This window comes from Rahnella sp. GSA61A (assembly GCF_019969905.1).
Classification (GTDB): domain Bacteria; phylum Pseudomonadota; class Gammaproteobacteria; order Enterobacterales; family Enterobacteriaceae; genus Rahnella; species Rahnella aceris.
This window is the reverse complement of the sequence record NZ_JAHXYO010000027.1, coordinates 1-57,671: the sequence shown is the minus strand read 5'-3', so window position 1 is coordinate 57,671 and position 57,671 is coordinate 1. Positions and strand designations below refer to the sequence as shown.

Genomic DNA, 57,671 nt, shown 5'->3' with positions numbered 1-57,671 from the left:
ATTCTCACCGGTATCACGCCGGTGGTGAGTGGCATTGTTCACAACCACGTTGACCGGTTATCGACTCAACGTAGTATTTTCCACTATGCCCGCGACGCTGGCCTGACGACGGCTGCTGCGGCTTATCACTGGGTCAGCGAGCTGTATAACCGCACGCCGTTTGACCCGCCGCGTGACCGACACACCAGCGATGACTCGCTGACCATCCAGCACGGCCATTTTTATTACGATGATAGTTACCCTGATTCGCATCTGTTCGATGACGCCGAAAGCCTGCGTCGTCGTCATGATCCCGACTTCCTGCTGATCCACCCGATGAACATTGATGATGCCGGGCATAAATTTGGCCTGTCGACGCCCCAATACCGCAACAAAGCACGCACCGCAGACGGCATCCTGTCGCGCTATCTGGGCGACTGGCTGGACGCCGGTTATCAGGTGATCGTGACTGCGGATCACGGTATGAATGATGACCGCAGCCACGGCGGTATTTTGCCGGAGGAGCGTCAGGTGCCGCTGTTCGTCTTCGGCAGTGCGTTCAGCTTCAAAGAGGCCGCACCGTTGCAGACGGAGTTATGCGGAACTGTTTGTCAGATCCTCAATATTGCCCACGACAAGCCACATTGCGCGGCATTACTGGCCTGAATCCCGTCACTTTTAGAGGATACCCGATGAAAGCTAAGTGGATTGCGGCGTTGTTTATGCTGCCGTTTCTGGTGTTTTTCATCGCTTTTCAGCTGGCGCCGCTGACATGGATTGCGGTGAGCAGCTTTTACAGCGAAACCTATGAAGCCTGGGGACTGGGCAATTACACCGACATTCTGACATCACCGTTCTATTTACAGGCTATGCGTTTCTCACTGGATATTTCCATCTGGTCGAGTTTATACGGTTTGCTTATTGCGTTAGTGGGTAGTTACTCACTTCGCCAGCTTGGCCCGACAAAGCTGCACGACTTTGTGATGTCGTTTACTAACATGACCAGCAACTTTGCGGGCGTACCGCTGGCCTTCGCCTTCGTTATCCTGCTTGGCCTGAATGGTTGTCTGACGCTGCTGCTGAAAAAATATGGCCTGATGGAACACTTCGACCTCTATTCAAAAGATGGCCTGATTGTGCTCTATACCTATTTCCAGATCCCGCTCGGCGTGTTGCTGATGTATCCGGCATTTGATGCGTTACGGGAGGACTGGCGCGAGTCAGCGGCCTTGCTGGGCGCGGGACGCTGGCGTTACTGGCGTCATATCGGTATTCCGGTACTGTTCCCGGCCTTGCTCGGCACCTTCGTTATTTTGCTCGCCAATGCCCTTGGCGCGTATGCCACGGTGTATGCGCTGACCACCGGTAACTTTAACGTGGTGCCGGTGCGTATCGCGGCGTTGGTCTCGGGGGATATTTCTCTCGATCCGAATATGGGCAGCGCGCTGGCGATGTTGCTGGTGGTGCTGATGGCCTTTATCACGCTGATCCATCAGTGGTTATTGCGTAAAAGTTATCTCAGTCAGCGCAGCTGACGGGCAGAAAAAGGAACGTAAGATGTCGCGGTCTGAAGCAATTTACCACCGTGTGGTGATCTGGATTTTACTGATTGTCCTGATGTTGCCGCTGCTGGCGACGCTGGTCTATGCGCTGGTGCTGGAATGGGGGGCGACCATTTTACCGAGCGGCTTTACGCTGAAATGGCTGGTGGAACTGTGGAGCGATCCGCGCTTCCTGATTGCGCTCTGGCATTCGCTGCTGGTGTGTTTCGGCACACTTTTTCTGTCGCTGGTGCTGATCCTGCCCCTAATGTTTGTGATTGCTTACTATTTCCCTAAGCTCGATGCACTGATGAATATCCTGATCCTGCTGCCGTTCGCCGTGCCGCCGGTGGTGTCATCGGTGGGCCTGATGCAACTCTATTCCGCTGAACCGCTGGCGCTCACCGGTACGCCGTGGATCCTGATTGGCTGTTACTTCACCATCGCGCTGCCGTTTATCTATCGCGCTATTTCTAACAACATGCAGGCGATCAACCTGCGTGACCTGATGGATGCTGCACATCTGCTCGGTGCCAGCACCTGGAAAGCGGCGCTGCTGGTGGTTTTGCCTAACTTACGCAAAGGCGGAATGATTGCCGTCCTGCTGTCGTTTTCCTTCCTGATCGGGGAGTTTGTGTTCGCCAATCTGCTGGCGGGCAGCCGTTATGAAACGGTTCAGGTTTACCTCTATAACATGCGTAATGGCAGCGGCCATTTTACCAGCGCATTGGTCATCTCCTATTTCATGGTCGTCCTGATTTTCACCTGGGTGGCGAACATGCTGAACAAAGGAAAGAGCTGATTATGTCGTATTTGCAGGTTACTCAACTCAACAAGTCTTACGGTCCGACGCAGATTTTCAACAACATCGATTTCTCAGCAGAAGAGGGAGAATTCGTCACACTGCTGGGGCCAAGCGGCTGCGGAAAATCCACGCTGCTGCGCTGTCTGGCCGGTCTGACTTCCGTCGACAGCGGAAAAATTCTGATTCAGGGGCAGGATATTGTGCCGCTGCCGCCACAACAGCGCGGCATCGGCATGGTCTTCCAGAGCTATGCGCTGTTTCCTAATATGACGGTTGAAGCCAATGTCGCGTTCGGCCTGAAAATGCAAAAGATACCGGCGTCAGAGCTGCACCGGCGCGTCGGTGAAGTACTGGAACTGGTGGAAATGAACGATTACGCAAAACGTTATCCGCATCAGCTTTCCGGTGGTCAGTGTCAGCGTGTGGCACTGGCGCGTTCACTGGTTACGCAGCCGCGCCTGTTGCTGCTCGACGAACCCCTTTCCGCGCTCGATGCCCGTATCCGTAAGCATCTGCGTGAGCAAATCCGCCGTATTCAGCGTGAAATGAATCTGACGGCGATTTTCGTGACCCACGATCAGGAAGAAGCGCTGACCATGTCCGACCGGATTGTGCTGATGAACAAAGGGCAAATCGTCCAAAATGCCGATGCCGAAACCCTGTATACTGAACCGGTGGATGCGTTTGCTGCGGGCTTTATCGGCAGCTACAACCTGCTAAGCCCTGAACAGGCGATGGCGCTGACCGGCATAACTTACACGGGCCGTGTCGCCATCCGTCCGGAGTCGGTCACAATATGCGAGCTGATTGAAGGCATTCCGGCTAAAATTATCAGCCACAGTCTGCTTGGCAACGTCGTGCGTTATCGCGTTTTAGCACACGGAGTTGAGCTTTCTGTGGATGTCTTAAACCGTTCTGTGGCCTCACTTCGCGCCGATGGCAGCGATATTGGTCTACAGTTAGATCTTGTTACGTTACGGGAAGTTGCATGAAACTGGCGCTGTTTGATCTCGATGAAACCCTGATTAGCGGCGACTGTTCGAGTTTGTGGTCAGCCTACATGGTGGCAAATGGCTGGGTGGCCGATGAGCAGGCTTTTCTGCAACAAGATGCCGCGCTGATGCAGCAATATGCTGTCGGTCAGATGGATATGCAGGAGTACATGCGCTGCACTTTGGTGCCGCTGTCCGGCCGCAGTCAACGTGATGTCGCGGCGATGGTTGCGAATTATATTCAGGATGTGATTGCCCCGCGTGTTTACACGCAGGCGCGTGAGTGTCTGGCTGCTCACCGTTCACAGGGCGACCGGACGGTAATTATTTCCGCGTCCGGTGAACATCTGGTGCAGCCGATTGCCCGTTTTCTCGGTGTTGATGAAACGCTGGCGATTGGTGTTGAAATGAAAGACGGGCGTTTTACCGGCGCCACACGAGGGACGATGACCTATCGCGAGGGAAAAGTCTCGCGGTTGCTGGAGCTCATCAATCAGGACGCATCCCTTTTGCAATCAGCCAGTTTTTATTCTGATTCCCATAATGATCTGCCGTTGCTGACCCGCGTGGGCCAGCCGGTGGCGGTGAATCCAGACGCTATCCTGCTCCAGCACGCCCGGCAGGCAGGATGGCCGGTCTATGCCTGGCGTTAATGGAGCTGTTCTTTCGTGTTAACCCTTTTGCATTTGTTGTCTGCTATTTCTCTGCTCGTATGGGGTACGCACATCGTGCGTACCGGCATCATGCGTGTCTTTGGCGCCAATCTGCGCCGTGTTCTGAGTAACAGTGTCGAGAAAAAACCGCTGGCGTTTGTGGCGGGCATTGGCGTTACTGCGCTGGTGCAAAGCAGTAATGCTACCGCGCTGCTGGTCACGTCGTTTGTATCGCAGGGGCTGGTAGCACTGGCTCCGGCACTGGTGATTATTCTCGGTGCAGATGTCGGGACCGCCGTGATGGCGCGTATTCTGACCTTCGATCTCTCCTGGCTTTCTCCGCTGCTGATTTTCGTCGGTGTCGCGTTCTTCCTCAGCCGTAAACAAACCCGTGCGGGGCAAATGGGCCGTGTCGGTATCGGGCTGGGGCTGATTTTACTGGCGCTGGAGCTGATTGTGGGCGCCGCGACGCCGATCATGCAGGCCTCAGGCGTTAAAGTTTTATTCTCGTCCCTGACCGGTGATGTGCTGCTCGATGCCCTGACCGGCGCAGTGTTTGCCATCATCAGCTATTCCAGTCTGGCGGCGGTGTTGCTGACGGCAACCCTTGCCGCGACCGGCGTGATTTCGCTTAAAGTGTCACTTTGTCTGGTCATCGGTGCCAACCTCGGCAGCGGGCTGCTGGCGATGATTAACGCCAGTAAAATGAATGCCGCCGGTCGCCGCGTGGCGCTCGGCAGTACGCTGTTTAAACTGATTGGTTTGGTGATTGTGCTGCCGTTTGTCGGACTGTTGTCGACGCAACTGGCGCGGCTTGGCATTCCGGATGAAGAACTGGTGATCTACTTCCACATGTTCTACAACCTGATCCGTTGTCTGGCGATGGTGCCGCTGACGGCGCCGATGGCGAAGGTTTGCGAGATGATGATTGCCGATGTGCCTGAAGATGATCCCCGTCTGCGTCCGCGCCATCTGGATGTCAGCGCAATTGATACCCCGACGCTGGCGCTGGCCAATGCCGCCCGTGAAACCTTGCGCATGGGCGACGTGGTCGAACATATGCTGATCCTCAACCGGGAAGTAATGCACGGTAAACTGGCGCAGGATCGCGAAGTGCGGCGTCTCGACGATGATGTTGATGTGCTCTATACCGCCATCAAACTGTATCTGGCGCAAATCAACAAGGAAGGACTTGGCGAAGATGATTCCCGCCGCTGGGCTGAAATCATCGAAATGGCGCTGAACCTCGAACAGGCCGGTGACATTATCGAGCGCATGACCGGCGATATCACCGCCAAATCCCACGCTACCCGACGCGCGTTCTCGCCGGAAGGACTGGTGGAGCTGGATGCCTTACATGAGAAATTGCAGGATAACCTGCGCCTGAGTCTGGGCGTTTTCCTGTCGAACGATCTGACCAGTGCGCGCCGTCTGCGCCGCTCCAAACACCGTTTCCGCATTCTCGACCGCCGTTATGCGCATGCGCACGTCGATCGCCTGCATCAGCATAATGTGCAGAGTATCGAAACCAGCTCGCTGCACCTCGGGTTGCTGGGGGATATGAAACGTCTGAACTCACTGTTCTGTGCAGTGGCCTATAACGTGCTGGATCAGGATGAGCAGGAAGATGAGCAGCGCGAACCGAATGATGATGTGCAACGGGTGTAGGACGAATCAAAACGGGCGCTGAGGAAGGCGCCCGTTTCTTTTCATCTTCTTTTTCGTCTGGAAATCAGTCTTTTTTGACCGGCTTACCGGACCAGTAACCGGCCAGCAAAGAACCTGACAGATTGTGCCATACCGAGAACAACGCGCCCGGCAGTGCGGCCAGCGGGGTGAAATAGATTTTCCCCAGCGTCGCGGCTAAACCTGAATTCTGCATCCCGACTTCCATCGCCAGCGTGCGGCAGGTGGTTTCATCAAAGCCAAACAGTTTCCCGCCCCAGTAACCGCTCAGCAGACCGATGCCGTTGTGCAGGATCACCGCCACAATCACGATCAGCCCCACAGAACCGATAAAGCCCTGACTGCCCGCCACCACGGCGCTGATAATCGCCACGATGCAGACCATCGAGAACAGCGGCAGCAGCGGTTCGATACGTTTCACGGTTTTCGTGAACAGATGATGAATAATCAGACCGGCTAAAATCGGGATGACGACGATCTGCAAAATGCTTAACAGCATGCCTTCCACATCCACTTTAATGTGCGTATCGACATACAGACGCGTCAGCAGTGGCGTGGCGAAAACCCCCACCAGTGTGGAAACTGCTGAAATCGTCACGGAAAGCGCGACATCTCCTTTCGCAAGATAAATCATCACGTTAGAGGCTGTACCGCTGGCAACGCTGCCCACCAGAATCATTCCCGCCGATAAATCTGCCGGCATATGGAACAGTTTTGCCAGCACCCACGCCGCCAGCGGCATGATCAGATAATGCAGGAACGTGGCGGCAGCAACCGGGCCAGGTCGGGAAAGCACGCGTTTGAAATCACCGAATTCGAGAGTGACACCCATCGCGAACATAATCAGCATCAGCAGGGTAGAAACATGCGGGCCGATCGGCGTGAACGTACCGGGCGAGTAATAGGCCGCGACGGATAACAGCACGGCCCACAACGGGAACAGGCGGGTTATTTTGGCTAACATTGAGGTGATCCTTGTCTTTGTTGTTTGCAAAAGTACAGACAAAAAAAGACCGGGCACATGGCCCGGTCTTCTCACATACCGCGCCCGTCATTATTCGAACAGGTTGCGGTGTAGAGTTTTAACGACCTGATCGGCATCGTTGCCCGGCACCAGGAAGCACAGGTTGTAGCTGCTTGCGCCGTAGCAAATCATGCGGATATTGAACGGGTCCAGCACGCCGAACACTTCTTTGCCGACGCCACAGGCCTGGGACAGTTTGTTGCCGATAATCGCAATCAGCGCCAGATTTTCTTCCACTTCCACGCGGCACAGTGAGGATAATTCTGTCAGCAGTGAGGTGGTCAGCAGGCTGTCGCCTGAGGATGTGGAACCGGTGGTATCCAGCGTCAGCGCGACGCTGACTTCGGATGTGGTGATCAGATCCACAGAGATACTGTGGCGTGCCAGAATACCAAACACTTCGGCGAGGAAACCGCGTGAATGGAGCATGCTCAGGCTGTGCAGCGTGACCAGCGTTTGTCTGCGGCGCAGGGCTATCGCGCGGAACAGCGGCGGATTATCGCTGGTATCACACACTAAGGTGCCGCCGCCTGACGGGTCTTTGCTCGAGCCTACAAACACCGGGATACCGCGACGCACCGCGGGCAGCAGAGTGGCTGGATGCAGAACTTTGGCACCAAATGTCGCCATTTCAGCGGCTTCTTCAAAGGCAATGCGGTCAATACGTTTTGCCGCCGGCACCAGACGCGGGTCGGTGGTATAAATCCCCGGAACGTCAGTCCAGATATCCACACGGGAAACGCTCAGCGCTTCACCCAGCAATGCGGCGGTGTAATCGCTGCCGCCACGGCCAAGCGTCGTGGTGCGGCCTTTGCCTTCTGAGCCGATAAAACCTTGTGTGATTACCAGGGCGTCCTGCAAGCGCGGTTGTAGCTGCTGAACGGTTAACTCGCTTAATACCTGCGTATCCGGCTCCGCGCGCCCAAAGCGATCGTTGGTACGCATGATTTTACGTACGTCGAACCATTCCACTGGCACGTTGCGCTGGCGGATGATTTCAACAAACAGCAGGGTGGACATCAGTTCGCCATGGCTCACCAGTTCGTCGGTCAGCGCGGTAGAGGTCGCAAGGCTCGCCGCTTCTGACAGCATGGCGATATTTTCCAGCATGCGGCCGATTTCTTCGCGGATCACGGTGGGATTATCGAGGCGATCGATAATGGCGCTCTGGATGCGGCGAATTTCATCAAGCAGGAACACCCGGCGTTCGGTTTCTTTACCTTCTGCCAGCTCAACTAATAAATTGGTGACGCCCGCAGAGGCGGAGAGAACAACCAGACGCACTTCAGGGCGCGACAGCACGATATCCGCGCTGCGGTTCATTGCGTCGAAATCCGCCACGCTGGTACCGCCGAATTTGGCGACGATGACATTGCCCAAAGGCTGCTGACTGGCGTTGCGGGATACTGCGTGATTCATGTAAAACCTCGTGTCCGGGTCGCCATATCATGACGGCCATCGATTCCATAAGAATTGGCACAAAGGGAAGAGCGGGAAACGGGAGCAGGCGTAGAGATACTACGATACACCCAGAAGCGCCCCACCTAGCCGACACCCTGTTGGGTGTTCCGGTGACAACCCAGGGGATTCAGCCCCTGTAGTCGATCATTTGCCTGCCGTGGGCTTATGATCTCGGCGCCGCTCCCCCTGATGTATCTTCGTAGGATTTCGGCTCCTCCGATACACTGCCTGGGCGACGCGCCTCTTCTGGCTCGCGCATCGAGCGCGCGAGTTAGGCGCTTAGGAATAGCCGTTTATCGCCCGTCTGTCAACGGTCAGGCAATGCATGCGCCACATTTTGAGCGATTCTCATCTAATATTGTTCTCTGTCATTGTGATTAAGCAGATCTAACCTATCGCAAGAAAAGGCATCTCTTCCCGGGAACTTCAGGCTACAATCGGGACAGTTACCTCATATTTATTCTCAGCCTAAGAGCATTGCTATGAAAAATATCAATCCAACTCAGACCGCTGCCTGGCAAGCCCTGCAGCAGCATTTCGACAAGATGAAAGATGTGCAGATTAGCCATCTGTTTGCTGAAGATGGTGATCGTTTCTCCAAATTCTCTGCCACGTTTGAAGACCAGATGCTGGTCGATTTCTCCAAAAACCGCATCACCGCAGAGACGCTGGATAAGCTGCAGGCGCTGGCGAAAGAGACTGACCTTCAGGGCGCAATCAAATCGATGTTCTCTGGCGAGAAGATCAACCGCACCGAAGACCGTGCTGTTCTGCACGTTGCACTGCGTAACCGCAGCAACACGCCAATCGTCGTGGACGGCAAAGATGTGATGCCGGAAGTGAATGCGGTTCTGGCGAAAATCAAAGGCTTCACCGAACGTGTTATCGGTGGCGAATGGAAAGGTTATACCGGCAAAGCCATCACCGACGTGGTGAACATCGGTATCGGCGGTTCAGACCTCGGTCCGTTCATGGTCACTGAAGCGCTGCGTCCGTACAAAAACCACCTGAATATGCATTTCGTCTCCAACGTTGACGGCACGCATATCGCTGAAACGCTGAAGGATTTGTCTCCGGAAACCACGCTGTTCCTGGTTGCATCAAAAACCTTCACCACGCAGGAAACCATGACCAACGCCCACAGCGCGCGTGACTGGTTCCTGAAAACCGCTGGCGATAACCAACACGTGGCGAAACACTTCGCGGCGCTGTCCACCAACGGTAAAGCGGTGAGCGAGTTTGGTATCGACACCGACAACATGTTCGAATTCTGGGACTGGGTCGGTGGCCGTTACTCTCTGTGGTCCGCAATCGGTCTGTCTATCGCGCTGTCTGTAGGTTTCGATAACTTCGAACAACTGCTGAGCGGTGCGCACGCGATGGATAAACACTTCGCGAATACGCCGGCTGAGAAAAACCTGCCGGTACTGCTGGCGCTGATCGGCATCTGGTACAACGATTTCTACGGCACCGAAACCGAAGCTATCCTGCCATACGACCAGTACATGCACCGTTTTGCCGCTTACTTCCAGCAAGGCAACATGGAATCTAACGGTAAGTTCGTTGACCGTAACGGCAACCCGGTGGATTACCAGACTGGCCCGATCATCTGGGGCGAACCGGGCACTAACGGTCAGCACGCGTTCTATCAGCTGATTCACCAGGGGACTAAAATCATCCCTTGTGACTTCATCGCACCGGCCATCAGCCATAACCCGCTGAGCGATCACCACGCGAAACTGTTATCTAACTTCTTCGCCCAGACCGAAGCGCTGGCATTCGGTAAATCTCTGGATGTTGTCGAGAAAGAATTCGCCGATCAGGGTAAAAAACCAGAAGACGTTAAACACGTTGCGCCGTTCAAAGTGTTCGAAGGGAACCGTCCGACCAACTCCATCCTGCTGCGTGAAATCACGCCTTACAGCCTGGGTGCGTTGATCGCAATGTATGAACACAAAATCTTCACCCAGGGCGTGATCCTGAACATCTACACCTTCGACCAATGGGGCGTAGAACTGGGCAAACAGCTGGCAAACCGTATCCTGCCAGAACTGGAAGGTAGCTCAGAAGTGACAGGCCACGACAGTTCCACGAACGGTTTAATCAACCGCTTCAAAAACTGGCGCTAATACCCGTCTTCCTTCGCGCTGCCTCGGCGTTGGCTGCCTTCATGAACCCCGGTCACATACTTGTGTATACTCCCGGGGATTCATTCCCTTGCCGACTGGATCCAGCCCGAATGATTTAGAGGGACAGGTCGAAATATTTCTCAATAAAAGGGTTAGCCTTCACCGGCTGGCCCTTTTTTAATGGCGCTTTTCCTGTGCTGACTCTGTGGTATTCTGCGGGGATTAATAACAAAAGTGGGATGTAGATCACATGGCAGGATCAAAACGGGCATTAATGATATCCGTCATTATGCAGCGAATTTTGAACGTATTCTTATTAGGACTGGCCGCGATCCTGATGATTTTTATCGGGCGCGAAACCTATCATTTAGCAATGGTGTTGTTCGTGAATAACGATCAGTCTTCGTCATATCTGCTCATCGAAGGGATTGTAATTTACTTCCTCTATTTTGAGTTTATTGCCCTGATTATTAAATATTTTTCGTCGGGCTATCATTTCCCGTTACGCTATTTTATTTACATCGGCATCACCGCGATTATCCGCCTGATCATCGTCGACCACAAAAGTCCTTATGACACATTGGTTTACGCCTGCGCGATCCTTGTGCTGGTCGTGACACTGTTTCTTGCCAATAGCGAACGTCTGCGCCGCGAATAAATCAGGCAATTACTGCCTCGCATTGATGCGCTAGAATGCGAGGCAGATAATTCATTGGAGGTATGAATGCCTTCATTACGGAGCCGTTGATGTCTGATCCCCATTCCCCCGAACCATCCCCGATCCACTGGTTTGACGACCCTTCGCAGGTGCCTGCGGATGTGGCTGACTGGCTGATGGAAATGGGGTCCATGACCCGCCGGTTTGAAAAGCAGGGTGTTACCGTCACCGTGAAACCGCAAAATGAATGTTTTGTCAGTCGCGAAGAACTGGGTGAAAGCGAAGCACAGCAGTTGCCGGAAAGTGCCCGTTACTGGATCCGCGAAATCGTGCTGTTTGGCGATGCCGAACCCTGGCTGCTGGGGCGCACGGTCATTCCTGAAGAAACGCTGACCGGGCCGGATCTGGCGCTGGTCGATTTAGGCACGGTGCCGCTGGGGCGCTATCTGTTTAGCGGGAACAACTTGTCCCGCGATTACATTCATTTAGGCCAGTTACACAGTGAGCAGGGAGAATTATGGGCGCGCCGTTCCCGTCTGCGTTTGTCTGACAAGCCGCTGCTGCTGACCGAAATTTTCCTCCCGGATTCGCCGGTTCACCGCCCTGAGGGCAAAGTGAGCAAGGCATGAGTCAGACTAATCAACAAGGAGAACAGAGAGTGTCAGGAAGTATGACGCAGGGCACATGGCGTGATTACTGCCGCCTGATGCGCATTGATAAGCCGATTGGCTCACTGCTGCTGCTGTGGCCAACGTTATGGGCATTGTGGGTCGCGGGGGGGGGAATGCCGTCTGCGAAGATTTTGCTGGTCTTCGTGCTGGGCGTGTTCTTCATGCGTGCCGCCGGTTGCGTGGTGAATGACTACGCTGACCGTAAGTTTGATGGTCACGTAAAACGCACCGCTCACCGGCCATTGCCGAGCGGGGCGATCACCGGCAAGCAGGCGAAAATATTATTTGCCGGACTGGTGCTGGTGTCATTCCTGCTGGTTCTGCTGCTTAACCGCATGACCATTTGGCTGTCTCTGGCCGGACTGGCGCTGGCATGGATTTATCCGTTCATGAAGCGCGTCAGCCATCTGCCGCAGGTGGTTTTGGGCGCGGCGTTTGGCTGGGCAATTCCGATGGCGTATGCCGCTGTGAGCGAAAGTGTGCCGCTTAGCTGCTGGTTAATGTTCGTGGCAAATATCTGCTGGACGGTGGCTTACGATACGCAATACGCGATGGTCGATCGTGACGATGATTTGAAGATCGGCGTGAAATCGACAGCGATTCTGTTTGGTCGTTTTGACACGCTGATCATCGGCCTTCTGCAACTGGCAACGCTGATCCTGATGGGGATTGTTGGTTATCTTTCCCAGCTCAGCGCACCGTTTTACTGGTCGTTGCTGCTGGCTGCTGCGCTGTTTGTGCATCAGCAAAAGCTGATTGCTAAACGTGAACGTGATGCCTGTTTCCTGGCTTTCCGCCAGAACAATTATGTCGGGCTGGTGTTGTTCCTCGGTATTCTGATGAGCCTGTCAGGCTTCAATTTCTAAGTAAGTTAGCCTGCGCGACAACAATTAAAAACGCCCGGACTCTGTAAAAAGTCCGGGCGTTTTGTTTTTTTAATCTGATGTCTGGCGCTAATACGGGTTAATGATCGGTATCGCGTACATCCATCTTCGGTTCAGCCGGTGGCTCCGTTGCTTGCGGCAGCTCAGAAGGCATTCCCGCACTCTCGATAGTTAGCTTGATATCCGGTGTCATCAGGTCGCTGAGCATGAGGTAAATCTCACGCGTTTGTTCCTGAATGGCATCGCCGGTGTCACTGATATAGCCTTCTGCGCGCAGTGTGCCGACCAGCGTCGAGAACACAGCTTTATCGAAGAATTCAGGGGCATTGATACCGTGCAGCACGGATAAACGCTGCGCCATAATCCGGCTCTCTTTTTCCAGTGCCCCGCGGTTGATGCTTGGGTTATTGGTGAGCAGGGAGAAGGTAATCGCGTAACGTTGCAGCGTTTCACGTACGCCAGCCGCCAGCAACTGGAGGGTGCGGATACGGGCCGGATTAAGTGTCAGCTCATCATCTTCAAGGTGAATGATTTGCTGACGCGCCAGTTCCAGCGTCAGAACATCCAGCACTTGTGGCAGCTCAGGCGTATCGAAATGCATAAACAGTTCGGCTTTGAGCATTGGATAAATCAGTTCGACCTGATGCAGTAATTCCGCGCGGCTGACCTGGCGGTGGTGCATCACAATGCTTGAAATCAGTGATGGCAACACCAGCATATGATGGATGTTGTTGCGGTAATACGTCATCAGCACGGCCTGTTCGCGAGGCAGAACGATGATGTCGCCAATGTTGTCTTTCTCAACCTGGAACTTATTCATGTTCAGCGCGTGATCAAGCAACTGGTCAGCGGTCAGATCAGGCACCGTCGAATCCGCGTTGTAAGGCACGTTACGCAGCAATTGCAGATAACAGTCGATTTGCTCGGTCAGCTGTTCGCGTGTCAGTGAACGCTGACGGGAGGCCAGCAGCGCGGTACAACACAAGTTCATGGCATTGGCTGCCGCTGAATTGTTGATGCGCACCATGATCTGTTCTGCCAAATCCTGCACTGTCGGCGTCAGCCAGCTTGGACGTTGTGCTTCGATCGGGTCGATGGCTTCACGCCAGGTTGGCACGTTCTGGTTCAGGTAAGTGGTCAGATGCAGCGGCTCACCGAAGTTCACGTAACCCTGGCCGAGATTACGCAGCTTGCGCAGCCCGTTCAGCATCTGTGTCAGGCTTTCTTTCTCTTTGGTCGCACCGCGTAATTCTTTCGCGTACGTACCCACTTCCATGACGTGCTCATAACCGATGTAAATCGGTACCAGCGTAATCGGACGTGAACCGCCGCGCAGCATGGCCTGAATGGTCATGGCCAGCGTGCCCGTTTTCGGCTCCAGCAGACGCCCGGTTCGCGAACGCCCCCCTTCCACAAAGTATTCCACCGAATAACCGCGGCTGAACAGTTCGCCCAGATATTCACGGAAAACCGTCGAATAGAGCTTGTTGCCTTTAAAGGTTCGACGAATAAAGAACGCACCCAGACGGCGGAAAATCGGGCCAGCCGGCCAGAAATTCAGGTTGATACCGGCGGCAATATGCGGCGGTACCAGACCCTGATGATAGAGCACGTAAGACAGCAGCAGATAGTCCATGTGGCTGCGGTGGCAAGGCACATACACAATTTCCTGACCGTCCAGCGCTAACTGGCGTACACGCTCGGCATTATTAACGTTGATGCCTTTGTACAAACGGTTCCACGTCCAGCTCAGCACACGGTCAGAGAGGCGCACGGCTTCATAAGAGAAGTCAGCGGCAATCTCTTCCATCAGGGCGATGGCGTTTTGTTGGGCTTTTTCGTGGGAAATTTTCTTGCTGCGGGCTTCGTCTTCAATCGCTTTCTCAATGGCTTTTGAGGCCAGCAATTTATTGAATAAATCCTGACGTGCCGGAAGGCGCGGACCAACCGCAGCCAGACGCTGACGGGAGAAATGCATCCGCGCCACACGTGCCAGTTTTTGAGCAATCGTCTTATCTGTGCCGTGTTCCGTCGCCATATAACGCAGGGAAACGGTATTGGAGAAACGGACGAAACTGTCCCGCCCCAGCCACAGCACAGCGAAAAATTTCTGGATACCGTTCAGCACGCGCAGATGCGGCGTGTCGTCCTGACCTTCACGGCCCGGTGCACGACCAAACATTACCGACACCGGCAACATCTGAATGTCTAAATCCGGATTATTGCGGTGCAAATCAAGGTAGTCGTGGAACAGCTTTACGGACTCCTGCTTCGGCGTGTAATAAGAGAATACGCGCGGGCCTTCGGCTATAAAGACATGGCTTGGTAGCAGGGTTCCGTCAATTTCCAGCGGAATAAGAGGATCAGGTAGATTCTGCGCCAGACATTGCGCACGCAACGTCAGCAAATCGGCTTTGGAATTATAAGGTAATACGTACAAAATCGGCCGCGTCGGGTCTAAATGCAACTCGGTAACCGGATCTGAAGGTATGACCTTGCTCTTTACCAGCAATGAGAGTGGTAAATTCAATAATGTGTAATAAAGTCTACGCCAACCTGACATAAAAACGTGAAGCCTCTTGTTAGCAATTTCGCCGCAAGGATACCAGAAAGATCCGTGGAGATCTGTGGTCATATAAAAGCTAAAATGCTGCAAACACTCTAAGGATCAGTACCCGAAATGGCGAACCAAGTCACCGGATTTACCCGAATTTATAAAGCGGCCGGCTATTCCTGGAAAGGATTCAAAGCGGCATGGCAAAACGAAGCGGCATTTCGCCAGGAGGCCAGCGTCGCTATCCCGTTAATTTTACTATCTTTCTGGCTTGATGTCAGCACCATTGAACGTATCCTGCTGGTGGGATCCGTCGTGCTGGTCTGTGTCACGGAGTTGCTCAACAGCGCGGTGGAATGTGCAATAGACCGCATCGGGCCTGAGTTTCATGTGCTTTCTGGTCGCGCAAAAGATATCGGCTCTGCTGCCGTACTTCTGACCATCATATTGGCGATTTTTGTCTGGGTCAGCATCTTTTGGTCGCGATGGTTCTGATTTGGAATCTGCATTCCAGGAATCAACGTTATGCCCTGTTTTTATTCAATCTTAGGTTTTCATTGACCGTTTAGCTGTATATACTCACAGCAAGACTGTATAAACAACCAGGGGGCGGAATGAAAGCTTTAACGACCAGACAACAAGAGGTCTACGACCTTATTCGCGATCATATCTCCACCACCGGTATGCCACCAACCCGCGCAGAGATTGCATCACGTCTGGGGTTCCGTTCTCCCAATGCGGCGGAAGAGCATCTTAAAGCGCTGGCGCGTAAAGGTGTTATTGAGATTGTTTCCGGTGCATCACGCGGCATTCGTCTGCTGATGGAAGAAGAAGAAGGTTTACCGCTGATTGGCCGCGTTGCCGCCGGTGAACCGCTGCTGGCGCAGCAACATATCGAAGGGCACTATCAGATCGATCCGGCAATGTTTAAGCCGAGCGCCGATTTCCTGCTGCGTGTCAGCGGTATGTCGATGCGTGATATTGGTATCCTTGACGGCGATCTGCTGGCCGTGCATAAAACGCAAGACGTGCGTAATGGTCAGGTTGTGGTGGCCCGTATTGATGATGAGGTCACCGTGAAACGCCTGAAAAAACAAGGCAGTGTGGTGCAGTTATTGCCTGAGAACAGCGAGTTTCAGCCGATCGTGGTGGATTTGCGCGAGCAGAATTTCAGCATTGAAGGCTTAGCCGTAGGTGTTATCCGCAACGGCGACTGGATCTGACCTTCGTACTTCGAGCTATCTCTGCGTTGGCTGCCTTCGCGAACCCCGGTCACATACTTGTGTATGCTCCCGGCGTTCGCTTAGTTGCCGCCTTGATATAACGCGAATTACTCGGTCAGATATGACTAAGTCAGAAATTGCTGTGTCAGATAGACAAGACTAAAACTAATTGAATATGGATGGCGGCCGCCTCTGGCATCCATGTGAATTCAAAGAGAAATGCGTTTCTCTCATCATCGCCCCTTTCGGGGCGATGTCATTTACAGGCATAACCTGAACCTCCGGCATGAGATTCTCTATGCAACATCATTCCCTGCGACACACACTCAAAAACACCTTTTTAAGCCCTGCCGATAAAGCGCTCTGGATGCTGGCATTGCCGATGATTTTTTCCAATATCACGGTGCCGCTCCTCGGCCTGGTGGATACCGCAGTGATCGGTCATCTCGACAGCCCGGATTATCTCGGCGGCGTGGCTGTGGGTTCGATGATCACCACTTTCCTTTTTATGCTCTTACTGTTTCTGCGGATGAGTACCACCGGCATGACCGCTCAGGCGCTGGGCGCGAAAGATAATCAGCTTCTGGCGCGTGCTTTTGTACAACCCTTCCTTCTGGCTGTACTGGCGGGCGTCATTATTGTGGTATTCCGTCATCCGCTGATGGAGCTGGCGTTTCACATTGTCGGCGGCAGCCAGCCCGTGCTTGAACAGGCGAGGCTGTTTATCGAAATCCGCTGGTTCAGCGCCCCGGCTTCATTGGCGAATCTGGTGATCCTCGGGTGGTTGCTCGGCATTCAGTACGTTCGCGGGCCGGTGATTTTGCTGATTGCCGGGAATTTGCTGAATATCATTCTGGATCTGTGGCTGGTGATCGGGCTGGGCTGGAACGTGCGTGGCGCAGCCATCGCGACGGCAAGCTCCGAGTATTTCACGCTACTCATCGGGCTGTATTTCGTCTGGCGGGTGATGAAACGACGCGGTATCACCGGCGCAGAAATCACCTCCGCGTGGCGTGGTAATTTGCGCCGTCTTCTCGGGCTTAACCGCGACATCATGCTGCGCTCATTACTGTTGCAGCTTTGCTTTGCATCGCTGACCGTTCTGGGCGCGCGGCTGGGCAGCCACATTGTGGCGGTCAACGCCGTGTTGATGAACCTGCTGACATTTACCGCGTTTGCACTTGACGGTTTTGCTTATGCTATCGAAGCGCATTCCGGTGAGGCATTCGGTGCCCGCAACCGCGAAAAACTGCTGAATGTCTGGCATGCCGCGTGTCGTCAGGCCGGGCTGGTTGCGCTGTTTTTTGCTCTGATTTACGCGCTGGCGGGTGGGGCGATCATTGATGCGCTGACATCATTACCGGAATTGCGTGAGCTGGCGGACCGATATCTTGGCTGGCAAATTATACTGCCGCTGGTGGCTGTCTGGTGCTATTTGCTTGATGGCATGTTTATCGGCGCAACGCGTGGGCGGGATATGCGAAACAGCATGCTGGTGGCGGCGCTGGGGTACGGGCTGACATTGTTCACTTTACCGCTGCTGGGCAATCATGCGTTGTGGCTGGCGCTGACGGTATTCCTCGGGTTACGCGGGATTTCACTGGGCTGGATATGGCGTCGTTACTGGCGGCATGACACATGGTTTTCGTCTCCGTCGCACTGATTTTTCAGCTATTTTCAAAGAAATAAGCGCAGCTTTGTCGTTATTTCATGCTTTAGATTAATCCTAATAGTGGTTTTTATCCCTGTTTAAGGAGGATTAATCGAGATTCTCTACTAACCTTTAAAGTGTTAAGGACGAGCTGCAAGACGAAATGCAGTTCATAAAACCCAAGGTAACAGGAGATATTTTATGAATAAGGACCAAGCCGACGGTAACTGGAAGCAGTTCAAAGGGAAAGTGAAAGAACAATGGGGCAAACTGACTGATGACGACCTGACAGTGGTTGAAGGTAAACGTGATCAGTTAGTCGGTAAAATTCAGGAGCGTTACGGCTATCAAAAAGATCAGGCCGAGAAAGAGCTCAATGAATGGGAAACCAAAAACAAATATCACTGGTAAGACGCGACTCCCCCTCGCGTGCCAGTGACGTATCCTGAGATTTAGCTGCTCCTACCCGGAACGCTTCAGGATACGGGTACACGGATGTACCCAACCTCTTCTCTGTACAAAACATCCTCCTCTTACGAGTCACCTTCAAAACCTTAAAACCCGATCATTCAGCGTTTTTTCACCACAATACTGTGGTCGTGATCGCAATGGTCATGGCTGTCGCAGGTTTCTACTACTTTGCATTCTGCACATAAGCCATGCGCTTCAACGACGGAATGGCGAAGCTCAAATCCGGATTCTAATGACAGTTTTGCCAGACGCTCTTCAATGCCGTCGGTGGTTTTTTCGGTAACTAACCCGCAGCGGTCGCAGATAAACAGCGCAGAAGTATGGCTCGGCTCTTCAAAATGATGGCAGAGAACATAGCTGTTTGCGGATTCAACACGGTGAATAAATCCCTGTTCCAGCAGAAAATCCAGCGCCCGGTAAACGGTCGGTGGTTTCGCCTGAGGTTCGCTTACGCGCAATAGATCCAGCAAGTCATAGGCGCTGATCGCACCGGGTTGTTGCGTCATCAGGCGCAGTACTTCCAGCCGCTGCGGCGTCAGGCGAACATTGCGCTGCTGGCAAAGTTCTTCAGCTTGTGAAAGTAATTTTTCCGGATTATTCAGGGTCATAGCAACGGTCTCTGAGCGCAGATTGGAATGAATAGGCCACATCATGCGACCACCGATGATTTTATCATGCTTGCACCAAAACGACGAATTATGCGCCATTCAGATGTGATGCAACGTCGGCATCCGCCTGCTCAGCGGCACAAGATGCCGAATCTTTGTTCTGTGGTATAATCAGCGATTACCTTCCCTCTGGCGCGAAGCGGGGGGAGCGTCACGAACCCCTTCAGCGAATGTCAGGCCGATGTCAGAAACTCAACACGTAATGCCCCAGACCACTCCCTTTTCCGCCCAGCGTTTTTCCGTTGCGCCGATGCTCGACTGGACCGATCGCCACTGCCGCCATTTTCACCGGCTGATGACCGGCCAGACGTTGCTGTATACCGAAATGGTCACGACCGGCGCCATTATTCACGGCAAAGGGGATTATCTCGGGTTTGGCGATGCAGAACATCCGGTGTCTTTGCAGCTTGGTGGCAGCAATCCGGCTGATCTGGCGCATTGCGCAAAACGGGCGGAAGAACGTGGTTATGACGAAATTAACCTCAACGTCGGTTGCCCGTCAGATCGCGTGCAGAACGGCATGTTTGGTGCCTGTCTGATGGGGCAGGCGTCGCTGGTGGCTGACTGCATCAAAGCCATGCGCGACGTAGTCTCAATTCCGGTCACGGTTAAAACGCGAATCGGTATTGACGATCAGGACAGCTACGAATTTCTGTGTGATTTCATCCGTCAGGTTTCAGAAAACGGCGGTTGCGATACCTTCATTATTCATGCGCGTAAAGCCTGGCTTTCGGGCCTCAGTCCGAAAGAAAATCGTGAAATTCCGCCGCTGGATTACCCGCGCGTATATCAGCTCAAGCGTGATTTCCCGCACCTGACCCTGGCAATTAACGGCGGTATCAAAACCCTCGAAGAAGCCAAAACGCACCTGCAATATATGGATGGCGTGATGGTGGGGCGTGAGGCTTACCAGAATCCGGGCCTGTTGCTGAATGTGGATCGCGAGCTGTTCGGCTCTGATGCGCCGCTGAAAACCGGGCCGGATATTATCCGCGCGCTGTATCCGTATATCGAAGCGGAACTGAGCAAAGGTACTTACCTCGGTCACATCACCCGCCATATTCTTGGTCTGTTCCAGGGGGTGCCGGGCGCGCGTCAGTTCCGTCGTCATCTGAGTGAGAATGCGCATAAAGCCGGCGCGGGCATCGATGTGGTCGAACAGGCGTTGCAGATGGTTGCTCAGCCGCAGGAAGTGGTGGCGCAGGCATAAAAACAGGGTGAGTAAAATCGCTATCTGTTAGTCAAATTTACTATCTTTTCGCAGGCCATTCGTGCCTGCGAATTATTTTTTCCTTATCATTCAATCAATTATTTATCCCATCACACTGGCATGTTTCTTGTAATGGTTAATGCGTGTTTGGACGCTACGTCTTATCGCACATGGCTTATTAAGGAGCACCCGATGCTGGAAATTCTCTTCGTGCTTGGTTTTTTCTTTATGCTGATGCTGACCGGCATTTCTTTACTGGGTATGGTTGCGGCGCTGGTCGTGGCATTTGCTCTGATGATGTTGGGTGGGTTTTTGGCGATTGTTGTAAAAATGTTGCCGTGGCTGCTTTTGGCCGTGCTTGCGGTCTGGATTTACCGGACATTTTTCCGGCCTGATGAGCCAAAATACCGTCGCCGTCGCTTGCCGTAATAACAGCTTCACTTTATCGGTTTCCGTAACTGCATGAAATGATGGGGATTGCTGACCGTATTCTGAGCGCAAAAAAATGTAACCGTTGCAGTGATAACTTTTGCTTATGTGCTAGCGATCACAAGCTAGGTCAGAATGTGCGGTCAAAATGCATAAATCATATTTTTTAACATGGGTGACTGTTAGGATGGAATTCATTGGCAGCCAGCAGGCTGTAAACCGAATTCATCAAGTCCGCTGAGGCACACAATAGTCGCTTAAGTGACATCGCCCTGTGGATTTACCCGGCAGTACCCTACAGCAGTACCCGTCTGAAATCAGAGGTCGTCTGAGTCAGGCAGTAAAAAAGGCTTTCACAACTGTGAAAGCCTTTTTTGCATTGGTTCAGGGAAACTTTTATGGGATGAGCAGACTTGAACCCTGTGTCACGCGGCTTTCCAGCGTTTCATGCGCGCGTTTTGCCTCGGACAGTGGGAATTTCTGCGCGTCACTGACATCCACTTTTATCGCGCCACTGGCGATCATTGAGAACAGCTCGCTGCTCGCCTCCAGCAGTTCTTTACGGTTAGTCACGTAGCCATTCAGGGAAGGGCGCGTCACAAACAGCGAACCTTTTTGATTGAGTATCGCCAGATCCACACCTTTTACCGGGCCGGACGCATTGCCGAAACTGACCAGCAAACCGCGACGTTTCAGGCTGTTTAACGATTCTTCAAAGGTATCTTTGCCGACGGAATCGTAAACCACACCGACTTTTTCGCCGTTCGTCAGTTCCGCCACGCGGGTCGCGATATCTTCTTTCTGGTAGTTAATGGTTTCCCATGCACCGGCCTGTCTGGCGCGTTCGGCTTTTTCATCAGAGCCCACGGTGCCAATCAGTTTTACGCCCAGCGCTTTCGCCCACTGGCAGGCAATCAGGCCTACGCCACCGGCTGCGGCATGGAAAAGAATGGTTTCACCGGCCTGTACTTCATGGGTTTTGCGCAGTAAATAATAAACTGTCAGCCCTTTAAGGAAGGAGGCTGCGGCCTGCTCAAAGCTGATCGCGTCCGGCAAAAGGGCGATTTTTTCCTGTGGTACGTTATGGAATTCGCTGTAAGCGCCGGGCGCGGATTGTGCGTAAACCACACGATCGCCAGGTTTGATGTCCGTTACGCCACTACCGACTTTACTGACTATGCCTGCCGCTTCCGTGCCTAAACCCGCCGGAAAACTGGCTGGTGCGTACAGACCGCTGCGCACATAAGTATCGATATAGTTGATACCGATGGCTTTATTCTCGACCTGGACTTCGTCTGCCCGCGGATCTTGTGGCTGATAATCAACGTATTGCAGAACGTCCGGGGTGCCTGTTTCAGAAAACTGGATGCGCTTTGCCATGTTTTTTCCTCGTGATGGAGTCTGATTTCAACCCTAGGCTAAATGTCAGGGACAATCCAGATTTTCGGCACTAAGGGTTAATACCCTTTTGAAATGGTTTATACTGTCGCGCGAGTCAGGCTCCGATTTTTGGAAACCCGACGCTCATAAAACAGGCGCTTAGAGCAGGAAATAATCCACAGATGGCAGCAAAAAAACCGACCAATCAACAGAACGAAAACCGCGATCGCCAGATGGAAGGGTTGAAACTTCCGCCGCATTCGCTGGAAGCTGAACAATCCGTTCTGGGCGGGCTGATGCTGGATAACGAACGCTGGGATAATGTGGCCGAACGGGTGGTCAGCAATGACTTCTTCAGCCGCCCGCACCGCCTGATTTTTACCGAAATGCAGCGTTTGCTGGAAATGAGCAAACCAATCGACTTGATCACGCTTTCCGAATCGCTGGAACAGAAAGGCGATCTGGATTCCGTCGGCGGTTTTGCGTATCTGGCAGAGCTTTCTAAAAACACCCCCAGTGCGGCGAACATCGGCGCTTACGCTGACATTGTGCGCGAACGTGCTGTTGTCCGGGAAATGATCTCCGTCGCCAATGAAATTGCCGACGCGGGCTATGATCCGCAAGGTCGCAGCAGCGAAGACCTGCTGGACTTAGCCGAATCCCGAGTATTCCAGATTGCCGAAAGCCGCGCCAGTAAAGACGAAGGTCCAAAAAGTATCGACCGTATTCTGGAAAGCACGGTCTCCCGTATCGAAGAGCTGTTCCAGCGCCCGCATGACGGCGTAACCGGCGTTTCAACCGGCTATGCTGACCTCGACAAGAAAACCGCAGGCTTGCAAAAATCCGACCTGATCATTGTCGCGGCGCGTCCGTCGATGGGTAAAACCACTTTTGCGATGAACCTCGCAGAAAATGCCGCGATGATGCAGGATAAACCGGTCTTAATCTTCAGCCTTGAGATGCCCGGCGACCAGATCATGATGCGTATGCTGGCGTCGCTTTCGCGCGTCGACCAGACCAAAATCCGTACCGGCCAGCTCGATGATGAAGACTGGGCACGTATTTCCAGCACCATGGGGATTCTGCTCGAAAAACGTAACATGTATATCGATGATTCGTCCGGGCTGACGCCAACCGAAGTTCGTTCGCGTGCGCGACGTATCTTCCGTGAGCACGGCGGCCTGAGCCTGATCATGATCGACTACCTCCAGCTGATGCGCGTTCCGGCGTTGTCTGATAACCGTACGCTGGAAATTGCCGAAATCTCCCGCTCGCTCAAAGCGCTGGCGAAAGAATTGCAGGTGCCGGTGGTGGCGCTGTCGCAGCTTAACCGAAGCCTGGAGCAACGTGCGGATAAACGCCCGGTCAACTCCGACTTACGTGAATCCGGCTCCATTGAGCAGGACGCCGACTTAATCATGTTCATCTATCGTGATGAGGTCTATCACGATAACAGTGAAGAAAAAGGCATCGCGCAAATCATCCTCGGTAAACAACGTAACGGCCCGATCGGTACCGTCCGCCTGACCTTTAACGGTCAGTGGTCGCGGTTTGATAACTATGGCGGCCCGCAATACGACGAGGATTAACTTCCCGGGTTTTGAATTTATCCCTCCCCTTTCACAAGGGGAGGCTAGGTGGGGTTTGGTTCTCAGCCTTGCTGTCAGAAACTCTCAATTTCATGCAAAGGACTTAAAATGAAAGCGGCTACGGCTGTCATTGATCGCCGCGCTCTGCGACACAATCTGCAACGGGTGCGTCATCTGGCGCCACAAAGTCGTCTGGTTGCGGTAGTGAAAGCAAACGCTTATGGGCACGGTCTGCTGGAGACGGTGCATAGCTTGCAGGACGCTGATTATTACGGCGTTTCCCGGCTTAGCGAAGCGCTGATGCTGCGTAAAGCCGGTGTGGTAAAACCCATCCTCCTGCTCGAAGGTTTTTTCTCCGCCAGCGAATTACCGTTGCTGATTGAACATCAGCTTGATACCGCTGTTCACAGCCTCGAACAGCTTGATGCGCTGGAAAGTGCTGACCTCGCGCGTCCGCTGAATGTCTGGCTGAAAATCGATACCGGTATGCACCGTTTGGGCGTTCATCCGGCACAGGCCGATGCATTTTATCAGCGTCTGAGTGCCTGCAAAAACGTGGTTCAGCCGGTCAATATGATGAGCCATTTCTGCCGCGCGGACGAACCGGAAAGCAACGCCACACCGAAACAGCTGAACTGTTTTAATGAATTTGCCGAAGGCAAGCCGGGACAAAAATCTATTGCGGCTTCCGGCGGTATTTTGTTGTGGCCGGAATCGCATATGAACCTGGTTCGCCCCGGCATTATTTTGTACGGCGTATCGCCAATGGAAACCGGAACGGCCAGCGATTTCGGGCTGCAACCGGCAATGACACTGACTTCCAGCCTGATCGCCGTGCGTGAACATATTGCCGGTGAGCCGGTCGGTTATGGCAGTACCTGGGTCAGCAACCGTGATACCCGCCTGGGCGTGGTGGCGATGGGGTATGGCGACGGTTATCCGCGCAGTGCGCCGAACGGCACGCCGGTTTTGGTCAATGGTCGGGAAGTGCCGGTTGCCGGGCGTGTGTCGATGGATATGATCACTGTCGATTTAGGGCCAGATGCGACCGATAAGGTCGGCGATGAAGTGATTTTCTGGGGCGGGAAATTACCGGTTGAGCGCATTGCGCAGGCAACCGGTATCAGTGCTTATGAGCTGATTACCCAGCTCAGCGAGCGCGTCGCCCGCGTTTATATTGGCGACTAAGTCTTACTTTTTCACGGCCAGCCACTGGCTGACGATCTTCTGATATTCACCAGTGGCTTTGCTCAGGTGCAGCCACTGGTCGACATACATCTTCCAGCTCACGTCATCACGCGGCAGCATGTAAGCCTTTTCGCCATATTGCAGCGGCTTCTTCGGGTTTACCGCACACAGTTTCGGGTAATGTTTCTGCTGAAACAGCGCTTCCGAAGCATCCGTAATCATCACATCCGCTTTCTTATCCACCAGCTTCTGGAAGATGGTCACGTTATCGCTCAGGGTCAGCGTGCCTTTTGGCAGATGGCTGTGTACGAAGGCTTCATTGGTACCGCCTGCCGGTTCAATCAGGCGCACGGAGGCACGGTTTAACTGCTCAACCGTCTGGTACTGACGCACATTTTCGCAGCGCACCAGGGGGATTTTGCCGTCCTGATCCAGTACGTTGGCAAACCAGGCTTTTTGCTGGCGTTTCAGCGTGACCGAAATCCCGCCCATCGCGATATCACAATGCCCTGCGCTCATTTCGTCCGGCAGAGATTTCCAGGTGACCGGTACCCAGTTCACTTTCACATCCAGACTCGCCGCCAGCGATTCCGCCATTGCAATATCAATGCCTTCATACTCACCGTTTTCTTTCAAAAATGTATACGGTTTATAGTCGCCGGTGGTGCAGACATTCAGCGAGCCTTTCTGTAATACGCGTTCAAGGCGTGAAGATGCCGGCTCTGCTTTTGCGAGACCGGGCAAAACTGACAGCAAAACGAGAGAGTAGAATACTTTTTTCATTATTTTTTCCTTGCGTTTAAATCATGCGCAAGTATAAGAAAAAACGGCCGAAAAGTATTTATAACTGGTTATAGTGGGAATGTTTTTTGCAATAAGAATCCACATATAAAAATTAAAGCGACAGGAACACTGCCATGTACAGCATTGACGATTACGATCTGAAAATTCTGACCTTATTACAAACCAACGGAAGACTGACTAACCAGGAATTAAGCGAGCTGGTCGGACTGTCAGCATCACAGTGTTCACGCCGCCGGATTGGTCTGGAACAGGCACAACTCATTCTCGGTTATCATGCCCGTCTGGCACCGGAAGCCCTCGACTTAGGCATGATTGGTCTGATTGAAGTCAGGCTTATCAATCATTTGCCCGCACAGGTCGATGCATTTCACAGCATGCTGGGCGAAGTCGATTCCATTATTGATGCCTATAAAACCACTGGCGATGCGGATTATTTGCTGAAAGTTGCGGTGAAAGATTTAGCCGGTTTAAGCATGTTGATCAGCCAAATTCTGTCAGTCCATAAAAGTGTCGCCCACGTAAAAACATCGGTAGTGCTTAACCGTTTAAAAGAAAACGGCTTATTGACGCTTAGCTGAGAAAAATAAGGGCGTATTTCAGGTGCACTGTTTGGGTGATTTATTTTGGTGCAGACTCACTTTAATGGTGCAATATTTTGAATTAATATGCGTGATCTGTGCATGTAAAGAATAATTAACGCGTCATAAAATCTTATTTTCGATTTTTAATGCAAATTCTATGCGTGAATATTGCCTTAACTCTCCATCTCATTAATTATCTCAAAATCAGTCTTTAGTATTATTATTTTGAGGTACAGGGAATTATGGCAAGTGTAGACGACATCAAACAGCCGGTTGAGCAGCCGCGCATCGGGCACACGCTGGTTGAAGATGCGCTGGCGATCATTATCGGTACGCTGATGGTCTCTTTTGGTGTGGTGATGTTGCGTCAGGTCGGCGCACTGACCGGCGGCACGGCGGGAATGGCGTTTCTGGCGCATTACGTGACGCAGGTATCATTCGGTACGGCCTTTTTTATCATCAACTTACCTTTTTATTACCTCTCTTTTCGTCGCATGGGTTTGCAGTTCACACTGAAAACTTTTGCTGCTGTCGCGCTGGTTTCCGTGTTTTCTGATTTGCATCCGCTGTTTGTTCATTTCGATCATCTTCAGCCGTTTTACGCCACGCTGTTTGCCAATGTGATTATGGGCATCGGCTTCATTGTGCTGTTCCGCCACAAAGCCAGTCTGGGCGGCGTGAACATTCTGGCGCTGTTCCTGCAGGACAAATACGGTATTCGCGCCGGTAAACTGCAAATGGGTGTGGACTGCTGCATCGTGCTGGCATCGCTGTTTGTGGTCAGCCTTGAAATGCTGATTGCTTCGGTGCTGGGCGCGGTGATCGTCAACCTGATCATTGCGATGAATCACCGTCCGGGGCGCTACAGCGTCTGACGAAATGGATAAAAAAATGGCGCAGGGGACTGCGCCATTTTTATGAATGAACCGGCAAGTGTTACGCGCCGAAACCGCCGTCAATCGTCAGATTTGCGCCGGTGATATACCCCGCTTCAGGGCCGGAAATTTCTTCAGAAGAAACGTAGGTGAAGGCCACGCTGGCGCCTTCGCGGGCCAGACGCTGAACGATGGCGGCACCGATGCCGCGTGAACCGCCCTGAACGAAAGCGGCTTTACCTTGCAGTGAGTGTTGAGTTGTCATTGGTTTGCTCCGGGAAGAATGAGATGTCCATTTGATCGTAGTTGATGTGAGCGGATCAGCATCTCAGGCGAACGGACGGTTTGATACGCAATGAGTGCCCGAAAATCGACAACATAGTTGTCATCTTTTTTAACGAACTTTGATAGTCTGTGAAACAGTTGCGATGCGCCGGGTTGCCGGATGTGGATCGCAGCGCCACTTAACCAAACCAAGGAGATGTATACCGTGTTCCAACATGTCGATGCCTATGCCGGTGACCCGATTTTGTCGCTGATGGAAAGCTTCAAGACCGATCCGAGACAAGATAAGGTAAACCTGAGCATCGGTCTTTATTACGACGAGCAGGGTATTATTCCGCAACTGGCGGCAGTGGAAAATGCAGAGCAACAACTGAACGCCGGGCCACAGGCCGCGTCAGTCTATCTGCCAATGGAAGGTCTGCTCGCATACCGCGCAGGCATTCAGGAATTGCTGTTTGGTGCCGATCATCCGGCGCTGAAACAACAGCGTATTGCGACCATTCAGACCGTCGGCGGTTCCGGCGCACTGAAAGTCGGTGCTGATTTCCTGAAGTTTTATTTCCCGAATTCAGAAGTTTACGTGAGCGACCCGACCTGGGAAAACCACGTGGCTATCTTTGCAGGCGCAGGCTTCAAAGTGCATACCTATCCGTACTTTGACCCGGAGACGCTGGGGGTAAATTTCCCGGCGATGATTGACCGCCTGAAAACCTTGCCAGCGCAAAGCATTGTGCTGCTGCACCCTTGCTGCCACAACCCGACCGGTTCTGACCTGACGCCAGCGGAGTGGGATCAGGTGATTGAAATCACCAAACAGCGTGAGCTGATCCCGTTCCTCGACATCGCTTATCAGGGCTTTGGCGCGGGCATTGACGATGACGCTTACGCCATCCGGGCGATGGCTGCGGCAGGTGTGAACTGCTTCGTCAGCAACTCCTTCTCGAAAATCTTCTCCCTGTACGGCGAACGTGTCGGCGGCCTGTCTGTGGTCTGTGAAGACAGCGATGCGGCGGGACGTGTACTGGGGCAACTGAAAGCCACCGTGCGCCGTAACTACTCCAGCCCGCCAAGCTTCGGCGCAAAAGTAGTGGCGAAAGTCCTGAGCGACAGCGCGCTGAATGCCCAGTGGAAAGCCGAAGTCGAGAAAATGCGTACCCGTATTCTCGAAATGCGCCACACGCTGGTCGACAGCCTGAAAACCGCCTTGCCGGGCCGTAATTTTGACTACCTGCTGCAACAGCGCGGGATGTTCAGCTACACCGGTTTCAGCGAAGCGCAGGTTGTCCGTCTGCGTGAAGAATTTGGCGTTTACCTGATACTCAGCGGCCGCGTCTGCATGGCCGGTCTGAATCACCACAATGTGAAGCAAGTGGCTGAGGCTTTCGCCGCGGTTCAGTAAATCCCCGTCATACTTCGGGCTGCGTGAGCTTACCGCCTTCCCGCAACCCGAATTATTTAGGGGATAAGATGTTGATTAAGGCCGACAGAAATGTCGGCCTTTTTTATTCCGCGGTACTGACTTTTATCACTTCGACCTGATGGTTTTTCAGCACCTTGAGCAATCCGGCGGGCGGAAGTTCGTCGGTGAACAGCGCCGTGGCCTGTGAGACATTGCCGATTTCGACCGCCGCTGAGGCATGATATTTGGTGTGGTCAGCAGCCAGCAGGATATGGCGTGAATGCGCCATCATGGTTTTCACCACGCTGGCCTCGTTGACATCGAATTCCAGCAGGGCACCGTCGCTTTCAATTGCGCCGACGCTGGTCACCAGATAGTCGGCACGAAATCCGGCGACAAAAGCCGTGGCCGCCGGGCCGATAATGCCACCATTATGCGGGCGCAGCGTGCCGCCAGGCACCATCACCTCAAAGCGCGGGTTCTTATACAAAATATGCGCGACGCGCAGACAATTGGTGATAATCCGCAGCCGGTTATGATTGAGCAGCGAATGCGCGACCTGCTCGACTGTGGTGCCAATGGTGATAAACACCGTTGAGCCGTCGGGGATGTAATCGGCGATGGATTCCGCAATGGCTTTTTTCTCTTCCGTCCAGGAAATCTCGCGCTGCTCAAAGGCAGTATTGACCACACTTGAGGCACGTCCCGCGCCACCGTGATGGCGCGTGATCAGCCCCTGATCGCTGAGCTTGCGGATATCGCGGCGGGCGGTTTGGGTCGAGACATCCAGTAACGCCGCCAGTTCTTCAATGTTCATGTAACCACGCTCGGCAATCAATGCGAGCAGTTGATCGTGGCGCGGATTACCGGTCAGTTCAGTAAGACTCATGGATACATCCTTTAAAATGAGCGTCTGAGTCGTATTCTATACAGAAAGTGACAAAAAAGACCGGGCCTGATCACAGTCAGGTATCCCCGCACGGCCACCCGGCCGGGTACATTTCAGTGCAGCAACGCCGCTGGCAAAGCGCACGGCTTCGGCGGGCGACGCTCCATGGGCCAGACTGACCGCCAGTGCGCCGTGAAAAACATCCCCTGCGCCGGTGGTGTCCACTACGTTGACGGCAAAACCCGGCTGATGATGCAGACGGTCATTTTCCAGCCAGAGACAACCTTGCCCGCCCTGCGTGACATACACATGACCATTTGTGAGCGTTTGGGCGTTAACTAACGCAGCACCGGCGTCCGTTTTTCCGGTCAGCCGCTGCAAACCGGGTGCGGAAAAGGCGCTGTGGTCGCTTAACGCCACCAGTTCGGCGATATCCTGTGGCGTCACATCGGCATCCAGCAGGGTGAGCACACCGGCCTGGCGCGCCAGGGTAAACGCCTGCTTCGCGCCGTCATGCCAGCGCACATCAGCCAGCACTACATCCCACTGGGAAAAGTCGATGGCTTGTAACCACTCGGCGGAAACGGGTAAATCCGGGCTGGGATAATTGATGATGATCCGCTCACCTTTGTTGTCCACCAGAATGGCGGATTGCGAAGAACGGGCCTGCTCAACGCGACGGACATAGCGGGTATTTACCCCCAGGGATTCCAGCTCCGCGAGCAGCCGGTTGCCGGTATCGTCATCGCCCACGCGACCAATAAAGTCCACCTGTGCGCCCAGTCTGGCCGCCGCCACCGCAGCCGTGGCCGCCGGACCGCCACCCACTTCATGATATTTTTCAGCGACATACTTCCCTCCTTCCGCAGGCAGTTCTTCAACGTAATAGATCCGGTCCATCACGGTAATTCCAACACAGGCGATACGAATCATGGCTATTCCTTAAGCGTGTTTTGATGGGGTTATTTTAATTTAGCGAATTGTTAAAAAAGTGATGGCTGTCAATTTTTTGACCTTAAATTACAAATACGATCAAAAAACGACAAACAAAGACACCGCTGATTATCAAAAAGTGACATGCCTGATCAGCACAAAGGAGAGACGGATGGCAAACGTGGCATTTATTGGTCTGGGGCAAATGGGCGCTCCGATGGCGGCCAATCTGATTAAACAGGGACACCGGTTAGCGGTGTTCGATCTCAACCCGCAGACGGTTAACTCACTGATACGGCAGGGGGCAACGGGCAGCAAGAGCGCGGCAGAAGCGGCGGCGGGCGCAGAATTTGTCATTACTATGCTGCCCAACGGCGATCTGGTAAGTGAGGTTTTATTTGGCCGTGATGGTATTTGCGAAACCCTGAGCCCGTCCGCGCTGGTTATTGATATGTCGACTATCCATCCGTTACAGACCGACAAGCTGATTGCGCAGATGCATGAAAAAGGTTTCAGCATGATGGATGTGCCGGTGGGCAGAACCTCTGATCACGCAGTGGCCGGTACCTTACTGCTACTGGCAGGCGGCACGGCAGAACAGGTTGAGCGCGCGAGGCCAGTGTTGATGGCGATGGGCTCGGAGCTGATTAACGCGGGCGGGCCGGGCAAAGGCATCCGCGTCAAGCTGATCAATAACTACATGAGTATCGCCCTGAATGCGCTCTCCGCCGAAGCCGCCGTGCTGTGCGAAGCGCTGGATCTCTCTTTTGATGTGGCGCTGCAGGTAATGAGCGGCACCCCGGCCGGAAAAGGCCACTTCACCACCTCATGGCCGAACAAAGTGCTGAAAGGTGATTTGTCACCGGCCTTCATGATTGACCTCGCCCATAAAGACCTCGGTATCGCGCTGGACGTCGCTAATCAGCTGCATGTGCCGATGCCGCTCGGTGCGGCTTCCCGCGAAGTGTACAACCAGGCGCGTGCCGCCGGGCGCGGGCGTCAGGACTGGACCGCCATTCTTGAGCAGGTGCGCACCAGCGCCGGTCTGGCTCAGAAAACACATCCGTAACGCATTAACCAAGGAAAGTTAAATGACCCATTACAGCCTTAACGATATCACCCGTCCGTCCGGCGGCTTCGCCATGCTGGCAGTCGATCAGCGTGAAGCGATGCGCTTAATGTTCGCGGCAGCCGGCGCGAAAGCCCCGGTCGCCGATCAGGTGCTGACTGATTTTAAAGTCAATGCCGCGCGGATTTTATCGCCGTACGCCTCCGCGATTCTGGTCGATCAGCAGTTCTGTTACCGCCAGATTGTTGAGCAACAGGCCATCGCGAAAAGCTGCGCCATGATTGTCGCGGCAGACGAATTTATTCCGGGCAACGGCATTCCGGTGGACAGCGTGGTGATCGATAAAAATGTCGATCCGCAACAGGTCCGGGAAAACGGCGGTAAGGCGCTGAAATTACTGGTGCTGTGGCGCAGCGATGAAGATCCGCAGCAACGTCTGGCGATGGTGAAGGAATTTAATCAGCGCTGCCATGCACACGGGCTGCTGAGCATTATCGAGCCGGTGGTCAGGCCGCCGCGTCGTGGCGACAAATTTGACCGCGAACAGGCGATTATCGATGCCGCAAAAGAACTCGGCGACAGCGGCGCTGATCTTTATAAAGTCGAAATGCCACTCAGCGGGCGCGGTACGCAGGCTGAACTGCTACGTGCATCGCAACACCTCAATGAACATATTCATATGCCGTGGGTGATCCTCTCCTCCGGTGTTGATGAAAAACTCTTCCCGCGCGCGGTCAGCGTCGCCATGACGGCGGGCGCGTCCGGTTTCCTCGCAGGCCGTGCGGTCTGGTCATCCGTGGTCGGTTTACCTGATACCGAACTCATGCTCAGGGATGTTTCCGCGCCGAAATTACAGCGCCTGGGCGACATTGTGGACGAGATGATGGCGCGCCGCCGCTAACGAAAGGAGTGGAAAATGAAATGGTTTAACACGTTGAGCCACCACCGCTGGCTTGAGCAGGAAACCGACCGGATCTTCGATTTTGGCAAAAATGCCGCTGTGGCCACCGGCTTTGGCTGGCTGGGCAATAACGGCCAGGTCCGGGCAGAGATGGGCACCCATTTGTGGATCACTGCCCGCATGCTGCACGTCTATTCCGTTGCCGCAGGCATGGGCCGTCCCGGTGCGTATGCGCTGGTGGATCACGGCATCCGTGCCCTCAACGGCGCGCTGGCGGATAAACAATACGGCGGCTGGTACGCCTGCGTAAATGATGAAGGCGTGGTGGATGCCTCGAAACAAGGTTATCAGCATTTCTTTGTTTTGCTGGGCGCCGCCAGCGCGGTCACCACCGGCCATCCTGAGGCCGGAGCGTTACTCGATCAGGCCATCGGCGTGATCGAAAAGTATTTCTGGAGTGAAGACGAACAGATGTGTCTCGAGTCGTGGGATGAAGCCTTCAGCGAAACCGAAGCCTATCGCGGCGGCAATGCGAATATGCACGCCGTCGAAGCTTTCCTGATTGTTTATGACGTCACGCACGAACGCAAATGGCTGGATCGCGCATTGAGAATTGCCTCGGTCATTATTCATGACGTCGCCCGGCCCGGCGAGTATCGCGTTAATGAACATTTCGATACGCACTGGAACCCGATCCGCGATTACAACAAAGATAATCCGGCGCACCGTTTCCGCGCTTACGGCGGCACGCCGGGGCATTGGATCGAATGGGGACGGCTGATGCTGCATCTGCATGCCGCGCTGGAAGCCCGTTTTGAAACGCCACCAGCCTGGTTGCTGGAGGATGCCAAAGGGCTGTTCCACGCCACCCTCCGCGATGCCTGGGCACCGGATGGCGCAGACGGTTTTGTTTATTCCGTTGACTGGGACGGGAAACCCATCGTGCGTGAACGCGTGCGCTGGCCGGTTGTGGAGGCAATGGGCACCGCGTATGCACTGCACTGCGTGACCGGCGAGGCGCAATACGAAACCTGGTATCAGACCTGGTGGGATTACTGCGTGAAATACCTGATGGACTACGAAAATGGTTCGTGGTGGCAGGAGCTGGACACTGACAACAACGTCACCACCAAAGTCTGGGACGGCAAACAGGATATTTATCATCTGCTGCACTGCCTGGTGATCCCGCGTCTGCCGCTGGCACCTGGGCTGGCGCCTGCCGTGGCTGCGGGTCTGCTGGATGTTAATGCAAAATAAAAATCACGGAGACCATCATGAGTACCCTACAAAATAAAAATACTCAGATTGAATTTATCGCCGGTAATAACGAATTTTCGCTGATTTATCAACAGCGTCTGATTTTACGTCATACCGCGCAAGCGCCTTGTTTGTGGATTGGCGGCGGCGAAGCGGATATCGATATGTTTCGCGGTAATTTCAGTATTAAAGATCGTCTGAATGAAAAGGTCGCCCTGACAGACGTTAAGATCACTGCGCAACCCGCGGGATGGCACTTACATTTCAGCCGTGGTAATACGCTCAGCGCTACGCTGGTTATCACCACCGATGATAGCGGGCGTTTACAGCTCAACCTGCAAAATGATAACCGCGCACATAACCGCATCTGGTTGCGGCTGGCAGCGCAACCGCAAGATCATATTTACGGCTGCGGTGAACAATTCTCTTACTTTGATTTGCGCGGCAAACCTTTCCCGCTGTGGACCAGCGAGCAGGGCGTCGGGCGCAACAAACAAACCTATGTGACCTGGCAGGCCGACTGCAAAGAGAACGCAGGCGGCGACTATTACTGGACGTTCTTCCCCCAGCCGACCTTTGTCAGCACGCAGAAGGTTTACTGCCATGTTGAAAACAGCGGTTATATGAATTTCGATTTCAGCGCGCCGGACTACCACGAACTGGCCTTCTGGGAAGATAGCGCCACGCTGCGTTTTGAATGTGCCGACGACTATATCAGCCTGCTGGAAAAACTCACTGCGCTGTTGGGCCGCCAGCCGGAATTACCGGACTGGGTATACGACGGCGTGACGCTGGGTATTCAGGGCGGCACGGAAGTCTGCCAGCAGAAACTCGACGTGATGCGCGAAGGCGGCGTGAAGGTCAACGGCATCTGGGCGCAGGACTGGTCCGGTATCCGCATGACCTCATTCGGCAAACGCGTGATGTGGAACTGGAAGTGGAACAGTGAGCTGTATCCGCAACTCGACCAGCGTATTCCTCAGTGGAAAGAAGAGGGCGTGCAGTTCCTTTCTTACATCAATCCGTATGTCGCCAGCGATCGGGATTTGTGTGCCGAAGCCTCAAAAAAAGGCTATCTGACCAAAGATGCCACGGGGGGCGATTATCACGTCGAATTCGGCGAGTTTTACGCAGGCGTGGTCGATCTGACCAATCCTGCTGCCTATGACTGGTTCAAAAACGTCATCAAAAAGAACCTGATTGAACTGGGATGTGGCGGCTGGATGGCGGATTTCGGTGAATATCTGCCAACCGATACCTTCCTGCACAACGGCATCAGTGCGGAAATCATGCATAACGCCTGGCCCGCACTGTGGGCGAAATGTAACTACGAAGCCTTGCAGGAAACCGGCAAGCTCGGCGAGGTGCTGTTCTTTATGCGCGCCGGTTACACCGGCAGTCAGAAATATTCGACGATGATGTGGGCGGGTGATCAGAACGTTGACTGGAGCCCGGACGACGGGCTGGCCTCGGTGATCCCGGCGGCCTTGTCGCTGGCAATGAGCGGCCACGGTCTGCATCACAGCGATATTGGCGGTTACACCACGCTGTTCGAGATGAAACGCAGCAAGGAACTGCTGCTGCGCTGGTGCGATTTCAGCGCCTTCACCCCGATGATGCGCACTCACGAAGGCAACCGTCCGGGCGACAACTGGCAGTTTGACGGCGACGCGGAAACCATCGCTCATTTCGCCCGCATGACCGGCGTGTTCACTCATCTCAAACCGTATATCCGGCAGGCCGTGCAACAAAACAGTCAGCGCGGTTTACCGGTGATGCGTCCGTTGTTCCTGCATTACGAAGACGATGCCCGCACCTATACCCTGAAATATCAGTACCTGTTTGGCCGCGATCTGCTGGTGGCACCGGTGCATGAAGAAGGGCGCAGCGACTGGTCGCTGTATCTGCCGCAGGATACGTGGATCAACGCCTGGACCGGGGAAACGCATCACGGCGGCGATATTACGGTGGCCGCGCCGTTAGGACAGCCGCCGGTCTTTTATCGTGCAGACAGCGAGTGGGCAGCGCTGTTCGGTGCATTACGTCACCTCTGATAAGGCTTGCCCGCCGGGGGGAATACATCGCCCCGGCGGGTGAAGGAGAATAATAATGAGTCAGACAACATCGGAAAACCCCGCGACCCTGCGCCTGCCTTTCAGGGAAAAACTGGCCTACGGCATGGGGGATTTAGGCTCCAATATCCTGCTCGATATTGGCACGCTGTACCTGCTGAAATTTTACACTGACGTGCTCGGCCTGCCGGGGACTTACGGCGGCATTATCTTTTTGATCGCCAAATTCTTTACCGCATTTACCGATATGGGCACCGGCATCATGCTGGATTCGCGCCGTAAGATCGGGCCAAAGGGCAAATTCCGCCCCTTCGTATTGTACGCCGCGTTTCCGGTGACGTTGCTGGCCGTCGCCAATTTCGTCGGCACACCGTTTGAGATCACCGGTAAAACCGTCGTGGCAACACTGTTGTTTATGTTGTACGGGCTGTTTTTCAGCATGATGAATTGCTCGTATGGCGCGATGGTGCCTGCTATCACCAAAAACCCGGACGAGCGGGCGTCACTCGCGGCATGGCGGCAGGGCGGTGCCACGCTGGGACTGCTGTTGTGCACTGTCGGTTTTGTGCCGGTGATGAATCTGCTCGAAGGCAGTTCGCAGCGCAGTTATATCTTTGCGGCGACGCTGTTCTCGCTGGTCGGGTTACTGTTTATGTGGCTGTGTTATGCCGGCGTGAAAGAGCGTTATGTCGAGGCGCAGCCCGCCAGTGATACGCAAAAACCGGGGCTGTTGCTGTCATTCCGGGCGATTGCCGGTAACCGTCCGCTGTTCATTCTGTGCATCGCCAATCTCTGCACGCTGGGGGCGTTTAACGTCAAACTGGCGATTCAGGTGTATTACACGCAGTACGTGCTGAATGACCCGATCCTGCTCTCTTATATGGGTTTTTTCAGCATGGGATGCATTTTCATTGGCGTGTTCCTGATGCCTGCCGCCGTCCGGCGATTCGGTAAGAAAAAAGTGTATATCGGCGGTCTGGCGCTGTGGATTGTCGGCGACATCCTTAACTACTTCTATGGCAGCGGCTCGGTCAGCTTTGTCGCGTTCTCCTGTCTGGCGTTCTTCGGATCGGCGTTCGTCAATAGCCTGAACTGGGCGCTGGTGTCCGACACGGTGGAATACGGCGAGTGGCGCACCGGCGTGCGTTCGGAAGGCACGGTCTACACCGGTTTCACCTTCTTTCGCAAAGTTTCACAGGCACTGGCGGGGTTCTTCCCCGGCCTGATGCTGACGCAAATCGGCTATGTGCCTAACGTGGTGCAGTCGGCGCACACGCAGGAAGGGCTGCGTCAGTTGATCTTCATTTATCCCTGTGCGCTGGCGGCAATCACCATCGTGGCGATGGGCTGTTTCTATAACCTCAACGAGAAAATGTACGTGCGCATCGTTGCGGAAATTGAGCAGCGTAAGCAGACGGCATAATGCATTCACTGTAACAGCGCCCTGCGGGGCGCTTTGAGGATCGCCTATGAAGGATTGTCATCACCCTGATCCGCTGACGTTGCGTGAGAAGTGCGCCTATGGAATGGGCGATTTTGGCTCGAACCTGATGTTATGTATCGGGACGCTGTATCTCCTGAAGTTTTATACCGATGAACTGGGCATGCCGGCGTTTTATGGCGGCATCATCTTCCTGGTGGCGAAGTTTTTCACCGCTTTCACCGATATGCTGACCGGCGTGTTACTTGATTCCCGCCGTCATATTGGTGCGCGGGGTAAGTTCAGACCGTTCATTTTGTATGCCTCCGTGCCGGTAGGGCTGATCGCGACGGCGCAGTTTATGGCGAATGATTTCGGCCTGCCGGTGAAAACGGCGCTCGCCACCGTACTGTTTATGTTGTTCGGCTTGTTCTACAGCCTGATGAATTGTTCATACGGCGCGATGGTGCCCGCTATCACCAAAAATCCCCATGAACGGGCGCAGCTTGCCGCCTGGCGCCAGGGCGGTGCCACGCTCGGATTATTGTTGTGTACCGTCGGGTTTATGCCGGTACAGGCGTTGTTCGGCAATTCCCCTTCGGTGGGGTATTTCTCCGCTGCCCTGATTTTCGCCACCTGCGGCATTCTGTGTATGGGCTGGTGCTATCGCGGCGTCAGGGAACGTTACGTTGAACTCACGCCTGCGGGACATAAATCCGGCATCCTGCGGTCGTTTCGCGCCATATTTCGTAATCCGCCGTTGCTGGTACTGTGCCTCGCCAATCTGTGTACGCTGGCGGCGTTTAACATCAAACTGGCGATCCAGGTGTATTACACGCAGTACGTGCTTAATGATATTCATCTGTTGTCGTGGATGGGGTTTTTCAGCATGGGCTGCATTCTGGTCGGTGTCTTTCTGGTGCCGGGTTGCGTGAAACGCTTTGGCAAAAAACAGGTGTACCTGGGGGGATTACTGTTGTGGGCAACCGGCGATATGCTTAATTTCCTGTGGGGAAACAGCTCGTTAAGCTTTGTGCTGTTTTCCTGCATGGCATTTTTTGGCACCGCATTTGTCAACAGCCTGAACTGGGCGCTGGTGCCAGATACCGTGGATTATGGCGAATGGAAAACCGGTATTCGTGCCGAAGGCTCGGTGTATACCGGTTATACCTTTTCACGAAAAATATCTGCCGCGCTTGCCGGGTTCCTGCCGGGAATTATGCTGACTCAAATCGGTTATATCCCGAATGTGGTGCAGGGCAGCGCGACCTTACTCGGTTTGCGTCAGCTGATCTTTATCTGGCCCTGTGCACTGGCTATCAGTGCGGCGATCATTATGGGCGTATTTTACAAACTCAATGAGGAACGCTTTGCCAGAATCATTGAGGAAATCGGTGCGCGCAAAAAAGGGGAGATTCCAGATCCTGTCACCGGCAAAGAAAAGACGTCTGTGTTAAGCCTGTAAATCGTTCAGGTTTGCTATGGTTAACCGAGGGCACTTTCGTGCTACGTAGCCATCACGTTACAAGGAGAAACCCAAACATGACCAGTTCGGAATTGCTGACCTATTGCATGGGAAAACCCGGTGCGGAGCAAAGTGTTGAAAATCAGCGCGGCGCAAATCAGGTAAAAGTGGGCGACGCGATGTTTGCCATGGTGTGTGAAATTGATGGCCGCGAGGCTATTTCGCTGAAAACCAGCCCTGAACTGGCAGAGCAATTACGGGCAGCACATCCGGATATTGTGCCGGGAGATCATCTCAACAAAGCGCACTGGAATACCGTGTTCCTCGACGGCTCGCTGCCCGATTCACAGTTTTATTATCTGATTGATGATTCCTACCAGTTGGTGGTATCCGGTCTGCCGGAGGCGGTGCGTCAGGAAATTGGCCGCTGATTATCCGGCCAGTTGCCACTGCTGAGGGTTGCAGGAGAGAAGTCCGCCACCTCTGCCCGCCACGGCAGTGCGCCGCGAAAGCGCCACACGCGGGTGATGTCCAGACTCCAGTAACGTTCTGCGCCTGCTGGCCCGGGAATATCCTCCGGCTGCCAGTGGATTTGCGTGTGTCCCTGAAGATGCAACAGGTCACCGTTTTCGAAATCGATAAACAGCAGTGCAGCACGCGGTTCTGCCAGCAAATTCCCCAGCGTATTCATATAACGGTTGCCGCGAAAATCAGGCACCCATAAGCGGTTTCCCACCAGATGCGCAAATCCCGGCTGGCCGCCGCGATGCGACACATCGGCACCGCCGTGCGCGTGGCTGGCGATAAAAAACGTATCGGCGCGGGCAATCAGTGCGCGGGCGTCAGCATCCGGTTCGGTCATATCTTCCCGCGCAGCCAGCGGCAAACTGACGGGCACATCGGCCAGTTTGCGTATCTGGATATACTGCGGACAATTACCAAAACTTTGATCGACGACGATCTCAATGCGGTTTTTATCCATGCGCCCGATCCTGCCGTTCACGCGGTTACGCCGCCGGTTGGAAAAATCGATCCCCAGCCCGCCAATCTGTTTCCCCGGCTGTAAAGCGGCCAGGGCCGGATCGTCCGCCCGTCGCGGCGCATTTATCCGCAAATGGATGTCATCCGGCGTACTGATAAACCCGGCGGGGCCGGTCAGCAGGGTTGCCACCGGCCAGCCGTTTTCGTCCAGTGTTGAGATAAACAGATACGGCAGCGCGGCGAAAAAAAGCCGGTGCTGTTCCGGCATCGCATCGCGGATGCCGTGTGCGGAAACATCAAACCCTGCCATGTCCTGTGCCAGGATTTCGTCTGCATGGAAAGGATGGTTCATCGCGTTTTACCCCACAATTTCAGGCAGTGGCAACGCCGGAAGTGGCGTAAAGCCCGGCAGGTTTTGCACCCGTTTCAGCCAGCGGCGAATCGCCGGGTAATCCGCCAGCGAAACGCCGCCTTCCGGAGCCGTCGCCACATAGCTGTAACAGGCCAGATCGGCAATGGTGGCCCGCTCCGTCGCCAGAAACTCGCGGCTTTCCAGATGCTGTTCAAGCTGTGGCAGAAACTTTGCCGTCACGGCCAGCGCGCTTTCATAAGATTCCGGTGCGGCGAACTGTTTCACCATACGGGCAGATGCCGGGCCGTAACGCACTTCACCGGCGGCGCGGGACAACCATTTTTGCACCTCAGCGGCCTGCACCGGATCTTCCGGCAACCAGTGGCTGTCGGGCGCGTAACGTTTCACCAGATACACCAGAATCGCATTACTGTCGGTGACAACGAGTTCGCCGTCGGTCAGCACCGGCACCTGCTGCAGCGGATTTAACTGCGCGAATTCGGCGGTTTGACGAATGTCTTTGCCGCCGTCTTTGTTCTCAAAGGGCAGGCTGAGCATGTTCAGCAACAGAGTTACGCGGTGGCAATGGCCGGAAAGCGGTGTGCTGTAAAGTTGAATGGCTGGCATGGAATGTCTCCTTTATGGGTCTGGCGTCAAGATTACTCTTGCATCAAATGATTGGGATCCACGAAGATTGAAATTGAGCGTTTCACCTGGTGGAAGAATCTATGGACCGTTTAGATGAAATGGCGATTTTTGTCGCTGTACTTCAGTATGGCAGCCTGGCGGAAGCTGCCCGTAAACTTCACCGTTCTCCTCCGGCGATCACCCGCGCCATTGCTTCGCTGGAACACCGGTTCGGCGCAAGGCTGGTCGAGCGCACCACGCGCAGTCTGGCGCCGACAGAAGCAGGCGCACGGCTGGCGGAAAAAGCGCGACTGCTGCTCAGCCAGTATCAGAACGCGGTAGAAGATACCGCGGAAACCCAGCTCAGCGGCCTGCTGCGCATCACCGCACCGGTACAGTTTGGTCGTAAACACGTCGCGCCGCTGGTGATGGAATTTCTGGCGCAACATCCTGATATGCAAATCGAAATGATGTTAAATGACCGTAATCTGGATCTGATTGACGAAGGGTTAGATCTGGCGGTGCGCATCGGTCATCAGGAAGATTCAGGCAAAGTCGCCCGTAAGGTTGCGCAAGTCACCCGCGTTCTGGTCGCCAGTCCGGCGTATCTGGCGCAGCATGGTGAACCGCAACATCCGTCGGAACTCGCTTCTCATCAGACGGTGATGGGCACGCTGCGCACCCAAATCCGTGAATGGCGTTTCGGGCCGAATGAGGACGATTTGCGCGTGCGGCTGTCGCCACGTTTGCTTTCCAACGATGTGGAATCGCAACTGCTGGCGGTGCGCAGCGGGCAGGGGATAGCACGGTTATTGTCGTATCAGGTCAGGGATGATGTGCAGGCAGGCCGTATGGTGCGGCTGCTGAAGGATTTCGAACCTTTGCCGTTGCCGGTACAACTGGTGGCGCAGCAGGTACAGCAAATGCCACGCAAGGTACGGACTTTCTGGGATTTTGCTTATCAGCGGCTGAGTGCACTGCCGCAGCTTCATGCTTTAGATGCATCTTCGGAACAGTGACGCCGATCACGCTCGCTGGCGGTAAAAATAACCTACTCTGAGAGTTGTGCAAAAACAGTGAGTTACTTGAGGACAGGTTGTCCGTTTGCTCACGCCAACCCAGAAGGAAAGGATGATGACCCGTAACCGGCTGAATCTTGCCACGCTTTTGATTCTGGCGCTCAGCGCGCCGTTCCCGCTGACCGTCTCTGCGCAAAGCTTGCCGCAGGATCCTGATGCGTCGGTGCCTGCGAAAAATTACATCACGGCGGTGAATCCTGATTTAACCATCACTTACCGGCTGTATGCGCCGACTGCCGAACATGTCGATGTGGTGACCGGTGCCACGCCGGTGACCTACATTCCGCATCAGATGACCAAGGACGATAAAGGTGTCTGGAGCTGGACATCGGGTGCACAGAAGCCTGATCTCTATGAATATTTCTTCAACGTGGATGGCTTGAGGATTGCCGATCCTGGCAGTGCAATGCCCAAGCCACAGCGTCAGGTGAATACCAGTTTGATCCTGGTGCCCGGCAGTATTCTTGATGTGAAAAACGTGCCGCACGGCGAAGTCCGCACGCTGACCTATCATTCCGCCGCGCTGAATTCCGAGCGTCAGGTCGCGGTGTGGACGCCACCGGGTTACACCGATGCTTCACAGCCGTTGCCGGTGCTGTATTTCTATCACGGCTTTGGCGACACCGGTCGCTCGGCGCTGGATCAGGGGCGCATTCCGCAAATCATGGATAACCTGCTGGCGGAGAAAAAAATCGTGCCGATGCTGGTGGTCATTCCGGATACCGAAACCGACGCCAAAGGCGTGGTGCCGGAAGATTACGTCACCAAAGATCGCCGCAAAGAGTTTTATCCGCGCAATGCGGCCGCCGCAGATAAAGAGCTGACCGGTGATATTATCCCGCTGATTTCTAAAACCTTCCGTGTGCGTGATGACGCAACCGGACGCGCGCTGGCCGGGCTTTCACAAGGCGGTTATCAGACGCTGGTCAGTGGCATGACGCATCTCGACCAGTTTGGCTGGCTGGCGACACTCAGCGGTGTCAGCACCACCACCGTACCCAATGCGGATGTGGCGAAACGCTTAGCTGAACCGGAAAAAATCAATGCACAACTGAAAAATTTCACCGTGGTTGTCGGCGAGAAAGATGTGGTAACAGGGAAGGACATTGCCGGATTGAAAACCGAGCTGGAAGAGAAAAAGATTAAATTCGATTACCACGAATACCCGAATCTCGGCCATGAAATGGACGTCTGGCGCCCGGCCTATGCGGAGTTTGTGCAGAAGATATTTAAGTAGGGTCACACCGTGTAAAGTCTTTTTCGATGTATAAAGTGATTTGCTTTATACTTTAAAAAATGACTTTACACGGATCTGCAAATGACACAGAAGATAACGCAACTGGTTAGCTACCTTGAAACGGTTTTAGGCTTTCGCACTACAGCCACCGAAGTAAAACTCTCAGTTTCATTCAGTCTTCAGGAGTTGTTTGGTTTCTTCGAACTGGAAGTTGGTGTGCCGGGTGACGCTCCTCTGATTCTGCTGGCGGCTTTACAGCGGGATGACACCTATCCGGGCATTGTCACGATAAGGAAACGTCTGTCACTCATTGAAAAGATGACAGATAAGGTGGTTGTCTACGTCTGCGAAAATATGAATCTGGCGGAACGCCGCAGCTTGATTGACCATCACATAAATTTTATTGCGATTAAAAAGCAGTTATTTATTCCTGAACTGGCCATGGATTTGCGCGATGCCTTCAGAATTCGTAAAAAAAGCGCCGGCAAAGACGTGCAAAACGATTTTTCTCCGGCCACTCAGGCTATGCTCATCCAGCTTTTATGGGATGAGTCATTCTCTAAATCCGGTATTACCTGTACGGCTGAGCAGTTGATGGGCTTATATAATTACAGTCGCGTGACGCTCTCAAAAGCCATTTCTGAGCTGACAAAATCCGGGCTTCTTGCTTCAACGCATGAGAAAGATTTTTCGACCCGATTTTATTCACTCAGATTTTCGCGCTCAGAGACTTTCGTAAAATCTCTTCTGCTGATGCGTAATCCGGTGAAGAAAATCGTCTGGATTAACAAGCTACCTCCTTTAGATGAGGGGGTCTGTTATGCCGGAGACAGCGCTTTAGCGGAATACACGATGCTGGCCCGTGGCGCTAAGCCTGTGTTTGCGATGACCCGGGAAGTATTCACTTCACTCCTGAAAAGGGGGGAATTTGATGAAGTGACTCATATCGACAGCGCTGTAGCTACAGTTGAAATCTGGAGCTACCGGAGTCCCAAAGCTTCAACACATATCGTTGATGAAATATCTCTGTATCTGACACAGAAAGATAATCAGGATGAACGGGTCCAACTGGCGCTCAGTGAACTTAAGGATCAATACCCATGGATGAAATTCGGGGACTAAAACTGTTTGGCGAGTATTTCAAAAAATATCAGGATCAATACGTCCTCATCGGTGGTGTCGCATCCTGGATCACTATGGATGAAGCCGGGGAAGAATTTCGGGCCACCAAAGATCTGGATATTGTCCTCATTATTGAGGCGCTGAGCCCTGATTTTGTCAGTCTGTTTTGGGAATTTATAAAGTCAGGCAACTACGAAATCCGCCAGACGGGTGAGGGAAAGCCCATTTTTTACCGGTTTCTGAAACCAGAAAACACGAGTTACCCCTTTCAGATTGAACTTTTCTCGCGTTCTCCACAAGGAATGGAACCTCCGGAAGATGCTCAGATTATCCCGATCCCCAAAGATGAAGGTGTTTCCAGCCTCTCAGCTATCCTCCTCGATGAACATTATTATTCCTTCCTCAGGGATGGCCTCCTGCGCACGGAATTATTCTCGTATATCGGAGCAGACAGGTTAATCCCTTTAAAAATGAATGCGTGGCTTGACCTGTCAACCCGCAAGGCGGCAGGAGAACCTGTGGATTCCCGTGTTGTGAATAAGCACAGAAATGATGTGATCCGGTTATCAGGTCAACTGACAGGAAAGGCTGCCACCATTCCCGAGAACATTCGGGCTGACATGGAGAGCTTTCTCACAAAACTGTCAGATGAGAATATTGATCTCAGGTCACTGAATCAGCGGGGGTCTGTAGAAGATGTCATTAAAAGGATCAGAGAAGGATTTGGTCTGTAATCAGGGCAAACAAAAAGGCCTTCCCGTTTGGGAAGGCCTTTTGCTATGGCTTAAGCGCTTTTCTTCGCCTGCTGGCTGTGGCGTTCCAGCAACGGTTTCAGGAAGCGCGCAGTATGCGATTCTTTGCATTCCGCAACGGTTTCCGGCGTACCGGCGACCAGAATCTGTCCGCCGCCCGCACCGCCTTCCGGCCCGAGATCAACAATCCAGTCCGCAGTTTTAATCACGTCCAGATTGTGTTCAATCACCACGATGGTGTTGCCCTGATCGCGTAGCTGATGCAGCACTTCCAGCAGTTGCTGAATATCGGCAAAGTGCAGGCCGGTGGTCGGTTCGTCGAGAATATACAACGTCTGACCGGTGCCGCGTTTGGACAGCTCACGCGCCAGTTTGACGCGCTGTGCTTCACCGCCGGACAGCGTGGTCGCTGACTGGCCGAGGCTGATGTAGGTCAGACCGACGTCGATCAGCGTCTGCAATTTACGCGCAAGGGCAGGGACGGCATCGAAGAAATCACGCGCTTCTTCAATGGTCATCTCCAGCACTTCGTGGATGCTCTTGCCTTTGTATTTAATTTCCAGCGTTTCGCGGTTATAGCGTTTGCCTTTGCACTGATCGCACGGCACATAAATATCCGGCAGGAAGTGCATTTCAACTTTGATCACGCCGTCGCCCTGACAGGCTTCGCAGCGGCCGCCTTTGACGTTGAAACTGAAACGCCCCGGCGTGTAGCCGCGTGAACGTGATTCCGGCACACCGGCAAACAGCTCGCGCACCGGCGTGAAAATACCGGTGTAGGTTGCCGGGTTAGAGCGCGGCGTACGGCCAATCGGGCTCTGGTCGATGTCGATGACTTTATCGAAATGGCCCAGACCTTCGATTTCACGGTACGGCGCAGCTTCAGCAATCGTTGCGCCATTCAGCTCGCGCTGTGCCAGCGGGAACAGCGTGTCGTTAATCAGCGTCGATTTACCGGAGCCGGACACGCCGGTGATACAGGTAAACAGGCCCACCGGCAGCGTCAGCGTGACATCTTTCAGGTTGTTGCCTTTAGCGCCGGAAAGTTTCAGCACTTTGGTGGCATCCGCCGGGACGCGCTGCGCCGGTACGGAGATTTCCCGTTTACCGCTCAGGAACTGGCCGGTCAGTGAATTCTCGGTCGCCATAATGTCTTCAGCGGTGCCTTCAGCCACCACTTCGCCACCGTGTACGCCTGCACCCGGACCAATATCAATAATATGGTCGGCAGCGCGGATCGCGTCTTCGTCGTGCTCGACCACAATCACTGTGTTACCGAGGTCGCGCAGGTGGATCAGGGTTTCCAGCAGACGCTCGTTGTCGCGCTGATGCAGGCCGATAGACGGCTCATCCAGCACGTACATCACGCCCACCAGACCGGCACCAATCTGGCTCGCCAGACGGATACGCTGGGCTTCGCCGCCGGACAGCGTTTCCGCAGAACGTGACAGCGAGAGGTAATTCAGGCCGACGTTCACCAGGAATTTCAGGCGATCGCCAATCTCTTTCAGCACTTTCTCAGCGATTTTGGCGCGCTGACCGCTGAGTTTCATATTGCGGAAGAAATCCATCGCATGGCCGATGCTGAAATCAGAGATTTCCGGCAGCGTGGTTTCTTCGACAAATACGTTACGGGCTTCTTCACGCAGGCGGGTGCCGCTGCAGGAAGTACACGGACGGTTGCTGATGTATTTCGACAGTTCTTCACGTACTGCGCTGGATTCCGTTTCTTTATAACGGCGCTCCATATTGTGCAGTACGCCTTCAAACGGATGGCGACGAATCGAGGTATCACCGCGATCGTTGATGTATTTGAATTCAATGGTGGTTTTGCCGGAACCGTGCAGGATGGCGTTTTGCACGTCACTGCTCAATTCGTTAAACGGCGCTTCCACGTCGAAATCATAATGCTCACCGAGAGAGCGCAGCATCTGGAAATAATAGAAGTTACGACGATCCCAGCCGCGGATAGCCCCACCCGCCAGCGAAAGCTCAGGGTTCTGCACCACACGATCAGGGTCGAAGAACTGCTGCACACCCAGCCCGTCACAGGTCGGACAGGCTCCCGCCGGGTTGTTGAACGAGAACATACGCGGTTCAAGCTCGCGCATGCTGTAGCCGCACACCGGACAGGCAAAGTTGGCCGAGAACAGCATTTCTTCGGCTTTCGGGTCATCCATATCGGCGACCACGGCGGTACCGCCGGAAAGCTCAAGCGCGGTTTCAAACGATTCCGCCAGGCGTTGCGCCAGATCGTCACGCACTTTAAAGCGGTCAACGACCACTTCAATGGTGTGTTTCTTCTGCAATTCTAATTTTGGCGGATCGGACAAATCACACACTTCACCATCAATACGCGCACGGATATAGCCCTGCGACGCCAGGTTTTCCAGCGTCTTGGTATGCTCACCCTTGCGGTCTTTAATGATGGTCGCCAGCAGCATCAGACGCTGGCCTTCCGGCTGTGCCAGCACGTTATCCACCATCTGGCTGACGGTCTGGGCTGACAGCGGAATATTATGATCCGGGCAGCGCGGCTCGCCCACGCGGGCAAACAGCAGGCGCAGGTAGTCGTGGATTTCGGTGATGGTCCCGACGGTAGAGCGCGGGTTGTGTGACGTTGATTTTTGCTCAATCGAAATCGCCGGAGACAGACCTTCAATATGGTCGACGTCTGGTTTTTCCATTAAGGATAAAAATTGGCGTGCGTAGGCCGACAGCGACTCGACGTAGCGGCGCTGGCCTTCGGCGTACAGCGTATCGAACGCCAGAGAGGACTTGCCTGAACCGGATAAGCCGGTGACAACAATCAGTTTGTCGCGCGGGATAATCAGGTTGATATTCTTGAGATTATGGGTGCGTGCGCCCCGAACTTCGATCTTATCCATTCATCATTCCCGGATTAACTTGATAGCTCACCGTGCCGGTGACCGCCGTGAAAACCAGTTTCGCGCCAGCCATCGAATCGGGCACAGAGAAGAACGTAACGCGCAATTATGACACAAATCACAGCCTGTGCCACCCCAAAACCTGAATGTATATCCAGTACTCAATGTAACAATGGAATGTTTGCTGAACAATCTGGAAAGAAAATCGCAGTGCATGACATCCGTGGTACGGAGGCAACGTTTTGTGGTTATAATGTCGCGAAGTGAGTTTCCTCACACCCCAAACTGTGGTTTCAACCACGACATACATCATCAGGAGAATCCACATGGCCAGCAGAGGCGTAAACAAAGTTATTCTCGTCGGTAATCTGGGGCAAGACCCGGAAGTCCGCTACATGCCTAACGGCGGCGCGGTTGCCAACATCACTCTGGCAACGTCTGAAAGCTGGCGTGACAAAGCCACCGGCGAGCAGAAAGAAAAAACCGAATGGCACCGTGTGGTGTTGTTCGGCAAATTAGCGGAAGTCGCAGGCGAATACCTGAAGAAAGGTTCTCAGGTTTATATCGAAGGCGCACTGCAAACCCGTAAATGGACCGATCAGGCTGGCGTTGAAAAATACACCACCGAAGTCGTTGTTAACGTCGGCGGCACCATGCAGATGCTCGGCGGCCGTGCAAGCGGCGGCGCACCAGCAGGTGGCGGTCAGCCATCCGCAGGCGGCCAGCAGGGCGGTTGGGGTCAGCCTCAGCAGCCACAAGGCGGCAACCAGTTCAGTGGCGGTCAGCAATCTCGTCCGGCTGCGCAAAACAACGCGCCAGCACAGAACAACGAACCCCCAATGGATTTCGACGACGATATCCCGTTCTGATTCATTGCCTTCGGGCATCAACGTTCAGAACAACAAAAAGCCCCGAAAGGGGCTTTTTGCTTTGCAGCGTTGACTACTTTCAATTCCTCACACTTTCCCCACCGCACCAAACACTAATCTGCCCTGATGGAATGTCGCTTTCACCTCTGACACCCGCGCCACCGCTTCGGCAGAGCAACTGGCGTCGACCAGGATCATTTCGGCGTTATCGTTCACCGCAGGCCACTGGCGTGTGCCGCTGTCGTCGAGCGGCAGAACGTTGCCGGTGGCGATAGCGAGGGAGCGCGTCAGGCCAAATTCGTCGGAGTTACCGTAGAGCTGGGCATAGAGGCTGGCTTTTTCCAGCATGCTGCCGGTGCCGAACGGCGACCAGTGATCAATGACGCTGTCTGTGCCGGTCATGACAAATACGCCGTTCTGGCTGAGCTGCGGCAGCGGCATATTCAGTTTGCCGAGCGGAATGGTGGAAGCGACGGTGAACTGCTGCTCTGAAAGCCCTGCAATGACGTCGTCGAGTTCCGCGCCCTGCATCATCGCCAGCGCAAAACCGTGGCTGAGCGTCACTTTGCCTTTCAGTTGCGGGTTTTTCTCCACGGTCTGAATCATGTATTTCACTGCCGCGATACCGGCCGGCGTGGTTTCATGCAGATGAATATCCACGCCTTTATTCGTATCCAGTGCAATCTGAAACATCGCGTCGAGGGATTTTTCCATCGCGTCATCCACGTTAGTCGGATCCAGTCCGCCGACGTATTGCGCGCCCATTTGCATCGCCTCACGCATCAGGCCATCGACTTTCGAATGCAGCAAGCCGTGTTGCGGGAACGCCACAATTTCACAACTGAAATCCTGCTGATGTTTTTCCAGTGCGATTTTCAGATGCTCAAGGCTTTTCAGGCCGCTGACCGGGTCGATATTGCAGTGGCTGCGCGCCACGGTGGTGCCTTTGGAATGCAGCAGCCCGATGATCGCTTCGGCATGTTCCACCGATGTTGGTAGCAGTTTGGGAATCAGCACCTGTTCGCGGGCAATCATGTCCATGATAGTTTTGCCTTTACGCGGGCGCGGCGCTTCCCATTTGCCACCGTAGAAGGTTTTGTCGAGGTGAATATGCATGTCGCGCGTGGCGGGCAGCAGAAGTAATCCTCTGGCATCAAAAGCAGGCAAGGTGCTGGCCGGGGCGTCTTTTGCCGGCTGGATCGCCACGATTTTGCCGTTGTTGATTTCAAGATTGTACAAACCGGTTCTGGTGGCAACAACGATATCGCCTTCGCGCTCAAAACCCTCCTCCAGCCGTACATTGCGCAACTGGTAATGCGGCGCAGAAATTGCGTTGATCTGGCTGGCATCGTCACATTTTTCGTCCATCGCGCCCGGTTTGAACGGGGAGGCTGATGCCATACCTGCGGTTAACAGCGCGCCGGTGGCAGTGATTTTGGCGCTATGCGAAAGAAAGTTTCTGCGGCTTTGTTGCTGAGGATTTTGCACGTCGAATTCCTTAATCATGATGCGGGAGGATGCTGCTTTTCCCTTCACCTTAAAAGATGACGCCGGTTCCGGCTGCGATTTTTCCCACTGCCTGCCAGTGGAAAATGCAATGGCTAACTAAGCTGACAAAAATCCTTTAATTTTCCGGCCAGTGCAATCTGCGCAGGCGTCGCGTCGTGGCGGTAAAACAGCGCCAGCTCGACGTTATCAATCGGCGGCAATCCGCTTTCTGCCCCAAGAATCCGGTGCTCCGGCTGGCGGCAACTGGCGGGCAATAAGGTGACACCCAATCCGGCCGCACTGGCAGCGACCAGCGCGGCGAGACTGGCGCTGCTGTAACTGATACGCCAGCTACGTCCGAGAGCATCCAGTGCCTGACACAGTTCTTCGCGGTATAACCCGTTGAGCGGAAACAACACCAGCGGGATGGGATCCCGTTCAAACGCCGGAAACGCCGCGCTGTCCAGCCACAGCATCGGCTCGGGGCGCGAGGCGTTGGCCTTTTCGCCGGTGAGTTGTTTCACCAGAATGATATCCAGCATCTCCTGTTGCCAGGCGCGGCGCAGTTCGTGACTCAGGCCGCTGGTGACATCGAGGCGAATATGCGGATGGGCGCGGCTGAATTGCGCCAGCAGGGACGTGGTAGCCGCGGCAAAATCTTCCGGCACGCCGAGACGCACTACGCCGTCCGGCCACTGGTCACTCAGCGCATCGTGCGCTTCACCGTTCAGGGCGATAATCCGCCGCGCATAACCCAGCAACCGTTCACCTTCTTCAGTCAGTTGCACCTGATGAGACGTGCGTTCCAGCAAAGGTTTTCCCAGCGCTTCTTCCAGGCGGCGGATTTGCTGGCTGACTGTCGATTGCGACAGGTACACGCGGTCGGCCGCACGGGTAAAACTGCCGGTTTCGCAGACGGCGACAAAACTAAGCAACTGCTGCGGGCTGAACATGGGATAGCGATTCATTTTTTAAATGTTTATGCTTTTGGTATTCGAAATATCAATACTTAGCAGAGTATCAACCTTCCCGCTCTCGCACCAGACCAGAGGCTGAGAACCCCTTAGAAGAAAAGGTTTCCTTTATGTTTTCTGAATTAATCATGTTCAACATTGAAAGTATTTTTTCTTTATCATTTGCAAAATTTTTCTTAATAATGGAATGAAGTGATTTTATGAGAATGGATTCAGTTAGACTGATACAAAATTATAATGGGATATATAATAAATTCCGACAGGGGGAATATATTAAGAAAAATAAATGGGATCATTGTGATGAGAAAAAACGTAAGGGCGCATGGACCGGAAATGTCTATGATCGCGCCGGCCGGGTGGTTGAATATGGTCTTGAAAACGGTGTGTGTCAGGGGCTGGTGGGCGCATACCTGATATCAGGTCAAAGCTGGAGTCGGTTCAGTGCCTATATTGCCAGTGAAAAAGGTAAGACGGTGGTGCGGGGGATCATGAATTTTCAGGAACACCTGAGTGCCAGCGGGAATATGAAAGAAATGAAAAGTGTTTTTCATGGCATTCTAAAATCTTATCAGGTTAATTTTATTCGGGAGGAAATAAAATTGACTGGAAACACCGCAATTACCATGGCGCAGTCAATATTAAAAAGTGTCAGTCAGGGCAATGGCTGTCATATATCGATTAAAAAATCTTCCAGCGGACACTCATTAGGTCTCAGGGCAGAATCCAATCAAATAAAAATCTTTGACCCCAATTATGGTGAGACGATTTTTCCCTTTAAGAATGGTATCAGCGATGAAATGGAAAAATTTCTGATACATATTTTTTCTGAATACTACAGCCAGTACTTTATGTTGACGGTTGAACATTATTCAGCTTCCGTTTTTTCCTGAATCTCCGGATTCACAGATAACAGTGAAAAACTACTTTTGAGGTTTTATTCTTAGCGTTGATATGTATTTAACTTCTGTATTCCGATTGTTTAATGGTCGTTGTAAAATAAGTCAACTTAATTATTTATTTTAAAACAAATGTTTGTTACAAATTATAATGTCGAGGTACGATAATTTACTAACAGTAAAATGATTAACCTCAAGGGTGAAAGTGTGTTCGTCTCAAAAAATAAAATTAAATATGGCAGGATAGCCATGGCTATCGCTGCTTGTTTGCCATTTTATACCTCAGCAGAAATAAATATTAGCAATGTGGCAACGCAAAGAGGTGGTTACCATGTACCGGATGTTGTACTCACTGTGCCTGATGGCATGAAGATGATCGACATGAGTTCTATGCAACGGGAAATATCACCGGGTCCTTCTCCTAATCCTCCCGCGCCTGTTCCGGTACCTGACCCTCATCAGGACGGGTTACCTATTCCTGATGATCAAAATGACTATGCCCGGATGAAACTCTCAACCGAAATATCTGGCTATAAGGTTTCAGAGAATTCAAGTCCATATGAAATAAAAGCAATCACTGTGCCAGGTGGACAAGCCGTGCGTTTATTAGAAGCTAAAACGGTCGATTCCAGTGATAACAATATCTCTCCAGTTGTTGCAAAAGGGGAGATGGTTTACACCGATGTAAATGGGGTGGAGCATTCCCGTCCTTACGAAGTTTCAACAGACAGTGCGGAAGAAACATTCGAAGCACTGAAAAATATGAAAGAACAGCTGAGACAGGAGGTCTTCCCGGACGCGGCGGTAACCTCTGCGGTCTATGGTTCCATTGCTGCGCCAAAAGCCTGGAGCGCTGATACGACGGTCGGTGAAATACATGGCCGTCAGGTTAACGGGACTACTGAATTCTTTGAAGCAAAGTTTAATGGTAATGCGAAAAGTAAAAACTGGTATTACCCGGAAAATAAAAAAGATAATGCCTGGTGGCGTGTTGTTCATCCAAAAGAATATTATGCCATTACGTCTGACTGGCATTTTGGGGCAGAGACTACATCTACGCCATATAACACGGTACCCAGCAAAGGTAACTTTAAGAAGATTGATGCAATTAACACACTGAAAGACAAATACGGTGATGCCTTCAGGGGGACGATTATTAACGGCGACATTACCCACTGGGGGCATGGTGGCGAGTGGTCTGATGCCAAGAAAGCTTTTGGCAAACTTAATGCACCTTACTGGTACGGGCTGGGTAATCATGATTATGACGGCAATGTGAATGACTGTGGTTTGTGGGAAAATCGCTGTGCAATTCGTAGTATCCGGAATTTAGTTGATCATATTAATAGTTTGAAAGATGTCGTTTCCGTTGATTACGACGTCATGAATGGTTATAAATTCCCGCATCTCAGTACCAACTATATTGGCAGTTTCGGTTACAGTTTTGATATTGCGGGTATTCGTTTCATTCAGCTTAATAATAATTTGCATTATACGAAGGAATTTTCAGGGTTTAATTCGGATGCTGCCCGCCGGTATGATGTTAAGGTCAGGGACGGTGAAGGCTGGTTCCGTGAGCAGTTACGCGATGCAGGCATAAAAGGTAAAGCAACAATAGCGTTGGAGCATGGAGGTGAAAGTTACAGTGAAAATGAGACTCCAACGCGGGATATACTGGGGGAGTATGGCGGCTCGATAAGATTTGGTGGCCATTCACATGGTATCTCTTCATCAAACAGCGGGGCGGCTTATTACGGCGATATGCTGATTCTTGAGCTTGATTACAATAAGCAGATGGGAAAAACATATATGGTAAGCAATGATAAAATTGATGAAATGTCACCGGGAGCGGAATTTACACTTAATTTCAACGTCCCGGAAATGGCACCTGTACCGAAAAGTTACATCCTGAGTCTGCGTAATAAAGGCGGTTACACAGGTTATTACAGACTCACTTATACCAACAGCAGTACTAAAGCCAATTTCAATAAAGAATATAAATTATCGCTGGGTAATACTCAGCAGGTTATTATTCCTGCTGAAGCGACGAACGTAAAAATTAAAGGCGTAACAGGAACAGGACGGGCTTTATATTCCCAGTCACTGACCAAACAGGAAAATACCTGCATAGAAACGTGGGGAACGCTACCTCGTAACCTGCACTGGGGTTGGTGCAAGTAACGCACTGCGGCATTTGTGGATCCAAATTATCACTCCCTCTGCTGGGGGAGTGATTTGCGAATATTTGTCTGATGTAAATCTTCCTCCGGCTTTCTCTCCGCCCCATCCTTTCGCACCAGATTGATTCACTTCGCGGCTATTACGCCACTCTTGCTCCAAAACGACGCCTCGTTTTAGCGCATTTCACCTGCGCTTCGGCAGTTACTGATTTCACTTAAGATTGACTACAAGGCTTTGGCGGCAAATCGTCTTTCTGGTACAGAAATTGCTTTTCCCTAAAGAGACTCAGGGGAGAAAAATATGAAAGCGATCGTGATTGGTGGCGGTATTGGCGGTGCGTGTGCGGCGATTGCGCTGAAGCGTTTTGGTATCGAAACGGCGGTATACGAGGCGGTGAAAGAGATCAAACCGGTGGGCGCGGCGATTTCCATCTGGCCTAACGGCGTAAAGTGCCTGAATTATCTCGGCATGAAAGAGGCGCTGCGCGAACTCGGCGGCAACATGCGTTTTATGGCCTACAAAGAATATCAGCAGGGCCAGACCATGACGCGTTTCAGTATGGATCCGCTGATCCAAAGCGTGGGGGAACAGCCGTATCCGGTGGCGCGTGCGGAACTTCAGTCGATGCTGCTGGAGACTTATGGACGCGATCAGGTGCAGTTTGGCAAGCGCGTGACGCACGTTGAAGAATCTGCCGACAGCGTCACCGCCTGGTTTGACGACGGCACTTCCGCGACCGGCGATCTGCTGATTGCCGCTGACGGCACCCATTCCATTATCCGCCAGCACGTTCTGGGTTATGCAACGGAGCGCCGCTATGCCGGTTATGTTAACTGGAACGGCCTGGTGGAAATCGATGAAAGCATCGCGCCTGCCGACCAGTGGACGACGTTTGTCGGCGAGGGTAAACGCGTGTCCCTGATGCCGGTGAGTGGCAACCGTTTCTACTTTTTCTTTGATGTGCCGCTGCCAAAAGGCTTGCCGCAGGATCGCACTACGGTACGCGAGGATTTACAGGGTTACTTTGCGGGCTGGGCGGAACCGGTACAGAAGCTGATCAGCCAGATCAATCCTGAAACCACCAACCGCGTTGAAATCCACGACATCGAACCCTTTATGCAACTGGTCAAAGGACGGATTGCGCTGCTCGGTGATTCCGGCCACAGCACCACGCCGGATATCGGGCAGGGCGGTTGCGCGGCGATGGAAGATGCAGTGGTGCTGGCAAATATGCTGCAAACCAATTCATTAGGCATTGAAGATGCATTGCTGCGTTATCAGGAAAAACGGGCATATCGCGTGAAGGATCTGGTGCTGAAGGCGCGTAAACGCTGCGATGTCACCCACGGCAAAGAAATGGCCGTGACCGAACAATGGTATGAGGATCTGAAAAGCGAAACCGGCGAACGCATTCTTTCCGGCATGTGCGAAACCATTCTGGGCGGTCCGCTGGAATAACGTCGGGGGCGTAAGAAACAACTTTTACATATCCTTAAAGCTTCCTGTGTTTTTGCCGAAAATAGCATCAGAAGGATCAAGGTATCCACTGGCGCTATGGCGCAAAAACATAGGGACTCATCGGGATGACAGTTATCTCTGCGACAGGTAATCAGGCGCTCAACACGCTGGTTACGTCAACAAAATCACTGACGGCAGTCACTACTGCAGCCAGCCAGCAGCAGGCTTCGACGGCGCAATCCACCACGGTAATGATCGGCCAGGCGGACACCGCTTCGCCGGTCTACAACATCACCAAACCGGCACTGGTCTGGGAACGTTCTTCCAGTGATCTGATGTCTTCAAAGCTTGCATCGAACTTCAGCCATTCCGGCAATGCGGCGCGTTTTACCGGACTCGGTGCGGCGCTGCTTGAGCGTTTCACTACCGACAGCAGCAGTTATTCGCAATCGGTGATGAAGCAGACTTCCGCTCAGTCGACCCGTTCAGCGGCCAATGTTGCCGCCCAAACCCAACTTCATACCAAAGCTGATAACCAGATAAACCTGAGCATTAAAACTGCCAGCGGCGCACTGGTGGATATCACGCTGGGCAGTGATGATGACGGACTCGGCGTGCAGGTGAATGTCAGCAAAGGCACGCTCAGCGATGCCGATCGCAAAGCGCTGGCCGGTCTTGCGGAAGGTTTTCAGAAAGCGATTGATGGCCTGACGGCGCAACCGCCGAAGCTCGATCTGAGTGGCCTGACGAAGTTTGATACCTCGGTGCTGTCGTCGGTGGACTTACACGCCACGCTGGGCACCACCAATACCCAGACGCTGGATTTTCATGCTGATGCGAATACCCGCTCAGTGAAATCGACCGGTGTTGCTGGCACGGTGGATATCAGCGTCGACATGAGTAAGCGCGCACTGCTGGGCACAGAAAGCCAGCAGAAGCAGGCGCTGAACAGTTATCTGAAACAAATCAGCAGCGCGGGTAATCGTGGCAATGGTGACGAATCGCTGATGAACATGTTCAAAGATGCCTTTACGGCGCTGAACAGCAATTATGGCGAAACCGCGACGACTTATAAAAGCGGGGGGGCTGAGCCGGTTTATTTCTCGCTGACCAAAACCGATAAAAACATGATGACCGGGCTGGCGGATTTCACGGCGTCAGTCTCGCAGACACCGGTCGATTCCACCAATCCGATGCGCCCGGATGAAACCGATACGTTCTCTTATCAGGTTTCTCAAACCAGCACGATCACCGGCACGGGTACGCAGGACCGCAATATCACGCAGAAGCAACAGTCACATCTGGCCGCCAGTTATCATGCATCGCTGACACCGGGGCTGAAACTGAATCTGACCAGCGACCGCAACTCGCAGAATTACCTTTACTATCAGATTGATGACAAGGCAGAAAGCACGACGTCCGTGCAATATCACAAAGGTGCGCTGATGAGTGCCTCAGTGGCTCAGTCCGCCAGCAACTCAACACATATTCAGAAATATGTGAAAGGCGCACTGGAATCCGACATCACCACGCCGGAAATCACGTCGAAAACCACTGACCTGCTGGGCACGCTGCAATCGGCCTGGGAAAATAACGCCCCGCGCATGTCGTTCCGGGATTATCTGAATCATCAGACCCTGCCGGATCTCAGCGGGATGGTACTGATGGAATCGGATGCTGCGCAGTTGAAAAACAGTCCTTCATTAGTGTAGATAAAACCAAAACAGCCCCTGACGGGTAATGCCGGTCACTTAAGGTGACCGGCATTGTTTTTTAAGGGATATTTCGACCTTTTTTCTCTCACTTCCCTGACATATTCACGCTCACGTCTCGAGGGCAGTTTGAGCATCGCTGCGTTGCTGTAAAAATGCTTCAGATGACCCGGGATGGCTCCCGCTGATGCCCACGGCAGCCCGATTAACAACCGTAATATCTCCGACACTGCACCGCTAAAACTCAGCTGATAAGGCA

50 protein-coding genes, 2 pseudogenes and 1 riboswitch (1 of these 53 running past the window's edge) are annotated in these 57,671 nt (G+C 53.3%); of the genes and pseudogenes, 37 read left to right on the top strand and 15 right to left on the bottom strand.

The window, feature by feature from the left end:
- The 6 genes in view from LC431_RS23630 to LC431_RS23605 are tightly spaced (at most 26 nt apart) and all read left to right on the top strand, a layout consistent with a single transcriptional unit that may run on beyond the window.
- On the top strand, window positions 1–645 hold the 3' portion of the coding sequence (locus LC431_RS23630) for an alkaline phosphatase family protein (protein ID WP_013577384.1). The gene continues 153 nt to the left of window position 1, outside the view; only the last 645 of its 798 coding nucleotides appear in the window; its start codon lies off the left edge, out of view; the stop codon is at window positions 643–645.
- Window positions 646–671: 26 nt separating this feature from the next.
- Window positions 672–1,514 carry an ABC transporter permease subunit gene (locus LC431_RS23625; protein ID WP_037034946.1) on the top strand — a complete coding sequence of 281 codons (843 nt, stop codon included), beginning with the start codon at window positions 672–674 and terminating at the stop codon, window positions 1,512–1,514.
- 22 nt (window positions 1,515–1,536) lie between these two features.
- The gene (locus LC431_RS23620; protein WP_013577382.1) at window positions 1,537–2,322 is read left to right on the top strand and encodes an ABC transporter permease; all 786 of its coding nucleotides are present in this window, start codon (window positions 1,537–1,539) and stop codon (window positions 2,320–2,322) included.
- 2 nt (window positions 2,323–2,324) lie between these two features.
- The gene (locus LC431_RS23615; RefSeq protein ID WP_013577381.1) at window positions 2,325–3,317 is read left to right on the top strand and encodes an ABC transporter ATP-binding protein; all 993 of its coding nucleotides are present in this window, start codon (window positions 2,325–2,327) and stop codon (window positions 3,315–3,317) included.
- On the top strand, window positions 3,314–3,970 hold the full coding sequence (locus tag LC431_RS23610) for an HAD family phosphatase (RefSeq protein WP_223510388.1): 657 nt from the start codon (window positions 3,314–3,316) through the stop codon (window positions 3,968–3,970). Before LC431_RS23615 ends, LC431_RS23610 begins: the two co-directional genes overlap by 4 nt.
- Window positions 3,971–3,985: 15 nt before the next feature.
- Complete coding sequence (locus LC431_RS23605; protein ID WP_013577379.1) at window positions 3,986–5,638, top strand: Na/Pi cotransporter family protein; 1,653 nt, start codon at window positions 3,986–3,988, stop codon at window positions 5,636–5,638.
- 64 nt (window positions 5,639–5,702) lie between these two features.
- Here LC431_RS23605 and panS read toward each other — a convergent pair whose 3' ends face one another.
- Together panS and lysC are read right to left on the bottom strand one after the other, a co-directional pair.
- A complete protein-coding gene (gene panS / locus LC431_RS23600; RefSeq protein WP_037034948.1) occupies window positions 5,703–6,620 on the bottom strand; it encodes a ketopantoate/pantoate/pantothenate transporter PanS in 918 nt (305 codons plus the stop codon).
- Between the two features lie 90 nt (window positions 6,621–6,710).
- Window positions 6,711–8,099 carry a lysine-sensitive aspartokinase 3 gene (gene lysC, locus LC431_RS23595; protein WP_013577377.1) on the bottom strand — a complete coding sequence of 463 codons (1,389 nt, stop codon included), beginning with the start codon at window positions 8,097–8,099 and terminating at the stop codon, window positions 6,711–6,713.
- A gap of 106 nt (window positions 8,100–8,205) precedes the next feature.
- A riboswitch (Lysine riboswitch) is annotated at window positions 8,206–8,395 on the bottom strand.
- 228 nt (window positions 8,396–8,623) lie between these two features.
- Between lysC and pgi the strand changes: the two genes are divergently transcribed.
- The 4 genes from pgi (at window position 8,624) to ubiA (ending at window position 12,465) form a co-directional block, all read left to right on the top strand.
- The gene (pgi, locus tag LC431_RS23590) at window positions 8,624–10,270 is read left to right on the top strand and encodes a glucose-6-phosphate isomerase (protein ID WP_013577376.1); all 1,647 of its coding nucleotides are present in this window, start codon (window positions 8,624–8,626) and stop codon (window positions 10,268–10,270) included.
- A 250-nt stretch (window positions 10,271–10,520) separates the two neighbouring features.
- Window positions 10,521–10,928, top strand: a complete 408-nt coding sequence (psiE, locus tag LC431_RS23585) for a phosphate-starvation-inducible protein PsiE (protein ID WP_013577375.1) — start codon at window positions 10,521–10,523, stop codon at window positions 10,926–10,928.
- Between the two features lie 89 nt (window positions 10,929–11,017).
- Window positions 11,018–11,557 carry a chorismate lyase gene (ubiC, locus tag LC431_RS23580; RefSeq protein ID WP_013577374.1) on the top strand — a complete coding sequence of 180 codons (540 nt, stop codon included), beginning with the start codon at window positions 11,018–11,020 and terminating at the stop codon, window positions 11,555–11,557.
- Window positions 11,558–11,598: 41 nt separating this feature from the next.
- Window positions 11,599–12,465: a 4-hydroxybenzoate octaprenyltransferase gene (gene ubiA, locus LC431_RS23575; protein ID WP_041673175.1), complete on the top strand. Its 867-nt coding sequence runs from the start codon at window positions 11,599–11,601 to the stop codon at window positions 12,463–12,465.
- Window positions 12,466–12,562: 97 nt separating this feature from the next.
- Here the strand turns inward: ubiA and plsB are convergent, their stop codons facing one another.
- Complete coding sequence (gene plsB / locus LC431_RS23570) at window positions 12,563–15,046, bottom strand: glycerol-3-phosphate 1-O-acyltransferase PlsB (protein ID WP_013577372.1); 2,484 nt, start codon at window positions 15,044–15,046, stop codon at window positions 12,563–12,565.
- A gap of 117 nt (window positions 15,047–15,163) precedes the next feature.
- Between plsB and LC431_RS23565 the strand changes: the two genes are divergently transcribed.
- The 4 genes from LC431_RS23565 (at window position 15,164) to LC431_RS23550 (ending at window position 18,322) form a co-directional block, all read left to right on the top strand.
- Window positions 15,164–15,532 carry a diacylglycerol kinase gene (locus LC431_RS23565; RefSeq protein WP_013577371.1) on the top strand — a complete coding sequence of 123 codons (369 nt, stop codon included), beginning with the start codon at window positions 15,164–15,166 and terminating at the stop codon, window positions 15,530–15,532.
- Window positions 15,533–15,651: 119 nt separating this feature from the next.
- Window positions 15,652–16,260, top strand: a complete 609-nt coding sequence (lexA, locus tag LC431_RS23560) for a transcriptional repressor LexA (protein WP_013577370.1) — start codon at window positions 15,652–15,654, stop codon at window positions 16,258–16,260.
- Window positions 16,261–16,558: 298 nt separating this feature from the next.
- Entirely contained in the window at window positions 16,559–17,923 is a 1,365-nt protein-coding gene (gene dinF, locus LC431_RS23555; RefSeq protein ID WP_223510387.1) for an MATE family efflux transporter DinF, read from the top strand.
- Window positions 17,924–18,112: 189 nt separating this feature from the next.
- Window positions 18,113–18,322 (top strand): CsbD family protein, encoded by a 210-nt coding sequence (locus tag LC431_RS23550; RefSeq protein WP_013577368.1) that lies wholly within the window; start codon window positions 18,113–18,115, stop codon window positions 18,320–18,322.
- Window positions 18,323–18,480: 158 nt separating this feature from the next.
- Here LC431_RS23550 and zur read toward each other — a convergent pair whose 3' ends face one another.
- Window positions 18,481–18,990: a zinc uptake transcriptional repressor Zur gene (zur, locus tag LC431_RS23545; RefSeq protein WP_037035116.1), complete on the bottom strand. Its 510-nt coding sequence runs from the start codon at window positions 18,988–18,990 to the stop codon at window positions 18,481–18,483.
- A 262-nt stretch (window positions 18,991–19,252) separates the two neighbouring features.
- Between zur and dusA the strand changes: the two genes are divergently transcribed.
- Together dusA and pspG are read left to right on the top strand one after the other, a co-directional pair.
- Window positions 19,253–20,260: a tRNA dihydrouridine(20/20a) synthase DusA gene (gene dusA / locus LC431_RS23540; RefSeq protein ID WP_121019643.1), complete on the top strand. Its 1,008-nt coding sequence runs from the start codon at window positions 19,253–19,255 to the stop codon at window positions 20,258–20,260.
- Between the two features lie 192 nt (window positions 20,261–20,452).
- On the top strand, window positions 20,453–20,689 hold the full coding sequence (pspG, locus tag LC431_RS23535; RefSeq protein WP_013577365.1) for an envelope stress response protein PspG: 237 nt from the start codon (window positions 20,453–20,455) through the stop codon (window positions 20,687–20,689).
- Window positions 20,690–21,085: 396 nt separating this feature from the next.
- Here the strand turns inward: pspG and LC431_RS23530 are convergent, their stop codons facing one another.
- Window positions 21,086–22,069 (bottom strand): quinone oxidoreductase, encoded by a 984-nt coding sequence (locus tag LC431_RS23530; protein ID WP_223510386.1) that lies wholly within the window; start codon window positions 22,067–22,069, stop codon window positions 21,086–21,088.
- A 182-nt stretch (window positions 22,070–22,251) separates the two neighbouring features.
- Between LC431_RS23530 and dnaB the strand changes: the two genes are divergently transcribed.
- Both dnaB and alr read left to right on the top strand, forming a co-directional pair.
- A complete protein-coding gene (gene dnaB, locus LC431_RS23525) occupies window positions 22,252–23,658 on the top strand; it encodes a replicative DNA helicase (protein ID WP_013577363.1) in 1,407 nt (468 codons plus the stop codon).
- 108 nt (window positions 23,659–23,766) lie between these two features.
- On the top strand, window positions 23,767–24,846 hold the full coding sequence (alr, locus tag LC431_RS23520; RefSeq protein WP_112197682.1) for an alanine racemase: 1,080 nt from the start codon (window positions 23,767–23,769) through the stop codon (window positions 24,844–24,846).
- 3 nt (window positions 24,847–24,849) lie between these two features.
- On the opposite strand, the gene LC431_RS23515 is transcribed toward alr, so the two are convergent.
- Window positions 24,850–25,629: a transporter substrate-binding domain-containing protein gene (locus LC431_RS23515; RefSeq protein ID WP_013577361.1), complete on the bottom strand. Its 780-nt coding sequence runs from the start codon at window positions 25,627–25,629 to the stop codon at window positions 24,850–24,852.
- A 134-nt stretch (window positions 25,630–25,763) separates the two neighbouring features.
- On the opposite strand from LC431_RS23515, the gene LC431_RS23510 reads away from it, so the two are divergent.
- Together LC431_RS23510 and LC431_RS23505 are read left to right on the top strand one after the other, a co-directional pair.
- On the top strand, window positions 25,764–26,228 hold the full coding sequence (locus LC431_RS23510; protein WP_013577360.1) for an Lrp/AsnC family transcriptional regulator: 465 nt from the start codon (window positions 25,764–25,766) through the stop codon (window positions 26,226–26,228).
- Window positions 26,229–26,473: 245 nt separating this feature from the next.
- Window positions 26,474–27,106, top strand: coding sequence for a YitT family protein (locus LC431_RS23505; RefSeq protein ID WP_013577359.1), 633 nt, complete (start codon window positions 26,474–26,476; stop codon window positions 27,104–27,106).
- Window positions 27,107–27,200: 94 nt separating this feature from the next.
- Here the strand turns inward: LC431_RS23505 and LC431_RS23500 are convergent.
- Window positions 27,201–27,371, bottom strand: a pseudogene (locus LC431_RS23500) (SDR family NAD(P)-dependent oxidoreductase); the annotation flags it as partial.
- 225 nt (window positions 27,372–27,596) lie between these two features.
- On the opposite strand from LC431_RS23500, the gene LC431_RS23495 reads away from it, so the two are divergent.
- Window positions 27,597–28,790, top strand: a complete 1,194-nt coding sequence (locus LC431_RS23495; RefSeq protein ID WP_223510385.1) for an amino acid aminotransferase — start codon at window positions 27,597–27,599, stop codon at window positions 28,788–28,790.
- Between the two features lie 103 nt (window positions 28,791–28,893).
- On the opposite strand, the gene LC431_RS23490 is transcribed toward LC431_RS23495, so the two are convergent.
- Together LC431_RS23490 and LC431_RS23485 are read right to left on the bottom strand one after the other, a co-directional pair.
- Window positions 28,894–29,679 carry a DeoR/GlpR family DNA-binding transcription regulator gene (locus LC431_RS23490; protein WP_013577356.1) on the bottom strand — a complete coding sequence of 262 codons (786 nt, stop codon included), beginning with the start codon at window positions 29,677–29,679 and terminating at the stop codon, window positions 28,894–28,896.
- A gap of 36 nt (window positions 29,680–29,715) precedes the next feature.
- Window positions 29,716–30,612 carry a sugar kinase gene (locus tag LC431_RS23485; RefSeq protein WP_223510384.1) on the bottom strand — a complete coding sequence of 299 codons (897 nt, stop codon included), beginning with the start codon at window positions 30,610–30,612 and terminating at the stop codon, window positions 29,716–29,718.
- A gap of 172 nt (window positions 30,613–30,784) precedes the next feature.
- Here LC431_RS23485 and yihU point away from each other — a divergent pair, with 172 nt between their 5' ends.
- From yihU to LC431_RS23450, 7 genes are all read left to right on the top strand, one after another.
- Window positions 30,785–31,681: a sulfolactaldehyde 3-reductase gene (gene yihU / locus LC431_RS23480; protein ID WP_037034962.1), complete on the top strand. Its 897-nt coding sequence runs from the start codon at window positions 30,785–30,787 to the stop codon at window positions 31,679–31,681.
- 22 nt (window positions 31,682–31,703) lie between these two features.
- The gene (gene yihT, locus LC431_RS23475) at window positions 31,704–32,582 is read left to right on the top strand and encodes a sulfofructosephosphate aldolase (protein ID WP_013577353.1); all 879 of its coding nucleotides are present in this window, start codon (window positions 31,704–31,706) and stop codon (window positions 32,580–32,582) included.
- 15 nt (window positions 32,583–32,597) lie between these two features.
- Complete coding sequence (yihS, locus tag LC431_RS23470) at window positions 32,598–33,839, top strand: sulfoquinovose isomerase (RefSeq protein WP_112197678.1); 1,242 nt, start codon at window positions 32,598–32,600, stop codon at window positions 33,837–33,839.
- Between the two features lie 17 nt (window positions 33,840–33,856).
- Entirely contained in the window at window positions 33,857–35,893 is a 2,037-nt protein-coding gene (locus LC431_RS23465; RefSeq protein WP_223510383.1) for an alpha-glucosidase, read from the top strand.
- Window positions 35,894–35,948: 55 nt separating this feature from the next.
- On the top strand, window positions 35,949–37,334 hold the full coding sequence (locus LC431_RS23460) for an MFS transporter (protein WP_131638581.1): 1,386 nt from the start codon (window positions 35,949–35,951) through the stop codon (window positions 37,332–37,334).
- Window positions 37,335–37,380: 46 nt separating this feature from the next.
- Window positions 37,381–38,796 (top strand): MFS transporter, encoded by a 1,416-nt coding sequence (locus LC431_RS23455; protein WP_223510382.1) that lies wholly within the window; start codon window positions 37,381–37,383, stop codon window positions 38,794–38,796.
- A gap of 77 nt (window positions 38,797–38,873) precedes the next feature.
- Window positions 38,874–39,227, top strand: a complete 354-nt coding sequence (locus LC431_RS23450) for an MmcQ/YjbR family DNA-binding protein (protein WP_013577348.1) — start codon at window positions 38,874–38,876, stop codon at window positions 39,225–39,227.
- On the opposite strand, the gene LC431_RS23445 is transcribed toward LC431_RS23450, so the two are convergent.
- Window positions 39,209–40,129 carry a pyridoxamine 5'-phosphate oxidase family protein gene (locus LC431_RS23445; RefSeq protein ID WP_119262154.1) on the bottom strand — a complete coding sequence of 307 codons (921 nt, stop codon included), beginning with the start codon at window positions 40,127–40,129 and terminating at the stop codon, window positions 39,209–39,211. The genes LC431_RS23450 and LC431_RS23445 overlap by 19 nt on opposite strands.
- A gap of 6 nt (window positions 40,130–40,135) precedes the next feature.
- Complete coding sequence (locus tag LC431_RS23440) at window positions 40,136–40,756, bottom strand: glutathione S-transferase (RefSeq protein ID WP_119262153.1); 621 nt, start codon at window positions 40,754–40,756, stop codon at window positions 40,136–40,138.
- Between the two features lie 101 nt (window positions 40,757–40,857).
- Here LC431_RS23440 and LC431_RS23435 point away from each other — a divergent pair, with 101 nt between their 5' ends.
- From LC431_RS23435 to LC431_RS23420, 4 genes are all read left to right on the top strand, one after another.
- Window positions 40,858–41,775 carry a LysR family transcriptional regulator gene (locus tag LC431_RS23435; RefSeq protein ID WP_013577345.1) on the top strand — a complete coding sequence of 306 codons (918 nt, stop codon included), beginning with the start codon at window positions 40,858–40,860 and terminating at the stop codon, window positions 41,773–41,775.
- A gap of 115 nt (window positions 41,776–41,890) precedes the next feature.
- Window positions 41,891–43,072 (top strand): esterase, encoded by a 1,182-nt coding sequence (locus tag LC431_RS23430; protein ID WP_013577344.1) that lies wholly within the window; start codon window positions 41,891–41,893, stop codon window positions 43,070–43,072.
- A gap of 81 nt (window positions 43,073–43,153) precedes the next feature.
- Window positions 43,154–44,194 (top strand): hypothetical protein, encoded by a 1,041-nt coding sequence (locus LC431_RS23425; RefSeq protein ID WP_015690547.1) that lies wholly within the window; start codon window positions 43,154–43,156, stop codon window positions 44,192–44,194.
- Entirely contained in the window at window positions 44,173–44,928 is a 756-nt protein-coding gene (locus tag LC431_RS23420; RefSeq protein WP_013577342.1) for a hypothetical protein, read from the top strand. The genes LC431_RS23425 and LC431_RS23420 overlap by 22 nt, the downstream gene beginning before the upstream one ends.
- Window positions 44,929–44,978: 50 nt before the next feature.
- On the opposite strand, the gene uvrA is transcribed toward LC431_RS23420, so the two are convergent.
- Entirely contained in the window at window positions 44,979–47,834 is a 2,856-nt protein-coding gene (gene uvrA, locus LC431_RS23415) for an excinuclease ABC subunit UvrA (protein ID WP_013577341.1), read from the bottom strand.
- Window positions 47,835–48,160: 326 nt separating this feature from the next.
- Here uvrA and LC431_RS23410 point away from each other — a divergent pair, with 326 nt between their 5' ends.
- Window positions 48,161–48,703: a single-stranded DNA-binding protein gene (locus LC431_RS23410; protein ID WP_013577340.1), complete on the top strand. Its 543-nt coding sequence runs from the start codon at window positions 48,161–48,163 to the stop codon at window positions 48,701–48,703.
- An 87-nt stretch (window positions 48,704–48,790) separates the two neighbouring features.
- Here the strand turns inward: LC431_RS23410 and LC431_RS23405 are convergent, their stop codons facing one another.
- Both LC431_RS23405 and LC431_RS23400 read right to left on the bottom strand, forming a co-directional pair.
- Entirely contained in the window at window positions 48,791–50,209 is a 1,419-nt protein-coding gene (locus LC431_RS23405; RefSeq protein WP_013577339.1) for an amidohydrolase family protein, read from the bottom strand.
- Between the two features lie 95 nt (window positions 50,210–50,304).
- Complete coding sequence (locus LC431_RS23400) at window positions 50,305–51,159, bottom strand: LysR family transcriptional regulator (protein WP_037034979.1); 855 nt, start codon at window positions 51,157–51,159, stop codon at window positions 50,305–50,307.
- A gap of 206 nt (window positions 51,160–51,365) precedes the next feature.
- On the opposite strand from LC431_RS23400, the gene LC431_RS23395 reads away from it, so the two are divergent.
- From LC431_RS23395 to LC431_RS23380, 4 genes are all read left to right on the top strand, one after another.
- Complete coding sequence (locus tag LC431_RS23395) at window positions 51,366–52,055, top strand: YopT-type cysteine protease domain-containing protein (protein WP_131638582.1); 690 nt, start codon at window positions 51,366–51,368, stop codon at window positions 52,053–52,055.
- A 255-nt stretch (window positions 52,056–52,310) separates the two neighbouring features.
- Window positions 52,311–54,242, top strand: a complete 1,932-nt coding sequence (locus tag LC431_RS23390; RefSeq protein ID WP_223510380.1) for a metallophosphoesterase — start codon at window positions 52,311–52,313, stop codon at window positions 54,240–54,242.
- A gap of 300 nt (window positions 54,243–54,542) precedes the next feature.
- Window positions 54,543–55,700: an FAD-dependent urate hydroxylase HpxO gene (gene hpxO / locus LC431_RS23385; RefSeq protein WP_013577335.1), complete on the top strand. Its 1,158-nt coding sequence runs from the start codon at window positions 54,543–54,545 to the stop codon at window positions 55,698–55,700.
- 125 nt (window positions 55,701–55,825) lie between these two features.
- Window positions 55,826–57,412 carry a hypothetical protein gene (locus LC431_RS23380; RefSeq protein WP_223510379.1) on the top strand — a complete coding sequence of 529 codons (1,587 nt, stop codon included), beginning with the start codon at window positions 55,826–55,828 and terminating at the stop codon, window positions 57,410–57,412.
- A 35-nt stretch (window positions 57,413–57,447) separates the two neighbouring features.
- Here LC431_RS23380 and LC431_RS23375 read toward each other — a convergent pair.
- Window positions 57,448–57,671 (bottom strand): annotated as a pseudogene (locus LC431_RS23375) (IS4 family transposase); the annotation flags it as partial.

What these genes read in the sequence shown, in the direction of transcription:
- LC431_RS23400 (WP_037034979.1), bottom strand. Translation starts at nt 51,159, where the DNA reads ATGAATCGCTATCCCATGTTCAGCCCGCAGCAGTTGCTTAGTTTTGTC.
- plsB (WP_013577372.1), bottom strand. Translation starts at nt 15,046, where the DNA reads ATGTCAGGTTGGCGTAGACTTTATTACACATTATTGAATTTACCACTC.
- LC431_RS23450 (WP_013577348.1), top strand. Translation starts at nt 38,874, where the DNA reads ATGACCAGTTCGGAATTGCTGACCTATTGCATGGGAAAACCCGGTGCG.
- zur (WP_037035116.1), bottom strand. Translation starts at nt 18,990, where the DNA reads ATGACCCTGAATAATCCGGAAAAATTACTTTCACAAGCTGAAGAACTT.
- hpxO (WP_013577335.1), top strand. Translation starts at nt 54,543, where the DNA reads ATGAAAGCGATCGTGATTGGTGGCGGTATTGGCGGTGCGTGTGCGGCG.
- LC431_RS23610 (WP_223510388.1), top strand. Translation starts at nt 3,314, where the DNA reads ATGAAACTGGCGCTGTTTGATCTCGATGAAACCCTGATTAGCGGCGAC.
- LC431_RS23490 (WP_013577356.1), bottom strand. Translation starts at nt 29,679, where the DNA reads ATGAGTCTTACTGAACTGACCGGTAATCCGCGCCACGATCAACTGCTC.
- ubiA (WP_041673175.1), top strand. Translation starts at nt 11,599, where the DNA reads ATGACGCAGGGCACATGGCGTGATTACTGCCGCCTGATGCGCATTGAT.
- dusA (WP_121019643.1), top strand. Translation starts at nt 19,253, where the DNA reads ATGCCCCAGACCACTCCCTTTTCCGCCCAGCGTTTTTCCGTTGCGCCG.
- LC431_RS23420 (WP_013577342.1), top strand. Translation starts at nt 44,173, where the DNA reads ATGGATGAAATTCGGGGACTAAAACTGTTTGGCGAGTATTTCAAAAAA.
- psiE (WP_013577375.1), top strand. Translation starts at nt 10,521, where the DNA reads ATGGCAGGATCAAAACGGGCATTAATGATATCCGTCATTATGCAGCGA.
- LC431_RS23395 (WP_131638582.1), top strand. Translation starts at nt 51,366, where the DNA reads ATGAGAATGGATTCAGTTAGACTGATACAAAATTATAATGGGATATAT.
- LC431_RS23550 (WP_013577368.1), top strand. Translation starts at nt 18,113, where the DNA reads ATGAATAAGGACCAAGCCGACGGTAACTGGAAGCAGTTCAAAGGGAAA.
- LC431_RS23460 (WP_131638581.1), top strand. Translation starts at nt 35,949, where the DNA reads ATGAGTCAGACAACATCGGAAAACCCCGCGACCCTGCGCCTGCCTTTC.
- LC431_RS23615 (WP_013577381.1), top strand. Translation starts at nt 2,325, where the DNA reads ATGTCGTATTTGCAGGTTACTCAACTCAACAAGTCTTACGGTCCGACG.
- ubiC (WP_013577374.1), top strand. Translation starts at nt 11,018, where the DNA reads ATGTCTGATCCCCATTCCCCCGAACCATCCCCGATCCACTGGTTTGAC.
- LC431_RS23620 (WP_013577382.1), top strand. Translation starts at nt 1,537, where the DNA reads ATGTCGCGGTCTGAAGCAATTTACCACCGTGTGGTGATCTGGATTTTA.
- LC431_RS23625 (WP_037034946.1), top strand. Translation starts at nt 672, where the DNA reads ATGAAAGCTAAGTGGATTGCGGCGTTGTTTATGCTGCCGTTTCTGGTG.
- LC431_RS23565 (WP_013577371.1), top strand. Translation starts at nt 15,164, where the DNA reads ATGGCGAACCAAGTCACCGGATTTACCCGAATTTATAAAGCGGCCGGC.
- LC431_RS23515 (WP_013577361.1), bottom strand. Translation starts at nt 25,629, where the DNA reads ATGAAAAAAGTATTCTACTCTCTCGTTTTGCTGTCAGTTTTGCCCGGT.
- LC431_RS23380 (WP_223510379.1), top strand. Translation starts at nt 55,826, where the DNA reads ATGACAGTTATCTCTGCGACAGGTAATCAGGCGCTCAACACGCTGGTT.
- panS (WP_037034948.1), bottom strand. Translation starts at nt 6,620, where the DNA reads ATGTTAGCCAAAATAACCCGCCTGTTCCCGTTGTGGGCCGTGCTGTTA.
- lysC (WP_013577377.1), bottom strand. Translation starts at nt 8,099, where the DNA reads ATGAATCACGCAGTATCCCGCAACGCCAGTCAGCAGCCTTTGGGCAAT.
- LC431_RS23505 (WP_013577359.1), top strand. Translation starts at nt 26,474, where the DNA reads ATGGCAAGTGTAGACGACATCAAACAGCCGGTTGAGCAGCCGCGCATC.
- LC431_RS23430 (WP_013577344.1), top strand. Translation starts at nt 41,891, where the DNA reads ATGACCCGTAACCGGCTGAATCTTGCCACGCTTTTGATTCTGGCGCTC.
- alr (WP_112197682.1), top strand. Translation starts at nt 23,767, where the DNA reads ATGAAAGCGGCTACGGCTGTCATTGATCGCCGCGCTCTGCGACACAAT.
- LC431_RS23440 (WP_119262153.1), bottom strand. Translation starts at nt 40,756, where the DNA reads ATGCCAGCCATTCAACTTTACAGCACACCGCTTTCCGGCCATTGCCAC.
- yihS (WP_112197678.1), top strand. Translation starts at nt 32,598, where the DNA reads ATGAAATGGTTTAACACGTTGAGCCACCACCGCTGGCTTGAGCAGGAA.
- LC431_RS23530 (WP_223510386.1), bottom strand. Translation starts at nt 22,069, where the DNA reads ATGGCAAAGCGCATCCAGTTTTCTGAAACAGGCACCCCGGACGTTCTG.
- LC431_RS23435 (WP_013577345.1), top strand. Translation starts at nt 40,858, where the DNA reads ATGGACCGTTTAGATGAAATGGCGATTTTTGTCGCTGTACTTCAGTAT.
- dinF (WP_223510387.1), top strand. Translation starts at nt 16,559, where the DNA reads ATGCAACATCATTCCCTGCGACACACACTCAAAAACACCTTTTTAAGC.
- yihU (WP_037034962.1), top strand. Translation starts at nt 30,785, where the DNA reads ATGGCAAACGTGGCATTTATTGGTCTGGGGCAAATGGGCGCTCCGATG.
- lexA (WP_013577370.1), top strand. Translation starts at nt 15,652, where the DNA reads ATGAAAGCTTTAACGACCAGACAACAAGAGGTCTACGACCTTATTCGC.
- pgi (WP_013577376.1), top strand. Translation starts at nt 8,624, where the DNA reads ATGAAAAATATCAATCCAACTCAGACCGCTGCCTGGCAAGCCCTGCAG.
- LC431_RS23510 (WP_013577360.1), top strand. Translation starts at nt 25,764, where the DNA reads ATGTACAGCATTGACGATTACGATCTGAAAATTCTGACCTTATTACAA.
- LC431_RS23465 (WP_223510383.1), top strand. Translation starts at nt 33,857, where the DNA reads ATGAGTACCCTACAAAATAAAAATACTCAGATTGAATTTATCGCCGGT.
- LC431_RS23410 (WP_013577340.1), top strand. Translation starts at nt 48,161, where the DNA reads ATGGCCAGCAGAGGCGTAAACAAAGTTATTCTCGTCGGTAATCTGGGG.
- yihT (WP_013577353.1), top strand. Translation starts at nt 31,704, where the DNA reads ATGACCCATTACAGCCTTAACGATATCACCCGTCCGTCCGGCGGCTTC.
- uvrA (WP_013577341.1), bottom strand. Translation starts at nt 47,834, where the DNA reads ATGGATAAGATCGAAGTTCGGGGCGCACGCACCCATAATCTCAAGAAT.
- pspG (WP_013577365.1), top strand. Translation starts at nt 20,453, where the DNA reads ATGCTGGAAATTCTCTTCGTGCTTGGTTTTTTCTTTATGCTGATGCTG.
- LC431_RS23455 (WP_223510382.1), top strand. Translation starts at nt 37,381, where the DNA reads ATGAAGGATTGTCATCACCCTGATCCGCTGACGTTGCGTGAGAAGTGC.
- LC431_RS23405 (WP_013577339.1), bottom strand. Translation starts at nt 50,209, where the DNA reads ATGATTAAGGAATTCGACGTGCAAAATCCTCAGCAACAAAGCCGCAGA.
- LC431_RS23445 (WP_119262154.1), bottom strand. Translation starts at nt 40,129, where the DNA reads ATGAACCATCCTTTCCATGCAGACGAAATCCTGGCACAGGACATGGCA.
- LC431_RS23390 (WP_223510380.1), top strand. Translation starts at nt 52,311, where the DNA reads ATGGCTATCGCTGCTTGTTTGCCATTTTATACCTCAGCAGAAATAAAT.
- dnaB (WP_013577363.1), top strand. Translation starts at nt 22,252, where the DNA reads ATGGCAGCAAAAAAACCGACCAATCAACAGAACGAAAACCGCGATCGC.
- LC431_RS23425 (WP_015690547.1), top strand. Translation starts at nt 43,154, where the DNA reads ATGACACAGAAGATAACGCAACTGGTTAGCTACCTTGAAACGGTTTTA.
- LC431_RS23485 (WP_223510384.1), bottom strand. Translation starts at nt 30,612, where the DNA reads ATGATTCGTATCGCCTGTGTTGGAATTACCGTGATGGACCGGATCTAT.